The organism is Mycolicibacterium arseniciresistens, from assembly GCF_030519285.1.
GTDB lineage: Bacteria > Actinomycetota > Actinomycetes > Mycobacteriales > Mycobacteriaceae > Mycobacterium > Mycobacterium arseniciresistens.
Map to the genome: position 1 here is coordinate 1 of NZ_JAUMSQ010000028.1, position 55,021 is coordinate 55,021.

At 68.9% G+C, this 55,021-nt stretch carries 59 protein-coding genes and 1 tRNA gene (1 of these 60 cut by a window edge); 26 read left to right on the forward strand and 34 right to left on the reverse strand.

What is annotated here, in order from left to right:
- Positions 1–627: NAD(P)H-dependent flavin oxidoreductase (locus Q2100_RS06700; protein ID WP_302913359.1), on the reverse strand; the 627-nt coding region annotated here is incomplete at its 3' end.
- 61 nt (positions 628–688) lie between these two features.
- Positions 689–1,414 carry an SDR family NAD(P)-dependent oxidoreductase gene (locus Q2100_RS06705; protein WP_302913360.1) on the reverse strand — a complete coding sequence of 242 codons (726 nt, stop codon included), beginning with the start codon at positions 1,412–1,414 and terminating at the stop codon, positions 689–691.
- A gap of 123 nt (positions 1,415–1,537) precedes the next feature.
- Between Q2100_RS06705 and Q2100_RS06710 the strand changes: the two genes are divergently transcribed.
- The gene (locus Q2100_RS06710; RefSeq protein ID WP_302913361.1) at positions 1,538–2,449 is read left to right on the forward strand and encodes a LysR family transcriptional regulator; all 912 of its coding nucleotides are present in this window, start codon (positions 1,538–1,540) and stop codon (positions 2,447–2,449) included.
- On the opposite strand, the gene Q2100_RS06715 is transcribed toward Q2100_RS06710, so the two are convergent.
- The 3 genes from Q2100_RS06715 to Q2100_RS06720 are packed head-to-tail and all read right to left on the reverse strand — an operon-like array spanning position 2,446 to position 4,125.
- A complete protein-coding gene (locus tag Q2100_RS06715; protein WP_328518112.1) occupies positions 2,446–3,006 on the reverse strand; it encodes an MBL fold metallo-hydrolase in 561 nt (186 codons plus the stop codon). The genes Q2100_RS06710 and Q2100_RS06715 overlap by 4 nt on opposite strands.
- A 12-nt stretch (positions 3,007–3,018) precedes the next feature.
- The gene (locus Q2100_RS31760) at positions 3,019–3,270 is read right to left on the reverse strand and encodes an MBL fold metallo-hydrolase (RefSeq protein ID WP_328518113.1); all 252 of its coding nucleotides are present in this window, start codon (positions 3,268–3,270) and stop codon (positions 3,019–3,021) included.
- Between the two features lie 9 nt (positions 3,271–3,279).
- Positions 3,280–4,125, reverse strand: coding sequence for an enoyl-CoA hydratase/isomerase family protein (locus tag Q2100_RS06720; protein WP_264010772.1), 846 nt, complete (start codon positions 4,123–4,125; stop codon positions 3,280–3,282).
- A 175-nt stretch (positions 4,126–4,300) separates the two neighbouring features.
- Here Q2100_RS06720 and Q2100_RS06725 point away from each other — a divergent pair, with 175 nt between their 5' ends.
- Positions 4,301–4,744, forward strand: coding sequence for a VOC family protein (locus tag Q2100_RS06725; RefSeq protein WP_302913362.1), 444 nt, complete (start codon positions 4,301–4,303; stop codon positions 4,742–4,744).
- 127 nt (positions 4,745–4,871) lie between these two features.
- A complete protein-coding gene (locus Q2100_RS06730; RefSeq protein WP_302913363.1) occupies positions 4,872–5,552 on the forward strand; it encodes an SDR family oxidoreductase in 681 nt (226 codons plus the stop codon).
- A 63-nt stretch (positions 5,553–5,615) separates the two neighbouring features.
- Here Q2100_RS06730 and Q2100_RS06735 read toward each other — a convergent pair whose 3' ends face one another.
- From Q2100_RS06735 to Q2100_RS06745, 3 genes are all read right to left on the reverse strand, one after another.
- Positions 5,616–6,302, reverse strand: a complete 687-nt coding sequence (locus Q2100_RS06735; RefSeq protein WP_302913364.1) for an esterase — start codon at positions 6,300–6,302, stop codon at positions 5,616–5,618.
- A 1-nt stretch (position 6,303) separates the two neighbouring features.
- Positions 6,304–6,780 carry a hypothetical protein gene (locus Q2100_RS06740; protein ID WP_302913365.1) on the reverse strand — a complete coding sequence of 159 codons (477 nt, stop codon included), beginning with the start codon at positions 6,778–6,780 and terminating at the stop codon, positions 6,304–6,306.
- 110 nt (positions 6,781–6,890) lie between these two features.
- Positions 6,891–6,963 (reverse strand) — tRNA-Arg (locus tag Q2100_RS06745).
- 102 nt (positions 6,964–7,065) lie between these two features.
- On the opposite strand from Q2100_RS06745, the gene Q2100_RS06750 reads away from it, so the two are divergent.
- From Q2100_RS06750 to Q2100_RS06760, 3 genes are read left to right on the forward strand one after another with little or no spacing between them, the layout of a single operon-like run.
- Positions 7,066–7,779: a hypothetical protein gene (locus Q2100_RS06750; protein ID WP_302913366.1), complete on the forward strand. Its 714-nt coding sequence runs from the start codon at positions 7,066–7,068 to the stop codon at positions 7,777–7,779.
- The gene (locus Q2100_RS06755) at positions 7,776–8,366 is read left to right on the forward strand and encodes a cytochrome c oxidase subunit 3 (RefSeq protein ID WP_302913367.1); all 591 of its coding nucleotides are present in this window, start codon (positions 7,776–7,778) and stop codon (positions 8,364–8,366) included. Before Q2100_RS06750 ends, Q2100_RS06755 begins: the two co-directional genes overlap by 4 nt.
- The gene (locus Q2100_RS06760) at positions 8,363–8,641 is read left to right on the forward strand and encodes a cytochrome C oxidase subunit IV family protein (RefSeq protein ID WP_269892672.1); all 279 of its coding nucleotides are present in this window, start codon (positions 8,363–8,365) and stop codon (positions 8,639–8,641) included. The genes Q2100_RS06755 and Q2100_RS06760 overlap by 4 nt, the downstream gene beginning before the upstream one ends.
- Here Q2100_RS06760 and Q2100_RS06765 read toward each other — a convergent pair.
- Positions 8,638–9,462: an LLM class F420-dependent oxidoreductase gene (locus Q2100_RS06765; RefSeq protein WP_264010766.1), complete on the reverse strand. Its 825-nt coding sequence runs from the start codon at positions 9,460–9,462 to the stop codon at positions 8,638–8,640. The two genes, Q2100_RS06760 and Q2100_RS06765, sit on opposite strands and share 4 nt — an antisense overlap.
- A gap of 176 nt (positions 9,463–9,638) precedes the next feature.
- Between Q2100_RS06765 and Q2100_RS06770 the strand changes: the two genes are divergently transcribed.
- Positions 9,639–10,739 (forward strand): glutamate--cysteine ligase 2, encoded by a 1,101-nt coding sequence (locus Q2100_RS06770; protein WP_302913368.1) that lies wholly within the window; start codon positions 9,639–9,641, stop codon positions 10,737–10,739.
- Here the strand turns inward: Q2100_RS06770 and Q2100_RS06775 are convergent.
- From Q2100_RS06775 to Q2100_RS06815, 9 genes are all read right to left on the reverse strand, one after another.
- Entirely contained in the window at positions 10,736–11,443 is a 708-nt protein-coding gene (locus Q2100_RS06775; protein WP_302913369.1) for an anti-sigma factor, read from the reverse strand. The two genes, Q2100_RS06770 and Q2100_RS06775, sit on opposite strands and share 4 nt — an antisense overlap.
- Positions 11,440–12,021, reverse strand: coding sequence for a sigma-70 family RNA polymerase sigma factor (locus Q2100_RS06780; RefSeq protein WP_302913370.1), 582 nt, complete (start codon positions 12,019–12,021; stop codon positions 11,440–11,442). The genes Q2100_RS06775 and Q2100_RS06780 overlap by 4 nt, the downstream gene beginning before the upstream one ends.
- A complete protein-coding gene (locus tag Q2100_RS06785) occupies positions 12,018–12,821 on the reverse strand; it encodes a DUF1365 domain-containing protein (protein ID WP_302913371.1) in 804 nt (267 codons plus the stop codon). The genes Q2100_RS06780 and Q2100_RS06785 overlap by 4 nt, the downstream gene beginning before the upstream one ends.
- A gap of 64 nt (positions 12,822–12,885) precedes the next feature.
- Positions 12,886–13,956: a poly-gamma-glutamate hydrolase family protein gene (locus Q2100_RS06790; protein ID WP_302913372.1), complete on the reverse strand. Its 1,071-nt coding sequence runs from the start codon at positions 13,954–13,956 to the stop codon at positions 12,886–12,888.
- Between the two features lie 131 nt (positions 13,957–14,087).
- Positions 14,088–15,314, reverse strand: coding sequence for an Nramp family divalent metal transporter (locus Q2100_RS06795; RefSeq protein WP_302913373.1), 1,227 nt, complete (start codon positions 15,312–15,314; stop codon positions 14,088–14,090).
- 146 nt (positions 15,315–15,460) lie between these two features.
- Complete coding sequence (locus Q2100_RS06800; RefSeq protein ID WP_264010760.1) at positions 15,461–15,718, reverse strand: hypothetical protein; 258 nt, start codon at positions 15,716–15,718, stop codon at positions 15,461–15,463.
- 42 nt (positions 15,719–15,760) lie between these two features.
- On the reverse strand, positions 15,761–16,831 hold the full coding sequence (locus tag Q2100_RS06805; RefSeq protein ID WP_302913374.1) for an NAD(P)H-dependent amine dehydrogenase family protein: 1,071 nt from the start codon (positions 16,829–16,831) through the stop codon (positions 15,761–15,763).
- Between the two features lie 10 nt (positions 16,832–16,841).
- Positions 16,842–17,633, reverse strand: a complete 792-nt coding sequence (locus Q2100_RS06810) for an SDR family oxidoreductase (RefSeq protein ID WP_269892662.1) — start codon at positions 17,631–17,633, stop codon at positions 16,842–16,844.
- 93 nt (positions 17,634–17,726) lie between these two features.
- Positions 17,727–18,062 carry a DoxX family protein gene (locus Q2100_RS06815; protein ID WP_302913375.1) on the reverse strand — a complete coding sequence of 112 codons (336 nt, stop codon included), beginning with the start codon at positions 18,060–18,062 and terminating at the stop codon, positions 17,727–17,729.
- A 50-nt stretch (positions 18,063–18,112) separates the two neighbouring features.
- On the opposite strand from Q2100_RS06815, the gene Q2100_RS06820 reads away from it, so the two are divergent.
- Positions 18,113–18,670, forward strand: coding sequence for a TetR/AcrR family transcriptional regulator (locus Q2100_RS06820; protein ID WP_302913376.1), 558 nt, complete (start codon positions 18,113–18,115; stop codon positions 18,668–18,670).
- Between the two features lie 182 nt (positions 18,671–18,852).
- Here Q2100_RS06820 and ku read toward each other — a convergent pair whose 3' ends face one another.
- Positions 18,853–19,800: a non-homologous end joining protein Ku gene (gene ku, locus Q2100_RS06825; RefSeq protein ID WP_302913377.1), complete on the reverse strand. Its 948-nt coding sequence runs from the start codon at positions 19,798–19,800 to the stop codon at positions 18,853–18,855.
- Between the two features lie 59 nt (positions 19,801–19,859).
- Between ku and Q2100_RS06830 the strand changes: the two genes are divergently transcribed.
- Positions 19,860–20,351, forward strand: a complete 492-nt coding sequence (locus Q2100_RS06830) for a hypothetical protein (RefSeq protein ID WP_302913378.1) — start codon at positions 19,860–19,862, stop codon at positions 20,349–20,351.
- Here Q2100_RS06830 and Q2100_RS06835 read toward each other — a convergent pair.
- From Q2100_RS06835 to Q2100_RS06845, 3 genes are read right to left on the reverse strand one after another with little or no spacing between them, the layout of a single operon-like run.
- On the reverse strand, positions 20,332–21,267 hold the full coding sequence (locus tag Q2100_RS06835) for a carbohydrate kinase family protein (RefSeq protein ID WP_302913379.1): 936 nt from the start codon (positions 21,265–21,267) through the stop codon (positions 20,332–20,334). The two genes, Q2100_RS06830 and Q2100_RS06835, sit on opposite strands and share 20 nt — an antisense overlap.
- Positions 21,264–22,676 (reverse strand): mannitol dehydrogenase family protein, encoded by a 1,413-nt coding sequence (locus Q2100_RS06840; protein ID WP_302913380.1) that lies wholly within the window; start codon positions 22,674–22,676, stop codon positions 21,264–21,266. Before Q2100_RS06840 ends, Q2100_RS06835 begins: the two co-directional genes overlap by 4 nt.
- The gene (locus tag Q2100_RS06845; protein ID WP_302913410.1) at positions 22,673–23,674 is read right to left on the reverse strand and encodes an NAD(P)-dependent alcohol dehydrogenase; all 1,002 of its coding nucleotides are present in this window, start codon (positions 23,672–23,674) and stop codon (positions 22,673–22,675) included. The genes Q2100_RS06840 and Q2100_RS06845 overlap by 4 nt, the downstream gene beginning before the upstream one ends.
- A 115-nt stretch (positions 23,675–23,789) precedes the next feature.
- On the opposite strand from Q2100_RS06845, the gene Q2100_RS06850 reads away from it, so the two are divergent.
- From Q2100_RS06850 to Q2100_RS06875, 6 genes are read left to right on the forward strand one after another with little or no spacing between them, the layout of a single operon-like run.
- Positions 23,790–24,794 carry a sugar-binding transcriptional regulator gene (locus Q2100_RS06850; RefSeq protein ID WP_302913381.1) on the forward strand — a complete coding sequence of 335 codons (1,005 nt, stop codon included), beginning with the start codon at positions 23,790–23,792 and terminating at the stop codon, positions 24,792–24,794.
- Positions 24,795–24,818: 24 nt separating this feature from the next.
- Positions 24,819–26,189 carry an ABC transporter substrate-binding protein gene (locus tag Q2100_RS06855; protein WP_269892657.1) on the forward strand — a complete coding sequence of 457 codons (1,371 nt, stop codon included), beginning with the start codon at positions 24,819–24,821 and terminating at the stop codon, positions 26,187–26,189.
- Positions 26,189–27,172, forward strand: coding sequence for a carbohydrate ABC transporter permease (locus Q2100_RS06860; RefSeq protein ID WP_302913382.1), 984 nt, complete (start codon positions 26,189–26,191; stop codon positions 27,170–27,172). The genes Q2100_RS06855 and Q2100_RS06860 overlap by 1 nt, the downstream gene beginning before the upstream one ends.
- 2 nt (positions 27,173–27,174) lie before the next feature.
- The gene (locus Q2100_RS06865; RefSeq protein ID WP_269892655.1) at positions 27,175–28,047 is read left to right on the forward strand and encodes a carbohydrate ABC transporter permease; all 873 of its coding nucleotides are present in this window, start codon (positions 27,175–27,177) and stop codon (positions 28,045–28,047) included.
- Positions 28,048–28,076: 29 nt separating this feature from the next.
- Complete coding sequence (locus tag Q2100_RS06870; RefSeq protein WP_302913383.1) at positions 28,077–29,159, forward strand: ABC transporter ATP-binding protein; 1,083 nt, start codon at positions 28,077–28,079, stop codon at positions 29,157–29,159.
- A gap of 4 nt (positions 29,160–29,163) precedes the next feature.
- Complete coding sequence (locus Q2100_RS06875; protein ID WP_302913384.1) at positions 29,164–30,432, forward strand: DUF4032 domain-containing protein; 1,269 nt, start codon at positions 29,164–29,166, stop codon at positions 30,430–30,432.
- Positions 30,433–30,480: 48 nt separating this feature from the next.
- Here the strand turns inward: Q2100_RS06875 and Q2100_RS06880 are convergent, their stop codons facing one another.
- A complete protein-coding gene (locus Q2100_RS06880; protein WP_302913385.1) occupies positions 30,481–31,347 on the reverse strand; it encodes a type IV toxin-antitoxin system AbiEi family antitoxin in 867 nt (288 codons plus the stop codon).
- 159 nt (positions 31,348–31,506) lie between these two features.
- A complete protein-coding gene (locus Q2100_RS06885; RefSeq protein WP_264010745.1) occupies positions 31,507–31,731 on the reverse strand; it encodes a hypothetical protein in 225 nt (74 codons plus the stop codon).
- Positions 31,732–31,763: 32 nt separating this feature from the next.
- Here Q2100_RS06885 and Q2100_RS06890 point away from each other — a divergent pair, with 32 nt between their 5' ends.
- A complete protein-coding gene (locus Q2100_RS06890) occupies positions 31,764–34,031 on the forward strand; it encodes an ATP-dependent DNA ligase (RefSeq protein WP_302913386.1) in 2,268 nt (755 codons plus the stop codon).
- Between the two features lie 5 nt (positions 34,032–34,036).
- Here Q2100_RS06890 and Q2100_RS06895 read toward each other — a convergent pair whose 3' ends face one another.
- Complete coding sequence (locus Q2100_RS06895) at positions 34,037–34,816, reverse strand: bestrophin-like domain (protein WP_302913387.1); 780 nt, start codon at positions 34,814–34,816, stop codon at positions 34,037–34,039.
- A gap of 273 nt (positions 34,817–35,089) precedes the next feature.
- Complete coding sequence (locus Q2100_RS06900) at positions 35,090–36,091, reverse strand: LacI family DNA-binding transcriptional regulator (RefSeq protein WP_407667591.1); 1,002 nt, start codon at positions 36,089–36,091, stop codon at positions 35,090–35,092.
- Between the two features lie 151 nt (positions 36,092–36,242).
- Between Q2100_RS06900 and Q2100_RS06905 the strand changes: the two genes are divergently transcribed.
- Genes Q2100_RS06905 through Q2100_RS06925 form a run of 5 tightly spaced genes read left to right on the forward strand, consistent with a single transcriptional unit; the run spans position 36,243 to position 42,773 of the window.
- Positions 36,243–37,451 carry a Gfo/Idh/MocA family protein gene (locus Q2100_RS06905; RefSeq protein WP_302913388.1) on the forward strand — a complete coding sequence of 403 codons (1,209 nt, stop codon included), beginning with the start codon at positions 36,243–36,245 and terminating at the stop codon, positions 37,449–37,451.
- A gap of 23 nt (positions 37,452–37,474) precedes the next feature.
- Entirely contained in the window at positions 37,475–38,473 is a 999-nt protein-coding gene (locus Q2100_RS06910; RefSeq protein WP_302913389.1) for a sugar phosphate isomerase/epimerase family protein, read from the forward strand.
- 19 nt (positions 38,474–38,492) lie between these two features.
- Positions 38,493–39,965, forward strand: coding sequence for a sugar porter family MFS transporter (locus Q2100_RS06915; protein ID WP_302913390.1), 1,473 nt, complete (start codon positions 38,493–38,495; stop codon positions 39,963–39,965).
- A gap of 18 nt (positions 39,966–39,983) precedes the next feature.
- On the forward strand, positions 39,984–41,903 hold the full coding sequence (locus Q2100_RS06920; RefSeq protein WP_302913391.1) for a putative nucleotidyltransferase substrate binding domain-containing protein: 1,920 nt from the start codon (positions 39,984–39,986) through the stop codon (positions 41,901–41,903).
- Between the two features lie 6 nt (positions 41,904–41,909).
- Complete coding sequence (locus tag Q2100_RS06925; protein ID WP_302913392.1) at positions 41,910–42,773, forward strand: metallophosphoesterase; 864 nt, start codon at positions 41,910–41,912, stop codon at positions 42,771–42,773.
- Here the strand turns inward: Q2100_RS06925 and Q2100_RS06930 are convergent.
- The gene (locus Q2100_RS06930) at positions 42,733–43,578 is read right to left on the reverse strand and encodes a helix-turn-helix transcriptional regulator (protein WP_302913393.1); all 846 of its coding nucleotides are present in this window, start codon (positions 43,576–43,578) and stop codon (positions 42,733–42,735) included. The two genes, Q2100_RS06925 and Q2100_RS06930, sit on opposite strands and share 41 nt — an antisense overlap.
- Positions 43,579–43,679: 101 nt before the next feature.
- Between Q2100_RS06930 and Q2100_RS06935 the strand changes: the two genes are divergently transcribed.
- Positions 43,680–44,678, forward strand: a complete 999-nt coding sequence (locus tag Q2100_RS06935; RefSeq protein ID WP_302913394.1) for an aldo/keto reductase — start codon at positions 43,680–43,682, stop codon at positions 44,676–44,678.
- Here Q2100_RS06935 and rnhA read toward each other — a convergent pair.
- The 3 genes from rnhA to Q2100_RS06950 are packed head-to-tail and all read right to left on the reverse strand — an operon-like array spanning position 44,671 to position 45,999.
- Positions 44,671–45,135, reverse strand: coding sequence for a ribonuclease HI (gene rnhA, locus Q2100_RS06940; RefSeq protein ID WP_302913395.1), 465 nt, complete (start codon positions 45,133–45,135; stop codon positions 44,671–44,673). The genes Q2100_RS06935 and rnhA overlap by 8 nt on opposite strands.
- Before the next feature lie 4 nt (positions 45,136–45,139).
- A complete protein-coding gene (locus Q2100_RS06945) occupies positions 45,140–45,331 on the reverse strand; it encodes a helix-hairpin-helix domain-containing protein (protein WP_302913396.1) in 192 nt (63 codons plus the stop codon).
- Between the two features lie 35 nt (positions 45,332–45,366).
- Positions 45,367–45,999 (reverse strand): VOC family protein, encoded by a 633-nt coding sequence (locus tag Q2100_RS06950; protein WP_302913397.1) that lies wholly within the window; start codon positions 45,997–45,999, stop codon positions 45,367–45,369.
- Positions 46,000–46,053: 54 nt separating this feature from the next.
- Here Q2100_RS06950 and Q2100_RS06955 point away from each other — a divergent pair, with 54 nt between their 5' ends.
- Complete coding sequence (locus Q2100_RS06955; RefSeq protein WP_302913398.1) at positions 46,054–46,674, forward strand: hypothetical protein; 621 nt, start codon at positions 46,054–46,056, stop codon at positions 46,672–46,674.
- Here the strand turns inward: Q2100_RS06955 and Q2100_RS06960 are convergent, their stop codons facing one another.
- Positions 46,675–48,063: an NAD(P)-binding protein gene (locus Q2100_RS06960; protein WP_302913399.1), complete on the reverse strand. Its 1,389-nt coding sequence runs from the start codon at positions 48,061–48,063 to the stop codon at positions 46,675–46,677.
- Positions 48,064–48,124: 61 nt separating this feature from the next.
- Between Q2100_RS06960 and Q2100_RS06965 the strand changes: the two genes are divergently transcribed.
- Together Q2100_RS06965 and Q2100_RS06970 are read left to right on the forward strand one after the other, a co-directional pair.
- Positions 48,125–48,883, forward strand: a complete 759-nt coding sequence (locus Q2100_RS06965; protein WP_302913400.1) for an acyl-[acyl-carrier-protein] thioesterase — start codon at positions 48,125–48,127, stop codon at positions 48,881–48,883.
- A gap of 107 nt (positions 48,884–48,990) precedes the next feature.
- Positions 48,991–51,981, forward strand: coding sequence for a serine/threonine-protein kinase (locus Q2100_RS06970; protein WP_302913401.1), 2,991 nt, complete (start codon positions 48,991–48,993; stop codon positions 51,979–51,981).
- Here the strand turns inward: Q2100_RS06970 and Q2100_RS06975 are convergent.
- From Q2100_RS06975 to Q2100_RS06985, 3 genes are all read right to left on the reverse strand, one after another.
- Positions 51,974–52,582, reverse strand: coding sequence for an FHA domain-containing protein (locus Q2100_RS06975; protein WP_302913402.1), 609 nt, complete (start codon positions 52,580–52,582; stop codon positions 51,974–51,976). The genes Q2100_RS06970 and Q2100_RS06975 overlap by 8 nt on opposite strands.
- A gap of 126 nt (positions 52,583–52,708) precedes the next feature.
- On the reverse strand, positions 52,709–53,686 hold the full coding sequence (locus Q2100_RS06980) for a hypothetical protein (protein ID WP_302913403.1): 978 nt from the start codon (positions 53,684–53,686) through the stop codon (positions 52,709–52,711).
- Positions 53,687–53,835: 149 nt separating this feature from the next.
- On the reverse strand, positions 53,836–54,231 hold the full coding sequence (locus Q2100_RS06985; protein WP_302913404.1) for a hypothetical protein: 396 nt from the start codon (positions 54,229–54,231) through the stop codon (positions 53,836–53,838).
- Between the two features lie 92 nt (positions 54,232–54,323).
- On the opposite strand from Q2100_RS06985, the gene Q2100_RS06990 reads away from it, so the two are divergent.
- On the forward strand, positions 54,324–55,021 hold the 5' portion of the coding sequence (locus Q2100_RS06990) for a response regulator transcription factor (RefSeq protein ID WP_302913405.1). The gene runs 73 nt beyond the window's last position; 698 of the gene's 771 nt are visible here — the first part of the coding sequence; it begins with the start codon at positions 54,324–54,326; its stop codon lies off the right edge, out of view.

A 55,021-nucleotide genomic window follows, 5' to 3' on the forward strand; every position in this document is an offset into this window, starting at 1 on the left:
GATCACCGGGAGGCCCACGGCGCCGCTCACCTGTGCCACCAGCTCGCCGATGGGCAGCGGCGACGGCATCCGATCGGGGGTGAACGTCCCGGAGTGGCCGCCGGCGACGGCGGCCTGGACGGCGAGCATGTCGACCCCGGCCGCCGCGGCCGCCTCGGCTTCCTCGAGCGACGTCACGGTCTGCACCACGGCCGTGCCCGCCTTCTGGAGCGCACGGATCACGTCGCCGCCCGGCAGGCCGAAGGTGAAGCTGACGACGGGCACCGGATCGGAGAGCAGGATGTCTACCTTCGCGCCGAACGCGTCGTCGTCGTCGACCGGGTCGGCGGGCAGCGTCAGCCCGAACCGGTCCGCCTCGCGCTGCACCGCGGCCGCGTAGCGGCGGTAGGCCGCCTCGTCGATCGGCACCGGGTTCGGCGCGAAGACGTTGACGCCGAACGGGACCGACGCCTGCCGCACGGCGGCGATCTCGTTGCCCAGAGCTTCGGGCGTCTTGTAACCCGCGGCCAGCAGTCCGAGGCTGCCGGCCCGCGACGCGGCGATCACCATGGCGGTGGTGGTGGCGCCGCCCGCCATCGGCGCGGCGGTCACCGGCAGGCGCACGCCGAGGTTCGTCAGTGCGTTCATCGGTACTCCTCCGTGGCAGGGGTTGTCGGAACCGCGCGCGTCATCGACAGATAGTCCATCATCAATGCCCGGCGCTCTGGCCACCGTCGACGTGCAGCACCTCGCCGGTGACGAACGGCGCCTGCTCCAGATAGCGGATGGCGTCGACGACGTCGTCGATGTCGCCCAATCTGCCGACCGGATGCAGGCGGGCGAGGTCGGCGTGCGTCTCCGGCGGATGCATCGGCGTGCGGATGATCCCGAGAGCGACGGCGTTGACGCGGATGCCGCGCGCCGCGTACTCGACGGCGAGCGACTTCGTCACCGCGTTGAGCCCGCCCTTGGTCAGCGACGCCAATGCGGAGGGGACCGCCGAGTTGGCGTGGTCGACGAGGCTCGTCGACACGTTGACCAGGTGGCCGCCGTCGCCCTGGTCCCGCATGGCCGCGACGGCGCTGCGCGACACCTCGAAGAAGCCGCGCAGATTCACACCGGTGACGGCGTCGAAGTCCTCGTCGGTGTATTCGGTGAACGGTTTGGCGACGAAGATCCCGGCGTTGTTGACCACGGTGTCGACCCGGCCGAAGCGGTGCAGCGCCGCGTCGACCACGTGGGCGCCCGCGCCCGGGGCGGCGATGTCTGCGGCGACGGTGAGCACTTCGGGGTCGATGTCGACCTCGGTGAATGACCGCGCCGTCGCGACGACGGCGTAGCCGAGCTTGCGGTATGCGGGGACCAGGGCGGCGCCGATGCCGCGCGACGCGCCGGTGATGATGGCGACCTTCGTGTCGTCGTTCTGCTGGGTCATGGGAGTTCCTTCCGTTCGGATGTCGCTCCGTGGAACCGATTCTGGGCGCCCGGGCGTCCGGCTGCATACGACCGGTTTCCTCGTTGCTGGGAGGCGCAGACTCCCACCACTTAGAATCGGCCGGTGGAGCTGCGTCAACTGCGCTACTTCGTCGCCGTCGCCGAGGAGCTGAACTTCGGCCGCGCCGCGCAGCGCCTCCGCATCGCCGGGCCGTCGCTGTCCCAGCAGATCAAGGCCCTCGAACGGGACCTGCACGTCCAGCTGTTCGATCGGGACCGCCGCTCGGTCACGCTGACGGCGACGGGTGCCGAACTGCTGCCCAAGGTGCGCGATCTGCTGGCGCGCGCCGACGAACTCCGGCACGCCGCCGTGCAACTGGCCGACACCGAGCCGGTCCGGCTCGGCTACGTGAGCTGGCGGCCCGCCGATCTCGTCGAACGCACCGCCGCCGTCGCGCAGCTGCACGTCGACACCTGGGTGATGCCGTCGCACGCGCAGGCCGCGCGCGTCGCCGAGCGGGCCATCGACCTCGCGATCTGCTGGGTCGACGAGGACGATCTGGCCGCGCTCGGCCTGCGCGCCGACATCATCGGGGCCGACCGGCTGTACGCGGTGGCTCCCGGCACCGACTCGTCGGAGGTCGACGCCCGCGACATCGTGGTGCTGCTCGACGCGGACGCGGCGAGCTGGTCGTCCTGGAACCGTTACGCCGAGTGCTTCGCCCGCGACTCCGGCGCGAAGGCGGTCCGCATCGACGACGGCGGCATCACCGGGACGGCGTTCTTCGAGCACGTGCGGCGGCTCCGGCGGCCGGTGCTGAACTCGCCCAAGGATCGCACCGGCTCGCTGCCGCCGGATCTGGTGCGCAGGCCGGTGGTGCGCCCGCAGCCGTACTGGCCGTGGTGGCTGGTCTCGCGCAGCGACGAATCACGAGCCGCCGTCAACGCGGTGATCGCGGCGCTGGCCACCGGCGGCCCCGCGACAGGGGGCACAGGCGAATGGTGGGGGACGCGCGGCCGGCCGGCCCCCGTCTAACCCGCCGGACCGTCGAGCAGCGACCAGGACCCGGCGTCCCCGGGCACCAGTCGGTCGGCGATGCCCGCCTCGTCGAACGCCGTCCGCACGTCGGTGATGGTCTCGCTGTAGATCGACCACCCGGCGATGTGGGCGATCACGACACGCGGGACAGCAAGCGCCGCAGCGACATCCGCTGCCCGCGGACCGGTGAGGGTCAGCGGTCGGCCCTGGTTCTTGGTGGGCAGCCGCGACGCCCCGGCGAACAGCACGGCGACGTCGATGTCGCCGAATCGCCGTGCGATCTGGACGACGGGCGCCAGGGAGGCGTTGTCACCGCTGACGTACACCGTCGGCAGTCCGGTCGCCCGCAGGACGAAGCCGGTGACTTCGGCGTTGACGTGCCCGGAGGCGTCCCGCGTCCCGTCCAGCGGGCCGTGCACGGCAGGCACGGCGGTGACGGTGATGACCCCGTCGCCGTCGGCGCGCGCGAGTTCGGTGGTGTCCCATGTCACCAGACCGAGTGCACGCGCTCCGAGGCGGGCGGCGGCGCCGGGCCCGGTCACGATGGTGGGCACGGCGGTGGTGGCTCACTCCCGGCCGGCGATGTCGAGGTTGTCGTTGTGGTCGTCATGGCTGAGCAGCACGGCGTCAACGGGACCGAGGTCGGCGGCGGGCACCGAGGGCGGGGTCAGCTTGGCCATGGCGCCGTAGTCGCGCGGGTCGTCGAAGGTCGGGTCGGTGACGAATCGCGTTAGGCCGTAGTCGATGACGACGGTGGGGCCGCCGACGACACCGACGGCGAAGGTGTGGCGTGCGGCGCCGATGGGGGAGGTGTTCACCGGGTCGCCCTAGTCGTCGTCGCCGAGTCGGCCGACGTGGTGGCCGAGGCGGGTCTCGACGTCACCGGGTTGGTGGAAGCCGCGCTCGAACAGCTTTTGTATCCGGGCCTGCGCTGCGGGACGGCCGAGAGCGGCGACGAAGGCGTCCCACTCGGGGGCGATCTCGTCGTCGGGAGGCAGGCTGTTGATGTTCACCAGGTGCTTGGTCTCGGCGATCGCCTGCTTGTCGAACGACGCGATCCGGGTGGCCAACGCGTCGACGAACGCGTCGAGTTCGGCGTCGGGCATGCAGCGGTTGACGTAGCCGTACAACTGCGCGAGGTCGCCGTCGATGTCGTCGGCGCCCAGCAGCACCTCCAGCGCTCGTCCGCGGCCGATCAGCCGGGGCAACCGCGCCATCGGCCCGCCACCGGGGACCAGCCCGGCGCCCACCTCCCACTGCGACAGGATCGCCTTCTCGCGGCTGGCGAAGCGCATGTCGCTGGCCAGCGCGAGCTCACTGCCCACCCCGGTGGCGCGACCGCGGATGGCGGCGATGGACACCACCGGCGCGCGGCTCAGCCGGGCGAGCATGTCCGGAAGTGCCTGCAGCCCGGTACTTCCCGCGGGGTAGCTGGTCGACTCCTCGAGGTCGGCGAGGAAGTTGTAGTGGGTCAGGAAGAACCCGTCGACGGCACTGTCGAAGACCACCACCTTCACGTCGTCGTCGTCCTCCAGCGCGGTGACGACGGCGTCGAGCTGTGGCAGCGTCTCCGGGCCGAAGATGTTCAGGGGCGGGTTGTCGAACGTCACCCGCCAGTAGGCCGGCGATCGTCTGCTCACGGAGATCTGTTCGGCCTGTGCTGGACCGGTCATGTGTCGCTCCCGTTCGGATGAGTGGTGCAGGGTGAGATTACGACGGCGGACGCCGGCCGGGAATGCGTCGCCAATCATTCGACGTTCATGCCTGCATCCCGGTGACAGAATCACCGGACAGACGTCCGAACCGCGACATCTGCGCCACGGCTCGAACCAGGACAAGGGAGCCGTCATGGACATGAAACTCGAAGTCGTCGTATTACCGGTGTCCGACGTGGACCGGGCGAGAGACTTCTACCAGAAGCTCGGCTGGCGGTTGGACGCGGATTTCCCTGTGACGGAGGGATATCGGGTGGTGCAGGTGACCCCGCCCGGGTCGCCCACGTCGGTCATCTTCGGCACCGGCGTCAGCACGGCGGCGCCGGGTTCCACTCAGGGTCTGTACCTGGTCGTCACCGACGTCGAGGCCGCCCGCGCCGAGCTGGTGGCGCGCGGCGCCAAGGTGAGCGAGGTCTTCCACGACGCCACCGGTGTCTTCAATCAGGCCGGTGGGACCGGGCGGGTGCCGGGTGCGGATCCGGAGCGCCGCAGCTACAGCTCGTTCGCGTCGTTCCAGGACCCGGACGGCAACGGCTGGGTGCTGCAGGAGATCACCGAGCGCCTGCCCGGTCGCTGACCGGCGGCGCCGGTTCCCGCTAGCTGCAATCTTCGGCGGTTCCCGGATGGATCCGGCCGCCGCGCGGCTTGTCACTGACAGCCGTGAACATCCCACAGCCACATGCCAGACCAGATGGAGGCACATCATGAACACCGAGAACATCGTCGCACTGGTGACGGGCGCCAACCGTGGACTCGGCCGGCGGTTCGCCGCCGAGCTCGTCGCCCGCGGCGCGAAGGTCTACGCGGGAGCGCGCAACCCCGACACCGTTGACCTGCCGGGCGTCGTACCCGTGCAGCTCGACATCACCGATCCCGAATCGATCCGCCGTGCCGCGGAATTCGCCACCGACGTGAACCTGTTGGTGAACAACGCCGGTGTGTCCACGCGCGCGTCCGTGCTCGACGGGTCGATCGAGGACATCCGCCTGGAGATGGAGACTCACTACTTCGGCACCCTGCAGGTGATCCGCGCCTTCGCCCCGGTCGTCGAACGCAACGGCGGGGGAGCGATCCTCAACGTGCTGTCGGTGCTGTCCTGGCTGCACCCGCCGACCAGCGGCGCCTATTCCTCCGCGAAGGCCGCCGCGTGGGCGATGACCGACGCGGTGCGAACGGAGCTCGCTCCGAGGGGTATTCACGTCGCCGCACTGCACGTGGGCTACATGGACACCGACATGGTGAGCTACATCCCGGCCGACCAGAAGAGCGACCCGGGTGTGATCGCCAAGCTGGCCCTCGACGGTGTGCTCGCCGGCGACAACGAGATCCTGGGCGACGAGATGACTCGCGGCGCCAAGGCGTCGCTGTCCGCGCCGGCACGCTGACCCTCTCGTTGACTTTGCGCTCAGGGCGTCGATCTGCGAGAGGATCGCGCGCTGAGCGCAAAGTCAACGAAGCGCTCGGGCCAGCCAGGGCGCGAGTTCTGCCCGCGGCACCGAGACCTCGAGTGGCCCCTCCGGATGGCCGAGCAGTCGGCCCTGACCGAAGAAGAAGATCACCGCGTCGTCGGTGAGCGCGAACTCCGAGAAGGTGTCGTCGTCGACGTCGCCCAGCATGTCGGCCAGTACCTCTGGCTGCCAACGCTTCTCCAGTTCGCGCCGCACCGCGGGAAAGGCCACGTCCACCGGTCGTGTGCCCGGGGTGAACAGAGTGTCGAGCGTGATCGGCGCGTGTCTGACGAGGTCGTAGTTGAACGCCCTGTACCAGCTCACCGGGTGCGGGTCGGCATCCTGACTGAGCTGGATCACCACCGCTTCGGTCCCGCCGGCCCGGTAGGTCGTTGGCGTGGCGGTCAGCGTGTAGGACCGGTCGTTACGCGGCGACTGGGCGAACTCGACGAAGTCGTCGCGAAGGGGAACCAGGTAGTCGGTCAATGCCTGCTGATCCGGATAGCCGGCCGGGAAGCCGAGGTCGAGCTGATAGCCGGCGCCGGTGTCGTGGACGTGGCAGGTCTGATCGGGATCCAGTGTCCCGGCGAGCGCGTCGCACGCCGATTGCGCCCCGGCCGTTCCGGTGCCGAACAGTCCAGCCAGCACCGCGGCGATGGCGAGGGTCACGTGCAGCCGTGCCGGCATGTCAGCCGACCTCGTAGGCCAGCCGCGACACCCGGAAGAAGTGACCGCTGCTGGTGTCGGTGCATGTGAGCGCCGACGATTCGCTGTCGCAGGTGATCGCACCAAAAACCATCGTGTCGCCGTATTCCAGCGTGGGCCAGTCGGGAACGCCGGTGCTGATCGACGCGAACGAGCAACGGACGTAACCGGGTTCGCCCTGCACGAGCATGACGTCATTGCCGGAGCCGGTGTTCGACGGGCACGGCTTCCCGGCGGCGTCGTGCGCGACTCCCGGCGGCACTACGTAGTCGACGTCCTCCAGCTGACAGACGACGTACGGGCTCGCGCCGCTGTCTCGGTCGAACACGCAGCGGATGTTTCCCGACGGCGTGGTGAAGTTCGCCCGGCGCTCCTCGGCGTGCGCCGTCGCCGGGATCGCGCTGATCGCCGCCAGTGCGACGGTCGCCGCCGCGATGGCCAAACGGGTCGGGGTCGTCATGTCGATGCGGATCCTCGCACTCTGGCGTCGCCCCAGCGGCTTCGTCGTTGCCGCCATCCGACACCGTTCGCATGGCTACCGATCCCAACAACGATCGATCACCGGATGAGTGCCCCCGGCATGATTCGAACATGCGACACCGGCTTTAGGAGAGCCGTGCTCTATCCCCTGAGCTACGGGGGCGGGGACCGCGTGAGAGTTTACCGCCCCCGCGCCGTCCGTCCGCCACGCGGCAGTTTCGGCAAAATTGTCAAAACATCTCGCATCGGCCGGTAGCCTGCCGACGTGGAGCTGAGGATGCAACGCGTCGGCGCCTGGTCGGGAACAGTGATGATCCTGCTGTACGGCACCTGCTTCTCCGGACTGGCGCGGCTCTTCCCGCCGCTGTCCCCGACGGCGTCGGCCGAGGACGTCGCGCAGTTCTTCGTCGACCACAAGCTGTGGATCCGGTTCGGCGTCGCGGGCGCCCTGCTCACCGCCGTCCTCGCGCTGCCGTTCCTCGCCGCACTGGTGCTGCGCATCCGCCGCGCCGAAGGCGGCTGGGGCATGCTCTCGGTCACCCAGGTGTTCGCCGCGACCATCTTCGTGCCCGCACTGATCTTCCCGCTGATGATGTTGGCGGCGGCCGCATTTCGGCCCGAGGACCGCCCACCCGAGATCACCCGGGCACTCAACGACCTGTTCTGGCTGTGGTTCATCGGCATCGTCGGCACCATCGTCGTGCAGAACATCACGCTGGCGGTGGCGTCCTTCATCGACAGGGCCGACCCGCCGACCTTCCCGCGCTGGTACGGCTACCTCAACCTGTGGGTGGCCACCCTGTCGCTGCCGGGGTGTGTCGTCGTGGTGTTCAACGACGGCCCGCTGGCCTGGAACGGCGTGTTCGCCTTCTACCTGCCCGGCCTGGTGCTGGTGATCTGGATCGTGGCGACCACCGTGGTCATGCTGCGCTCGATCTCGGCCCAGCAGGCCGCCGAATCCCCGGTGCCCGTGCCGTGACCGCCACGGCCGACGCGCCCGCGGACACCGACGCCCGCCGCATTCCCGGCGAGGCAGGCACCTGGGTCTTCCTGTTCGGCGACATGCTGGTGTTCGGCGTCTTCTTCGTCACCTTCATGGTGGCCCGCGGCCGGACGCCCGAGGCCTTCGACGCCGCGCGCGCGACGCTGCACATCGGCGTCGGGCTGCTCAACACGCTGGTGCTGCTCACCAGTTCGCTCTGCGTGGTGGTCGCCCTCGGCGCCGTCCGCACCGGCGCCCGCTCGATCGCCACCTCCGCCGTCACCGCAGCGATCGGCTGCGGCCTCCTGTTCGCCGGCCTGAAGGTCTACGAGTACACCGCGCTGGTCTCCGCGGGCCACGGCGCCGGGGCGGGCGATTTCTACCTCTACTACTTCATCCTCACCGGCCTGCACCTGTTCCACGTCGGCCTCGGCCTGCTCGCGCTGACCTTCGTGTGGACGCAGACGCGCAGGCCCGAGTTGAGCGGCAACCCGATGGCGCTCGTCGAGGGCGGCGCGTGCTTCTGGCATCTGGTCGACCTGCTGTGGATCTTCCTGTTCGCCCTGCTGTACCTGGTGTCATGACGGGTCCATCCGTGCTGCAGCTGGTCCGCAACCGCGCGGGCGTGACGTGGCTGCTGCTGATCGCGGCCACCGTCGTCTCGTGGGCGGTCGGCGCCGAGCACGGCACCGGCTCGGCCGTCGCCGTCGTCGTGCTCGCCATCGCGGCGGTCAAGGTGCGGCTCGTCGGCCTGGACTTCATGGAACTGCGCCGTGCACCGGTGGCGCTGCGAACGGTGTTCGAGGTCTACTGCGTCGCCGTGTGGGCGGTGCTCAGCGGGCTGTACCTCTGGTACTAGCGCAGTTCGGCGATCACCTTCGCGAACGCGTCGGCGTGCGGCGCCTGCACGATGATGTAGGAGACGCCGTAGTCGTCGCGGTAGCCGCGGATCCGGTCGGCCATGTCGCGCGTCGACCCGGCCAGCGTGCCGGGATGGCGTAGCAGCTGCTCATCGGTCAACCCGGGCAGGAAGTGCCGCGGAATCGACAGGTCGGGCATGCCGGAGCCGTCGACCGGCATCGCCGTCACGGCGAGATTGAGTTCCAGCTCGGCGAACCGGTCACCGGCGGCGGCCCGGACGAACGCGATCCGCTCGGCGAGCGGGTCCTCGTCGCCGGACGCCGGGCGGTCACCACCGGTCAGCCCGATGATGTCGGCCCTGCGGGCAGCCAGGGTGAGCACCCGGTCGCCGTTGCCGGCGATGAGGATCGGCACGCTCGGCAGGTGTTCGCGCAGATATCCGGTGACGTGCGCCAGGTGGTCGACGCGTTCGCCCGCGCTCGGGTACGGCAGCTCGGCGGCCTCGAACTCCTCCCGCACATACCCGGTGCCCAGGCCGGCCTCGAACCGCCCGCCGCTGAGGTCGTGCAGCGCCGCCACGTCGCGGGCCAGCAGCGCGGGCCGGTAGAAGCCGGCGTTGAGCACGAACGTCCCCAGCCGCAGCGTTCGGGTGGCCGCCGCGGCCGCCATCAGCGCAGGGAACGGAGCAGGGGCGCCCAGATGGTCGGGCACGTGCAGTACGTCGAAGCCGAGCTCCTCGGCTCGCCGCGCGGTGTCCTGCACTTTCGTCAGTGAACGGGCGGCGTGCAGACCGAGTCCGAACCGAAGATCCCGCGGCATCAGTCGATCGTAGGAGGTCGCCCGATTTCGATGTTTGACCCTCGCGGGAAGTGGGCACAAATGATCCGCACGGTTCGCCTCACCGCGTGCGGACCCCTACGAACCACCACCAGATCCGGCCCGTTGTGAGTACCCCGGCGGGCCGGATCAATATTTCGAGAGAGTCTGCAGGCCCGATGTCCAGCCATCCCACCGTGGGCGTCGAGGAGGAGTTCCTCCTCATCGACCCGGACTCGGGCGAACCGGTGCCGCACAACCGCCGCGTCGCCGAACTCGCCGCCGCCGACGGCGTCGACCTCCAGCTCGAGCTGACCTCCTGCCAGGTCGAGACAGCGACCGACGTGGCGGGCAGCACCGCTGAACTGCACGAGCAGCTGACCCGGCTACGGCGGATCACCGGACGCGCCGCCGACGCCGCGGGCGCCCGGCTGCTCGCCGTCGGACTGCCGCCCACCGTGCCGCACCACTTCCCGATCACCGACTCGCCGCGCTACCGCAGGATCGCCGACACCTTCGGGATGATCGCCCACGAACAGGGCATCTGCGGCTGCCACGTGCACGTCGCGGTGCCCACGCGCGAGGCGGCGGTCCGGGTGAGCAACCGGCTGCGGCCGTGGCTGCCGCTGCTGCTCGCCCTGACCGCCAACTCGGCGATCTACCGCAACGCCGACAGCGGGCACGCGAGCTGGCGACAGGTGCTGTGGTCGCGGTGGCCCAGCGCCGGCCCGCCCCCACACTTCGAGTCGGTCGACGAGTACGACGCGGTGGTGCAGATGATGCAGAACGCCGGCGCGATGCTCGACGACGGCATGGTCTATTGGGACGTCCGGCCGTCGGCGAACTTCCCGACCGTCGAGGTGCGGGTGTCCGACGTGCCCGCCACCGTCGCCGAGACGGTCCTGCTGGCCGCGCTGACCCGCGGTGCGGTGATGACGGCACTCGACGACGAGCGCAGCGGCTCCGGCCTGCCCCGCATCTCCCCGCACGCCCTGGCCGCGGCGTACTGGAAGTCGGCGCGCGACGGCCTCGACGGGCAGGCCGTCGACCTGTTCGACGCCCACTCACCGGCGCCCGCCGTCGACCTGCTGCGGGCCTTCGTCGACCGGATCACGCCCGCACTGCGTGCCGTCGGCGACGAGGAGCTGGTGCGGGCCGAACTCGACCGCATCGCCGAGCAGGGCAACGGCGCCATGCGCCAGCGGGCCGCGTGGCAGCGGCGCCACGAGGTGGCCGACGTCATCGACGAGGCGGCGACGGCGACGCTGTCGGGCTGTTAGACCAGCGGCAGTTCGGCGAACACGGGTGTGGTCGGCGCCTGTGAGCCCGAGCCCGGTTCGACCGTGAAGGCCAGCGCGTTCGAGTCCCCGAGATCGGGCAGCACCGCGGTGGTGGACGGGGCCACGGCCTTGGCGTCCATGGTGCCCGCCGACTCCGCGCCCTCCGACCCGACCAGCCACATCTGGTACACCGTGCCCTGTTCGGGCGGCGCGACGTTGTTCATCACCAGCACGCCGGCATTGCGGTCCCGCGAGAACACCAGCGTCGCCGTGCCGCCGGTCGGGATCGGACCCGACACCGTGCGCACGTCCGGGGCGGCGAACACCTGCTCGGCGGTGGACGGCGTGGGCGCGGGCCGCAGTGCGTAGCCCACCCCGAGCGCGCCGAGTCCGACCACGAGCACCGCGGCCGCGGCGAGCACCGCCTTCTGCCACCGCCTCGGCCGCAGTTGGCGTACCGGGTCGTCGGCGACGACGCCGAGCACGCGGTCGCGCAGCTGATCCGGCGGGTCGACCGCCGTGCCTGCCGAGAGGATCGCCATGGTCTCCCGCACGGCGCGCACCTCGTCGTCGAAGGCGCGCACCACCTCTGCCGGGGCGTCGGCAAGGCGCCGCTCGATTTCGTCGAGGTCGGACTCGGGAATCGCGTGCAGCGCATACGGAGTCGCGAGCTCGATCAGGTCGTCTTCCACCGGCCCGGTCATGCGACCCCCAGGCAGCGACGCAGTCCGCGGATCGCATCACGCATCCGTGACTTGATGGTGGCCAGATTCGCCGACAGCCGCTCGGAGACCTGGACGTAGGTCATCCCGTCGTAGTAGGCCAGCTGGATCGCCTCACGCTGCACCTCGGTGAGCGAGTCCAGGCAGGCGGTCACCCGGCGGCGCTCGTCATGGTTGATCGCGGCCTCGGCGACGTGGTCGACGGGCGGCTCGACGGTTGCCGCGCCGTAGCGCGATTCGCGCACGGAGCCCGCCTGCTCGGAGCGCACCCGGTCGACGGCGCGGCGGTGCGCGAGGGTGAGCAGCCACGCCAGGGGAGAGCCGGCGGTCGGGTCGTAGTTACCGGCCGACCGCCAGACCTGCAGGTAGACGTCCTGCGTGGTCTCTTCGCTGTAACCGGGGTCGCGCAGCACTCGGGTGACCATGCCGAACACGCGGGAGCGGGTCTGGTCGTAGAACGTGGCGAACGCGTCGGCGTCCCGCTGTGCGACCCGACGCAGCAAATCGTCGAGGTCGGTGGTCACGAGCGGTAGCCTAACCGGACACAGCAGCAACGTCATAATAATTGCGATCTGGACTCGCGTGCGATCAGAGGCGTTGCGGGCGAATCGGTTTCATGCGTCACCGGGCATCCTTCGGCATGTCGCGGCACCACCGGCACCCGCCGCAGCCACAGCAGGGCGCCCTGCACCTTCATGCTCCAGCGGCCCATCAGTGGCGCCGCGGGCGCCGTCAGCTGCATCCACAGCACCTGGGCCGAGCCCGCGGATCGCCGCGTGCCGCGCAGGGTGGCCACGAATGCCGGGTGCTGGTCACGGTGCAGGGAGATCGACACGTCGAGGGCCTCGGCCGGCCGCGGTGCGCGCACCAGGTAGTAGCCGTCGACCCCGTTGAAGGCCGAGGCGTAGATCCGCTTGCGCACCATGACGGGCTGCTCGCCCGACGGCGGCAGTAGGTATGCGTGCCGCTCACCGTGGGTGTTGTGCACCTCGGCGATGACGTGACGCAGGGTGCCGTCGGCGTCGTGGCACCAGTACAGCGACAGCGGGTTGTACACGTAGCCGAGCACACGGGCCTGCAGCAGCGCGGTGATGCGGCCGCCGCGCAGATCGATGTCGCGCTCGGCCAGGAACCGGTCGATGCGGTGCCGCAGCGACTCGTTGGGGCCGCCGGTGAAATGGTCCTCGGCCTCGAACCGGGCGAACGGCCGCAGCCAGCGCGGCAGCCGCGGCAGGTCGTCGACGTCGACGTACCAGGAGTAACCACTGTTCTCGAAGTAGTGGTGCACCGGTGAACGGCGCAGATGCGTCACCCGGGTCCGGTACAGCGCAGGGGCCTGCGCGATGCATGAACTTTCCACACCCGGTATTCGGAGTCGCTGCGCGCACGGATGGCCGCGGGCGGTGATGTGATCCCCGTCGCCGCTACGGCGCGGGTGGCTGCCAGCTCCGTGCGGCCGCGACCAGCCCCTGCACCAGGGCCGACGTCGCCGGAGACAGGCCGTCGTCGCCGGGCAGCGGGCTGCGCGGGCTCAGCCCCCGCACCCGCGGTGTCAGTTCGAGCTGGGCACCGCCCGCGCGCACCCTGTTGACCGGATTGTCCGGGTGCAGCCCCCGCAGCTCCCGCGGGATCGCGTCGAGATCGGTGACGACCTGATAGCCGGGCACCTCGACGTGCTCGGCCAGATGGTCGGCCAGCGCGCGGTTGCGCCCGCCGGCCAGCAACTGCGTGCTGCGGCCGATGCGGCCGTATCCGTGCAGCGACACCGCGACCTCGACGTGGTCGAGGAACTCGGCGAGGCGCGGGGACTGTGCGGCAAGGTAGCGCGCGGACGGCAGGTGGTGCGGGTAGTGGTCGGGGTGGCGCACCACGTACACCGACGCGCCCGCGGCGTCGGCGGCGCGCTCGGCGATGACGTCGGTCATCTGCTCGAGACCGCCGCCGTGGATGGCGAGAAACCCGAAGCGCGACCGCAACGTGCTGTCCTCGACGACGGCGCTATCGGCCAGCAGCTCGGAAAGCGACTGCGGGCCTTCGCCGCTCGCGGTACTCGAGCGGTTCGGCCAGTGCGCCGGATCCCACCGCCGGAGGAATTCGACCCAGCGCTGCGGCAGACCGTGATGCTCGGCGCCGTCGATGATGCGCTCGAGATAGCCGGGCCGCGGCGGGCCCGGTTCGACCCGGTGGTCGATGTACACCCACGCGTCGGCCGGCCCGTCGTCGGTGTGCACCGTCATCCGGTCGCGGCGGTAGCGCACCGGGACGCCCTCGGCACTGTCGAGCGTGGCCAGGTCGTGGTCGGTGAGCCGCCACAGCACACCGTGCACCTGTGAGCCGTCGAACGGTTCGACCGTGGCCACGCCGCGTTCGTTGATCAGCCAGTCGTGGTCGGCCAGTGTCGCCGGCCGCGGGTCGACGGCGCCCGGGCATCGCTGCGCCATCTGCCGCACGCACAGGTTGGACCCGTACGCGAAGTAGGTGTGAGCGGGACGCATCAGCCTCTGACGGTGGTGTGGATGAGCACTGATTCACGATTTTACCGCGAGGAACGCCGACCGCCGTCCGAGGTGGGACGCCCGTCGATGCCCGCAAATGTGCACTACCAGCTCGCCAGGAAGCCCTGAGGTCAGCCTCGGACGGTCAGGTAGATCAGCACCACGTTGAGCACGCTGATCAGCACGGCGACCAGCCACCCGAGCGCGGTGGTCACCCGGTGGTTGGCGTCGTCGCCCATCAGCGTCCGGTCCGCGGTGAGGCGAATCAACGGGATCAGCGCGAACGGGATGCCGAACGACAGCACGACCTGCGACACCACCAGGGCGCGGCTGGGGTCGATGCCGATCGCCAGGATGGCGAGCGCCGGGACCAGGGTGACCAGGCGGCGCAGCAGCAGGGGATAGGAGCGGCGCAGCAGGCCCTGCATGATCATGGCGCCCGCGTAGGCGCCGACCGACGACGATGCCAGCCCGGAGGCGAGCAGGCCGACCGCGAAGAACAGCGCGACCGTCTGGCCGAGCGAGTTCTGCACGGCGGCATAGGCGCCCTCGATCGAGTCGGTGTTCTCCATGCCCTGCAGGTTGGTGGCCGCGACCAGCAGCATGGCGAGGTTGACCGCGCCCGCGACGAGCATCGCCAGCGCGACGTCCACACGGGTGATGCGCAGCATCCGGCGGCGCGGCGCGCCGGCGTCCGGGCGGCCGTGCCGGTCGCGGGCCAGACCGGAGTGCAGGTAGACCGCGTGCGGCATCACCGTGGCGCCCAGCATCGCGGTGGCCAGCAGCACGCTCTCCGCGCCGTCGAACCGTGGAATCAGGCCGCCCACAACGTCACTCGCCGCGGGTGCCTCGACGAAAAGGCTGGTGAGGAATCCGATCGCGATGACGAGCAACAGACCGCTGATGACCCGTTCGAAAACCTGCTGACTGCGGCGGTTCTGCACCGCCAGCAGCAGCAGTGACACCACACCGGTGATCACGCCGCCCACCAGCAGCGGCAGGTCGAACAACAGGTACAGGGCGATCGCACCGCCGACCACCTCGGCGAGATCGGTGGCCATCGCGACGAGTTCGGCCTGCAGCCAGTACGCGATTCGGGTCGGGGTGCGGGTGTTGTCCGCGACCGCCTCGGGCAGCGTCCGGCCGGTGACGAGTCCGAGCTTCGCGGACAGGTACTGCACAAGGCCCGCCATCACGTTGGCGAGCAGGATCACCCAGACCAGCAGGAAGCCGTACTGCGCGCCCGCGCTGACGTTGGCGGCGACGTTGCCGGGGTCGACGTAGGCGATCGCGGCCACGAAGGCCGGGCCGAGCAGCAGGAATCCCGGCTTCAGCGGCGTGGCGGTGTCTCGCAGCACCCACGAACCCCTTCTCTATCCGGCAATGCGAATAGAAAAGTTAGGTTAACCGAAACCTGGCCGTCAAGCCAGGGCACCCGCATCGCTTCGACGCCGATACCCCGACCGCCGGCGTTCAAGCCGCCGGTCGGCCATGGTTCGTGCTGCTACCAACCGCCGATCATCATCGCCGGGCCGTAGTACTCGTCGGACCACGGGTAGGCGTAGACGGGCGGCGTCGCGTTGAGCTGTGCGTTGCCCGGTGACTCGCACAGGGTCGACGAGCCGCCCAGAGCCGCTGAGCCACCGGTGTTGACGCACTGCGGAAGGCCGGGCGCGGCACCCGCGGCCGGTGCAGCCAGGATGGCCACGGCGGCACCGCCTGCGGCGAGCAGCGGTGTGAGATAGCGGAGGGTGGTCCTCATGTGCGCGCTCTTTCTTTTTCGGTGATCCCCGAGTGGGTTCCGTCAGCGTACAGCGGTTTTCCAGGTACTGAGGGGCAAGTCGAGCGTCGTCCTGATGCCGGGCGCGGCGGCGACGACGTCGGGTATCGCGTTCACGATCCGGGCGGCGGTGGCGACCAGACCGGCGTGATTGTGGTCGCCGTTCGGGCTGCTCAAACAGAGGTCGAGCGCGTACGTCGGCTCGCCGGTGATCTCGATGCGGTACGACCCACCCTCCTGTGCCGGCTGTGGCCATTCGGGGCAGAGGTCGTCGCGCAGCCGGGTGACGTGCTCGAGCACGACGGCCACCTCACCGTTCTTGATGCCCCGCACCTCGAACCGCAACGCCGCGGCGGTGCCCTTCGCGATGTGGCCGGAGGCGATGTCGAAATCATCCGGCGCGGGCACGCGCTCATAGGTCTCGTTGACCTCGTCGAGTTCGATGCCGAGACCCGCAGCGAGCTGCCGGACGACCGACCCCCACGCCAGGCTGAGCACCCCGGGCTGCAGCAGCATCGGCAGGTCGTCGAGCGCCTTCCCGAAGCCCATCACATCGAACATCACCGTGGCGCTGTCGTAGGTGTCGTAGTTGATGATCTCCATGCAGCGCACCTGCTCGATGCTCTGGCAGGTGCCGGCCAGCGCAAGGGGGAGCAGATCGTTGGCGAATCCGGGATCGATGCCGTTGACGAACAGGCTCGAGCCGCCCTCGCGGGTGGCCGTCTCGATCGGGTCGACGAGTTCGGGCGGCAGCACCTGCCACGGGTATTGGAGGAACACCGGGCCGCTGCCGACGACGTTCACGCCGGCGGACAGGATGCGCCGGTAGTCCTCGAGCGCCTCGGGAAGCCGGTTGTCGGCCATCGCCGTGTAGACCGCGCAATCCGGCTTGGCGGCGAGGATCTCGTCGAGGTCGTTCGTGGTGAGCACCCCGGTGGCGTCGGCCAGCCCGACCAGTTCGGCGGCGTCCTTGCCCGCCTTGGCCTCCGACGACACCCACACGCCGACCAGCTCGAACCGCGGGTCGGTGATCAGTTGGGTGAGCGCATGGCCGCCGACGTTGCCGGTGCCGATCTGCGCGACTCTGATGGTCATGGATGTGTCCTCACAGATCGGGGATGGGCAGGTCGAGATTCGGGAAGGTGAGGCCGCCGTCGACCTCGAGCGTCGTGCCGGTCAGGTAGCTGCCCGCCGGCGACGCGAGATACACCGCGGCCGCGGCGATGTCCTGCGGATCGCCGAGTCTGCGCATCGGGGTGGCCTTCTCCATCGGCTGACGCAGGTCGTCGTTCGAGGCGACGATGTCGAGTGCGGAGGTGAGTATCGAACCGGGCGCGATCGCGTTCACGCGGATGCGCGGACACAGGTCCAGAGCGCTCAGGCGGGTGTAGTGCGCGAGTGCAGCTTTGGCGGTGCCGTACGCGGCGAAGCCACGGCCGGCCAGCCGGCTCATCGTCGAGGTGATGTTGATGATGCTGCCGCCGCCGGAGTGCTCGAGCATCAGCGGGGCGGCGGCCGTGGTGAGGGCGTGGGCGGTGGCGACGTTGAAGGTGAACGCGTCACGCAGGTCCTTGGTGGAGGTGCTCAGCAGCGCGTTGGGCATGGTGCCGCCGACGTTGTTGACGACGATGTCTAGTTTGCCGAAGGCCTCGACCGCCGCCTGTGCGAGTTCGGCCGTGGACTCGGGGCGGGCGAGGTCGGCGACGACGACGTGGGCGCGTCGGCCGGTCGCGGCGATCTGCTCCGCCACCTCCTCGAGTTGAGACTGCGTGCGGGCCGCGATCACCACGTCCGCACCGGCTTCCGCGAATGCCACCGCCATCGCGGCCCCCAGCCCGCGACCGGCTCCGGTCACCACCGCCACCTGGTCGTCGAGCCGGAATCTGTCAAGGATCACGTCGTCTCCACTTCTGTCGCCGGGCGACACCGTAACAAGGCCGCGGACGCTTGGTGGGCGATTTCTGGAACACGTTCTAGTAAGACGGCGCGGTCAGAGGTGCTCGCTCACGACGGCGAGCGAGAGCGCGGCGAGAACCAGGGGCACGCCGATCCGCCCGGTATCGCGGGCGCGGAGGTGGAACGCCGTCGCGACGACGAAGTACGCCGTGAGGAACCCGCCCGCGGCGAGGCTGGCGGGTTGCCACCACAGTCCGGCGATCAGCGCGCAGGCAGCGATCAACAGCAGGACGGCGAGTCCGTTCAGCCAACGCTCGGGAACGCCCGCGCGCCGGTAGCTCTCGACCACCGCAGGACGGTGCGTCAGCTTCATCCCCGCCGAGGCCGCGAGTATCGCCGCCAGGATCGCCGACACGATGATGAGCGCCATGCACCAATGTAAACATTTGTATAGATTGGTGACAAGACCGGAGGAGATCGATGAGCCCCCAGCGCAGCAACCGCGAGCAACTACTCGCCGGCGCGATGCGGTGTCTCGAACGGTTGCCACTCAATCGCGTCACCGCCCGCGAGGTCGCCGACGAGGCGGGCGCCAATCTGGCGTCGATCGGCTATCACTTCGGTTCAAAGGACGCGCTTGTGACGGCGGCGGTGATCGAGGGCCTCGATCGCTGGCTGGAGGAGGTGCAGCAAGGCCTGTCTGGGTTAGGCACCGCCAAAGGATCCCAGCGGCTGAATGATGTCAATGCGATCGTCGAGCGGACCCGACGGCGCCACGCCGGGCTGGTGCAGAACTTCTTCGCGGCCGTCGCGATGGCGCGCCATGACACGGTAGTTCGCGACCAACTCGCCGACGGGTTCACCCGCACCCGGCCGGCGATCGCGCGGCTCCTCGGGTTCGGTGACGAGGGTGACGACGCCGCGACGCTGGCACTGGCGATGTTCTACGGACTCTTGATCCAAACGGAACTCGACCCGGCGTCGGCTGTTTCCGGCGACCGGTTCGACGCCGCGCTCGCGCAGCTGCTCCAGCGTTGACGCGTCGAGAGCGCTCGTCGCCGAACGTGCGTCCAGTGCGAAAAAACCCGCCGAGAATCGCAACCACCGCACGCTCGGCGCGGCGGGGGCGAGCGGGGGCGCGGGTGACCCGCGCGAGTGTGAAACGTGGGCGGAGAATCGGCCCGAATTCCGCCCACGTTAGACACTCGCGGGCGCGGGGACTACTTCTTGGCCGCGGCCTTCTTGGCCGGAGCCTTCTTCGCGGCCTTCTTGGCGGGTGCCTTCTTCGCCGCGGCTTTCTTCGCGGGGGCCTTCTTGGCCGGCTTGTCGCCGTCGCCGTCGCCGTCGCCGTCGTCGTCGGCTTTCCCGTCGGAACCGCCGCGACGCGCCTTCACGCTCGCCTCCAGCCTGGCCAACAGGTCGGACACGTCCTCGGTCTCGTCGAGCTCGGTCGGCTGCTCCTCGACCGCGAACGCCTCGCCGCCCTCGAGCTTGGCCTGCACCAGTTCGCGCAGCTGCTCCTGGTAGTCGTCGTGGTAGCGGTCCGGGTTGAAGTCGTCGGTCATCGACTCGACCACCTGGCCGGCCATCTTCAACTCGGCCGGCTTGATGTCGACCTCCTTGTCGAGCACCGGGAAGTCGGGGTCACGGATCTCGTCGGGCCACAGCAGCGTGTGGATCACCATCACGTCGCGCTTGCTGAAGTCCTTGACACGCAGGGCCGCAAGCCGCGTCTTGTTGCGCAACGCGAAGTGCACGATGGCGACGCGGTCGGTCTCGGCGAGTGTCTTCGCCAGCAGCACATAGGATTTCGATGACTTGCCCTCGGGCTCCAGGAAGTAACTGCGGTCGTACATCAGCGGGTCGAGGTCGGCGGCAGGCACGAATTCGAGCACCTCGATCTCGCGGCTGCGCTCCTCGGGCATGGTCGCGATGTCCTCGTCGGTGATGATGACCATCTGGCCGTCGTCGGACTCGAAGGCCTTGGCGATGTCGCGGAACTCCACCACCTCACCGCAGACCTCGCAGACCCGCTTGTAGCGGATGCGGCCGTTGTCTTTCTCGTGGACCTGGTGGAACTTGATGTCGTGGTCTTCGGTCGCGCTGTAGACCTTGACCGGCACGTTCACCAGGCCGAAGGCGATCGATCCCTTCCAGATGGAACGCATGTTGCCAGTATGGCGGCAAACAGCACGGAAAGGCGATGAGCCTGGCTTAAGGTGCGTTCGTGGCGGGACGCTCCCACGTCGTCGACCCCGACGGCGTCACCTGGACGGTGCGACGACGATGGTTACCGTGGCGGCGAGCGATGGCACTGCGCGAACTGTGGCACACCGAGTCGAAAGAGGGCGAGACGCCCGAAACCCCGGCAGAGGCCGAGGAGTCGAAGGAACCGGCGAATCCCGTGGGCAAGGTGCTGTTCTGGGTGCTGGGGATCATCATCTGGGCGGTCATCGGTATCGGCAAGCTGCTGTTCATCGTGCTCGCGGTGGTGCTGACGGTGACGGTCTCGGTGCTCGACATGCTGGTGCAGCTGATCGTGCTGCCGATCGCCATCGCCGCGAGATCGATCGGGATCTCGCGCTGGCCGGTGCAGGTCGATCGGGAGAAGCTGCACCACCGCACCGAGAGCGCCGCCGGGTTCGACGCGGCCGGCGAACTCGTCGACCGGCTGGCGGCTCAGATCCGCGCCGGGGAGTTCACTGCCCAGGCGAGTTGAGGGCCGCGTCGCGGGTCGCGCGGTCGGGTAGGTCGGCGCCGGCCTTGGCGACGGTCAACGCCGAGGACAGCGCCGCCGTCTGCAACATGGTGTGCAGCGCGTCGAGGCTGATGCGGCGCAAGTCCTGACGCCGGCCCGCGCCGAGCAGGTCCTGCGTCCAGAGCGCGTCGATCATGCCGGCCATGAATGCATCGCCGGCGCCCACGGTGTCGATCACCTGCACCGGCCGCGCGGCCACGCGCGCCGTACCCGCCTCGCACATCGCGAAGGCGCCGCGGCCACCCATCGTCACCGCCACCACCGACGGGCCGAGGCCCAGCCAGGTACGGGCGATCTGTTTGGGCGTGCGATCCGGCTCGAGCCACTGCAGGTCCTCGTCGCTGACCTTGACGACGTCGCAGCGCTCCACCAGTCGCTCGATGCGAGTCCGGGCGGTGGCGTCGTCGTCGATCAACGAGGGCCGCACGTTCGGGTCGAAGGTGAGCGTCGCCGAGAGGTGGTAGGCGTCCAGCAGCGCCACGGCTGCGCGACACCCCGGTTCGAGCACCGTGGCGATCGACCCGGTGTGCGCGACGAGCGGCGGCGCCACCTCCGGTGTGCCCGAGAGCTGCCAGTCGATGTCGAACTCGTACTTCGCCTGGCCGTCGGCGTCGAGGGTGGCCAGCGCGGTCGGGGTGTGCGACGCGGTCATGCTCCCCGCGACCATGGAGACTCCCGAGCGTTCGACGTGCTCGACGATGCGGCGGCCGCGGTCGTCATCGGCGATGTGGGTGAGGAAGTCGACGTCGCGGCCCAGAAGGGCCAGGCCGACGGCCACGTTGAGCGGGCTGCCGCCGACGTGTTCGCCCTCGATGGCGCCGTCGCGTTCGACGATGTCGATCAGCGCCTCACCGATCACCAGCGCGCGTTCGGTCATGACGGGCTCACCAGCCTCTCCAACGTGGCCCGCGCCCCGTCGCGGTGCAGCGACTCGAGCGCCCACGTGTAGGCCTCGGCGAAGCGTGACTGCTCGGCGAGGTCACCGAACAGGTCGGTGTATTCGAGGAACGCCAGCGGGTTGTCGTACTGCGCCTTGGCCAGCGGTATCAACGTCTCGGCGCGCTGATCCTGGACGTCGATCGGTTCGCCCTGTTCGTCGACGCCCTCGGCGTAGCGGGCCCAGCTCGCCACCACCGCCGCGGAGAGTCGGACCGGCGCACCGCTTTTCAGGTTCTCCCGGATCACCGGCAACAACCACTGCGGGATGCGGTCCGACGACCCGAAGCACAGCCGGGCGACGGTGTCGCGCACGCCGGGGTTGGCGAAGCGTTCGATCAGGGTCCGTTTGTAGTCGGGCAGGTCGATGCCCGGCACCGGCTTCAGCGTCGGGGTGCCCTCGGAATCCATGTACTGACGCAGGAACTCGGCGATCAGCGGGTCGCCCGCGGCGTCGTGCACCAGCCGGTAGCCGGACAGGTAGGCGAAGTAGCACAGCGCCTGGTGGCCGGCGTTGAGCAGCCGCAGCTTCATCAGTTCGTAGGGCGTCACGTCGTCGACCAGCAGCACGCCGGCGTCCTCGAACGGCGGCCTGCCGTCGGAGAACGAATCCTCCAGCACCCAGGACGTGAACGGCTCGGCGACCACCGGCCATTCGTCGTCGACGCCGAATTCGTCTGCAACGGTGGCGATCACCTCCGGTGTGGTGACGGGGGTGATGCGGTCGACCATCGAGTTGGGGAATCGGGTGTGTTCGGTGATCCACTCGGACAGCCCGGGATGCACGCGGTCGGCGTACGCGGTGAACGCCGCGCGGGCGACGTCGCCGTTGCCCTCGATGTTGTCGCACGACACGATGGTCGGCGACGCCACGCCCCGGTCGCGTCGCCGCGCCAGCGCTTCGGCGACGAGGCCGAACACGTTGACCTCCGGCAGCGAGTCGAGGTGGTAGCCACCCTCGGTGATGGTCAGCGAGATGATGCGGGTGGTGGGTGCGGCGAGCAGTTCGACGACGCCCTCCGGGTCGTCGGGCGCGAAGCGGTAGTCGACGATCGAGCCCATCACCCGGGCTTCGCGGGTGCCGTCGGGCTTCTCGAGCAGCAGCGTGTAGAGGCCGTCCTGGGCGGCCATCACGTCGGCCATCTTGCGATCCCCGGGCAGGATGCCGACTCCGCAGATCGCCCACTCGGAGGCGGCGCCCTCGCCGAGCAGGCGGTCGACGTACATCGCCTGGTGGGCCCGGTGGAATCCGCCGACGCCGAAGTGCACGATGCCGACAGTCGTTGCCGCGCGGTCGTACTCGGGCTTGGGGATCTCGAGCTGCGCCAGCGTCGACGCGTTGAGCTTCATGACACGGTCACCACTGCCTTGACGCTACCCGGCGTGCGGTCGGCGTCCAGTGCCTCAGCGGCCCGTTCCAGCGGGAAGCGGGCGGTCACCATCGCATCGAGGTCGACGCGCTTGGACTCGATCAGCGCGATCGCGGTCGGCCAGGTGTTGGCGTAGCGGAACACCCCGGTCAGCATCAGCTCGCGGTTCTGGATCACCTGGGTCGGCAGCTCCATCGTCTCCGCGCCGGATCCGACGAGCACGACGGTGCCTGCCGGCCGCACCGCACGGATACCGGCGGTCACCGCCGACGGCGCGCCGGAGGCGTCGATGAACGCGTCGACACCGAGGTCGCCGAGCGGTCCGGCCGTCGGGTCGAGCGCCGCGGTCGCGCCGAAGCCCAGCACCTGCCGCCGCCGTGCCTCGTCGGGATCGCTCACCACGATCTCGGTGGCGCCGTAGGCGCTGCAGATCTGGGAGATGACGACGCCGATCGGGCCTGCGCCGGCGATGAGCACCCGGGAACCACCGGTCACCTCGGCCTTGCGCACCGCGGCGATGCCGACCGACAGCGGCTCGCACAACGCCGCGGCGTCGTCGGACACGGTGTCGGGCACCGCGTGCGCGAAGGCGGCGCCGATGGTGACGTAGTCGCAGAACGCGCCGTCGATGGGCGGCGTCGCATAGAACTGCATGTGCGGACACAGGTTGTAGTGGCCGCTGCGGGTCTCCACGGTGTCGGGGTCGGGCCGCTGCGGCTCGATCGACACGCGCTGACCGATCCGCGCCGGGTCCACCCCGTCGCCGACGCCGACGATCGTGCCCGACGCCTCGTGGCCCAGCACCAGCGGCGATTCGACGACGAACGAACCGACGCGCCCATGCCGGTAGTAGTGCGTGTCCGAACCGCAGACCCCGACCGATGCGACCCGGACCAGCACGTCACCGGCCTGCGGTGTGGGCACCGGCCGCTCCTGCATCGCGATGGTCCCGAGCTCGACCAGCACGGCGGCCCGCATCCGCTGGTCCGGGGAAAGTGTTGTCTGCGTCACACCCATCATGTTAACGTGATGAGCATCTAGACGCACCCCTGAGCAAATGCTCATGGTTGAGACGCGAGAGCGGGGTGGAGGAATGACGGTGTCGACGCCGGATCGTGCCACGACGGCGCATCGCGTCCAGCCCGAGGATCTTCGGCTGGCTCTTCGCGCCGCGACGCTCTACTACCTCGACGGCCTCACCCAGGCCGAGATCGCAGCACGCCTCGGCGTCTCGCGCCCGACGGCCGGCCGGCTGGTGGCCCGCGCGAAGTCCCGCGGCCTGGTCCGCATCGAGGTGGTGGTGCCCGCCGACCTCAGTGACGACCTGCACGCCGAGGAGGAGCGCGAACTCGAGCAGCGGTTCGGCCTCACCGAGGTGGTGGTCGCCGGGCACGGTGTGGACATCGGTGCGCCCGGCCGCCCCCCCGCCTACGCCAGTGTCGGCCGCGCCGCCGCGGCGCTGCTGATGCGCCGCCTCACCCCCAACGACGTGCTCGGCTTCACCTGGGGGCCCGAGCAGGTGGCGGTGGCGACGGCGTTGACCGCCGGTATGGCGACCTGCCGTGCCGTGGTGCAGCTCGACGGCTCGATGTCGAGCGCCGCCTACCAGACCGGTGTCGAGCTCATCCTCAGCCGCTGCGCGGACACGTTGCGCGCCAACACTATCCGGCTACCCGCTCCGCTGTACGCCGACCCGTCGACGGTGGCGTCCATGCGCAGTGACTCGATGATCTCGCGCACGCTGGAAGCCGGCAGGCGCGCCGACGCGATGCTGTTCGGAGTGGGTGCCGTCTCCACCTCGACCACGCTGTTCGAGGGCAGCTTCCTGGACACCCGGATGCTCGACGAGCTGATATCGATGGGCGCCGTCGGTGAGATCGGCGGACGGTTCTTCGACGCCGACGGTCGGCCCGTCGACAGCGAACTGCAGGCCCGGGCAGTGTCCGTTCCGCTGGAGGACGTGCGGGCGTGCAAGAAGACCCTGCTGATCTCCAGTGGCGCAGGCAAGCACCAGGCCACGCTGGCCGCCCTGCGGGGCGGTCTCGCCAAATTACTCGTGTGTGACATCGATTGTGCCCGTTGGCTACTCGCCCGGTGACCGGGCAGTGAAAGGTAGGTCAGTGTGAAGACTCGACGGAGAGTTCTACACCGGTTCTCGGCGTGCGCCGCCGCGGTGGGGCTGACGTTCACCGCCGGTTGCGCGGGCGCGGGCAGCCTGGGCGCATCGGACAACGAGGTGACGATCGCCCTGGTGTCCAACTCGCAGATGGCCGACGCCCAGGAGCTGTCGACCGAGTTCGAGAAGGAGAATCCCGGCGTCAAGCTGAAATTCATCTCGCTCTCGGAGAACCAGGCCCGGGCGAAGATCACCATGTCGACGGCCATGGGTGGGAGTCAGTTCGACGTCGCGATGATCAGCAACTTCGAAACCCCGCAGTGGGCCAGGGACGGCTGGTTGCTCAACCTCTCGGACTACGCGAAGAACACGCCAGGGTACGACGAGGAGGACTTCATCCCGTCGCTGCGGGAGTCGCTGTCCTACGAGGGCAACATGTACTCGGTTCCCTTCTACGGCGAATCGTCGTTCCTGATGTACCGCAAGGATCTCTTCGAGCAGGCCGGCATCAAGGTCGACCAGAATCCGAACTACCAGCCCACCTGGCAGGAAGTCGCAGGCTGGGCGAAGACCCTCAAGACCGGCGACCGGGCCGGGATCTGTCTGCGCGGCAAGCCGGGTTGGGGTGAGGTGCTCGCACCGCTGGACACGGTGATCAACACCTTCGGCGGCCGCTGGTTCGACGAGCAGTGGAACGCCCAGCTCAACAGCCCCGAGGTGAAAGAGGCGGTCAACTTCTACGTCAACACGATCAAGGAATCCGGCGAATTGGGTGCCTCCTCAACCGGATTCCAGGAATGCGCCAACCTCTTCGGCCAGGGTCAGACGGCGATGTGGTACGACGCGACGTCGGCGGTGTCGGTGCTCGAGGATCCGCAGACCTATCCGGACCTGGTCGGCAAGATCGGCTACCTGCCTGCGCCGATCGTCGAGAAGCCCAACTCCGGTTGGCTGTACACCTGGGCGCTCGGCATCCCGAAGGCTGCCAAGAATCCCGACGGAGCGTGGAAGTTCATCTCGTGGATGACCAGCAAGGACTACATGAAGCTGGTCGGCGAGAAGCTGGGCTGGGCGCGGGTGCCACCGGGTAGCCGCACCTCCACCTACACCGAACTGCCGGAGTACGAGGCGATCTCGAAGTCCTACGGTCCGTTGACACTGAAGTCGATCGAGAGCGCCACCCCGAACCAGCCGACCGTGCAGCCGGTGCCGTACACCGGCATCCAGTTCGTCGGCATCCCGGAGTTCCAGGACCTGGGGACGCGGGTGAGCCAGCAGATCAGTGCGGCGATCGCCGGGCAGAAGTCCGTCGACGACGCGCTCGAGCAAGCACAGTTGTATGCCGAGGTCGTCGGCAAGAGCTACCAGGAGAAGTGATGACTACAACTTCGGTAACCTCCGAGTCCACGGCCGCGGCCGACGAGAAAGCCGTCGCCGAACGCGTTCGAAAGATCAAGGAGGCCCAGGACGTCGGCGTGAGTCGGGCCGAGGGATGGCGACGGCGAGGTCCGCTGCTTCCCGCTCTGATCTTCATGATCGCGGTGACGCAGGTGCCGTTCCTGTTCACGCTCTACTACTCCACGCTGTCGTGGAACCTGGTGCGGCCCGGCTCGCGGCAGTTCGTGGGGTTCAGCAACTACCTCGCGGTCATCCAGGACAGCCAGTTCTGGTCGGTGGCGGGCAATACCGTCATCCTGATTGTGGGGGTGGTGCTGATCTCGGCGGCGCTCGGGCTGGGAATCGCGCTGCTGCTGGATCGCGCGTTCCTCGGCCGCGGTGTGGTCCGCACGCTGTTGATCACCCCGTTCCTCATCACACCCGTCGCGGGTGCGCTGGTCTGGAAGACGACGATCCTGGACCCCAACAACGGCATCCTCAACTGGGCGCTGTCGCTGGTGGGAATCGGTCCGGTCGACTGGATTGGTCAGTTCCCATTGGCCATGGTGATGGTCGAATTGATCTGGCAGTGGACGCCGTTCATGATGCTGCTGATCCTGGCCGGCCTGACGTCCATGCCTCGCGACCAGCTCGAGGCGGGCCGGGTCGACGGGGCGACCGCGATCCAGCTCTTCCGGGAGTTGACGCTGCCGCACCTTCGGCGCTTCATCGAACTCGGTGTCGTGCTCGGCGCGGTCTACCTGGTCAACACGTTCGACGCGATCTTCATGATGACGCAGGGCGGGCCGGGTGTCGCCAGTGCGAACCTGCCGTTCTACATCTATCAGCGCGCGTTCCTGGGCTTCGACATGGGGCAGGCGGCGGCCATGGGCGTGGTGGTCGTCATCTTCACGATGATCATCGCCAGCTTCGCCCTGCGGTTGATCTTCAAATCATTCTCCGGCAAGGAAGAGGCGGCCTAGCTATGACTACTACCACTGCCGAAAAGGCCACGGCGACCAGAGATGGCGCTCCGGTCCGCAAGAAGAAGTCCAAGAAGTTCAGCCCGTGGGGCATCGTGGCGTGGCTGGTCGGACTCGGCTTCTTCTTCCCGGTGTTCTGGATGGTGCTCACCTCGTTCAAGGCCGAGAGTGACGCGGCGACCAATCCGCCGAAGCTGTTCTTCGTCCCGACGCTGGATCAGTACTCGGCCGTCTTCAATCAGGGCATCGGGCCCGCCATGCTGAACTCGGTGTTCGCCACCGCCATGTCGACGATCCTGGTGCTGCTGCTCGGCGTGCCCGCGGCGTTCGCCCTGTCGCTGCGGCCGGTCCGCAAGACCTCCGATGCGCTGTTCTTCTTCATGAGCACGAAGATGCTGCCCGTCGTCGCGGCGATCCTGCCGCTGTACGTGATCGTGTCCAACATCGGCCTGCTGGACAACATCTGGGCCCTGGTGATCCTGTACACGTCGATGAATCTTCCGATCGCAGTGTGGATGATGCGGTCGTTCTTCCTCGAGGTGCCGGGCGAACTCCTCGAGGCCGCCAGCCTGGACGGCGCGAGCCTGTGGCGATCCGTGCGAGAGGTGATCCTTCCGTTGGTCTCGCCCGGCATCGCGGCGACGGCGCTCATCTGCGTGATCTTCGCCTGGAACGAATTCTTCCTCGCGGTGAACCTGACCGCGGTGAACGCACAGACGATGCCGGTGTACCTCGTCGGCTTCATCGCCGGTGAGGGACAGTACTGGGCCGTGTTGTCGGCGGCCGCGACCATGGCGGCGCTCCCCGTGATCCTCTGCGGGTGGTTCGCCCAGAACAAGCTGGTGCGCGGACTCTCGTTCGGCGCGATCAAGTAAACGTCAGAAAACGAACCGGGAGAAGAACAATGGCATCAATCACCTACAGGAACGCCTCCTGCATCTATGAAGGCTCCGACAAGCTCGCGGTCGACAACCTCAACCTCGACATCCAGGACGGCGAATTCGTCGTCCTGGTCGGACCGTCCGGTTCGGGCAAGAGCACCGCACTGCGCATGCTCGCCGGACTCGAGGACATCGACGAAGGCGCCATCGAGATCGGCGGCAAGGACATGACGGGCGTGCCGTCGAAGGATCGCGACATCGCGATGGTGTTCCAGAACTACGCGCTGTACCCCAACAAGACCGTGGCCGAGAACATGGGCTTCGCACTCAAGCTGCGGGGTGTCTCCGCCGACGAGCGGCGCAAGAAGGTCGAGGACGCCGCCAAGATCCTTGACCTCACCGAACACCTGGATCGCAAGCCCGCCAAGCTGTCCGGCGGTCAGCGGCAACGCGTCGCGATGGGCCGCGCCATCGTGCGCGAGCCGCAGGTTTTCTGCATGGACGAGCCGCTGTCCAACCTGGACGCGAAGCTGCGCGTGCAGACCCGCACCCAGATCGCCGCGCTGCAGCGGCGTCTGGGCACCACCACCGTCTACGTGACCCACGACCAGGTGGAGGCGATGACGATGGGCGACCGGGTGGCCGTGCTGCGCTTCGGCAAGCTGCAGCAGTTCGCCTCGCCCAATGAGCTCTACGACCGGCCGGCAAACGCGTTCGTCGCCGGCTTCATCGGTTCGCCCGCGATGAACCTTGTGACGGCACCCGTCGTCGCCGACGGTGTACGGATCAGCGAGGACTCCACGCTGCCGCTCGAGCGCGAGCACCTGACCAAGCTGCACGAGGCGGGGGTCGAGAAGGTCACGCTCGGCATCCGCCCCGAGGATCTCGAGGTGTCACCGGGCGGCGGTATCGACGTCGTCATCGACCTCGTCGAGGACCTCGGCAGCGAGACCTACCTGTACACCCACGCACATCCCGACGTGGAGTTGGTGGCGCGGTCGCTGTCCCGCAAGCCGGTCAAGCTGGCCGACACCATAGAGTTGCGGATGAAGCCGGAAGGCAATGTGCACCTGTTCCATCCGGAGACCGGCGAACGTCTGAACTGACATCATGCGCCCGCCGGAACTGCGGCTGCGGGCCCCCACGGCGGGTCTGCTCGCCTTGCCGTGGGACCTGCCGTTGGTGCACTGGAAGGCTCCCGACGTCGCGCTGCGCGACCTCCCCGTCGGCCCGAGCCGGCACCTGGTGAAGTTCGTCGAGGCCGACGGCGCGCTGTGGGCGGTCAAGGACATGCCCGCGCGGATCGCGGTCAAGGAGTTCGACGTGCTGCGCCGGCTCGAGGAGATGGCGCTGCCTGCGGTGCGTCCGGCCGGCGTGGTGGTGCAGCCGGAGTTCGACACGGCGATCCTGGTGACCCGCTACCTCGAGGGGTCGTGGCAGTACCGGCGGCTGTTCATGCGGTTGCCGCCGGACGAGCCCAAGCACCGGGCGCGGTTGCTGGACGCGATGGCGGGCCTGCTGGTGGAACTGCACCGCCACGGTGTCTTCTGGGGTGACTGCTCGCTGGCGAACACGCTGTTCTCGAGGGACGGTCAACTCCTGGCCGCGCACCTCGTCGACGCCGAGACCTCCGAGGTGCACCCGTCGCTGAGCCGCGGGCAACGCCGACAGGATCTGGACATCATGGTGCAGAACGTGGCGGGCGGCATGATCGACGTGGCCGAGCGCATCGGCGCCTCGGAAGGGTTGCAGGACAAGCTGATCGAAGAGGCCAAACAGGTCGAGAGGCGTTACCGGGATCTGTGGGACGTGCTGCACGCCGAGCCGGTGTTCGGCTTCACCGACCGCTACCGCGTCGAGGGCACCATCCGCCGGCTCAACGACCTCGGCTTCGCCGTCGACGAACTGTCACTGCAACCCGACAGCGCCGACCCGAGCCGGTTACGTGTGCACGTCGTGGTCGGCGACCGGCGCTACCACGCGCAGCGTCTGCGAGATCTCACCGGCATCGACGCCGGAGAGGGGCAGGCCGCGATCCTGCTCGGCGACCTGTACGCCTACCAGGCGCAGCTGTGCCGCGAGGCCGGCCACGACGTCGACGAGTCGACGGCCGCGCGGCTGTGGGTGATGGAGGTGCTGACGCCCTACGGCCACCTCGCTCATCAGGCCGTCCACGGCGCCGGCACGCAGATCCAGGCGTACTGCGACATGCTCGAGGTGCGGTGGCTGCTCAGCGAGCAGGCCGGCCGCGACGTCGGCACCAACAAGGCGCTCGCGGCGCTGGCGGGCGACGTCATCCCGGTCGACTCGGCGGCGAAGCTGGCCGTCGCCGAGGTCCCGACGGCGCCGTTCGCGGTGTTGAGCGCCGACGACGAGTAGCGGGGATCGGTCGCCGAGTTCTACAGCAGGGCTGTCCGCGAGGCCACATCACGACCGTGGCGTAGAACTGGGCGGAGGGGTCCAGCCGCGACGGCCGAACGCCTCGTGCACCCGATGGAGGATGAACTGCCGACTGTGTTCGGCCACCACTCGCAGGTCGATCCAGCCCTGACGCTCGATGAACTCAGCTCGGCCGATGTCGTAGACGTACTGACCGCGAATGGTTGCGTGGTGGGCGCCCTCGTAGTCGAGGCCGACCATCGGTTCGTCGTAGCCCATGTCGATGAAGGCTTCTCGGTGGCCGTCGGCGACGCGGATCTGCGTGCGCGGCGCAGGCAACCCGGCATCGATGAGGAGCAGCCGCAACGAGGTCTCCCGTGGTGACTGGGCGCCGCCGTCCATGAGATGCAAAGCGACGCGGGCGCGCCGTGTGCCGCGTGCGCCGCGGTACCGCTCGGCGAGCACCAGGGCATCCGCGGCCGTGACGCCGGTGGCCGCGGCAAGCGCGTCGAGGTGCTGCACGGCGCGGTCTCGGGGAAGGTGCCGCGCGAGGTCGAACGCCGTGCGTGCCGGCGTCGTGACGGGAAGTTCGCCGACTCGAGCGACTTCGTCGGCGCCGAGCCGTTCTTCGCGGACGATCACACCGGGACGGGGCCGCCCGTGCGCAGCGATCACCTCGATGGGCGTTGATGCGTCGACCCATCGTGCGCCGTGCAGTGCGGCCGCAGCTCGCCCGGCGATGACGCTCCGCCTTTCGGTCCAGAGCCAGGCGGCCACGGTGTTGCTCCACAACGTCGGTTCGGCGCCCTTGGCCACATACACCCGCGGGTGCTGAGCCCGGTAGTTCCATCGCAGGCGGCCGCGGGTGAGGGCGCCGCTGCTGAGTGCTTCGCGACCGATCAGGGGTTGGTCCATGGATCGATGGTCAGCAGTGACGCCGACGCGAGAGACGGCTCAGCGTCGACTCACGACGCGGGCTGTGGATGAATGGCCGACTGTGGACGACGATTTCTACACCAGGGTCGCTGAAGCGCGACGATCACAGCCCTGGTGTAGAACTCGCGCACAGAAGCGTCAGACGGCGGGTTCGTTGCCGGGGTCGAGACCGACGGGCACCTGCGGGTTGGCGCCGGGCGCGTCGTGGGTGAAGTGCTGGTGGGCCATCGCCCTGCAGTTGTCGTCCATCGGCGTCTGATCGCCTGAGCAGTAGGGCACCCAGTCGCGGGGATCGGCGGCGGCCTGCGGCGCGGCGATCATGGCGCCGACGGCGAGGATGCACGCCGCGCACAGGATCTTCACTGGTACGACGCTACAACGGGTAATACCGTCGTGTGGTGGATCAACTCGGGCGGGTGCGGCTGACCAACCCGGACAAGGTGCTGTACCCGGCAACCGGGACGACCAAGGGTGAGGTCTTCGACTACTACGTGGCGATCGCCGACGCCATGGTCCCGCACATCGCCGGCCGCGCGGTCACCCGCAAGCGGTGGCCGAACGGCGTCGGCGAGCTCGAGTTCTTCGAGAAGCAACTCGCGTCGTCGGCCCCGGAGTGGCTGCATCGCGAGAGCGTCACGCACAAATCCGGCACGACGACCTACCCGGTGATCGACACCCGGGAAGGGCTGGCGTGGCTCGCCCAGCAGGCGTCGCTGGAGGTGCACGTGCCGCAGTGGCGGTTCGTCGACGGCAAGGTCGGCCCGGCCACCCGCATCGTGTTCGACCTCGACCCCGGCGAGGGGGTGACGTTCCGGCAGCTGTGCCAGGTCGCCCACGAGGTGCGCGACCTCATCACCGACATCGGGCTGACCACCTATCCGCTCACCAGCGGCAGCAAGGGCCTGCACCTCTACGTGCCGCTCGAGGAGCCGATCAGCTCGCGGGGCGCGTCGGTGCTCGCCCGCCGCGTCGCCCAACAGCTCGAGAAGACGATGCCCAAGCACGTCACCGCGACGATGACGAAGAGCCTGCGCACCGGCAAGGTGTTCGTCGACTGGAGCCAGAACAGCGCCGCGAAGACGACGATCGCGCCGTACTCGCTGCGCGGCCGCGAGGAGCCCACGGTGGCGGCGCCGCGCACCTGGGACGAGATCGCCGATCCCGACCTGCGGCACCTGCGGTTCGACGAGGTGCTCGAACGGGTGGAACGCGACGGTGACCTGCTCGCCGAACTCGACGAGAAGGTGCCGCTGGCCGACCGGCTGACCACCTACCGCAGCATGCGTGACCCCGGCAGGACGCCGGAACCCGTGCCCGCCAAGGCGCCCGCGGTCGGCAACAACGACAAGTTCGTCATCCAGGAGCACCACGCCCGCCGGCTGCACTACGACTTCCGCCTGGAACGCGACGGCGTCCTCGTCAGCTGGGCGGTGCCGAAGAACCTGCCGGAGACCCCGAGCGTCAACCACCTGGCCGTGCACACCGAGGACCATCCGATGGAGTACCTCACCTTCGCCGGCGATATCCCGAAGGGGGAGTACGGCGGCGGCGAGGTCTACGTCTGGGACACCGGCACCTACGAGACCGAGAAGTTCAACGACCACGCCCCGGACGGGCCCGCCAAGGGCGGCGAGGTGATCGTCACCCTCCAGGGCGAGAAGGTCAGCGGCCGTTATGCGCTCATCCAGACCGACGGCAAGAACTGGCTCGCCCACCGGATGAAGGAGCAGAAGCAGCCCACCCCGGGCGACCTCGCGCCGATGCTCGCCACCGAAGGGTCGGTGGAAAGGCTCAAGGCGAATCAGTGGGCGTTCGAGGGGAAGTGGGACGGCTACCGCCTGCTGGTCGACGCCGATCGCGGCACGCTCACCCTTCGGTCACGCCGGGGCCGCGACGTCACCCGCGAGTATCCGCAGCTGGCCGCGCTCGGCGCCGACCTCGCCGACCACCACGTCATCCTCGACGGGGAGGCGGTCGCCCTCGACGAGTCCGGGGTGCCCAGCTTCGGCGAGATGCAGAACCGGGCGCGTTCCACCCGCGTCGAGTTCTGGGCGTTCGACATCCTGGCACTCGACGGCCGATCGCTGTTGCGCGCCAAGTACTCCGACCGGCGCAAGATCCTCGAGGCGGTGGCCGAGGGCGCCGGCCTGATCGTGCCCGACCGGTTGCCCGGTGACGGCCCGGAGGCGCTGGAGTACGCGCGCAAGCAGCGGTGGGAGGGCGTGGTCGCCAAGAAGCTGGACTCGACGTACCAGGCGGGCAGGCGGTCATCGTCCTGGATCAAGGACAAGATCTGGTGCACCCAGGAAGTGGTGCTCGGCGGGTGGCGCGAAGGCACCGGCGGACGCACCAGCGGGATCGGCGCCCTGATGCTGGGCATCCCCGACGCCGACGGCGCCCTGCAGTTCGTCGGGCGGGTGGGCACCGGCTTCACCGAGAAGGAACTGGCGAAGCTCAAGAAGACGCTGGCGCCGCTGGAAACCGACGAATCACCCTTTGCGGCACGGCTTCCGACGCAGGACGCCAAGGGCGTGACGTTCATCGAGCCGACGCTGGTGGGGGAGGTGCGCTACAGCGAGCGGACATCCGATGGCAGGCTGCGGCAACCGTCGTGGCGCGGATTGCGGCCGGACAAGACACCCGACGAGGTCAGGTGGGAGTAGCGGCGCTACGTGGCATCGCCGTTCGGATTGCAGGGCACGACATGACCGTCGTCGATGAGACTCAGCGTCACTCGCATCTCATCGGGTTGCTGGCTGCCCGCCCAATCGGCGTAGGGGTGATCGAGGAACGCCACGACGAGCAGGGCAGATGTCACGAGCGCCGACACGAACGCGATGGGCACCGCCTGAACGACGGCGCTCTCCCGGCGGTCGGCCTGGACGCACATGTAGATGAAGATGGCCGTCGCGCCGATCCCCAGCACGATCCACAGCGGCGGCGGCACCGACGGATCAATCTCAGCGGCGCGGGCACGGCGACCGTCCCTGCGCTGTGCCTGCTGGTCGAACCACTGCGAGTAGGCCGCTTCCTGCTTGGGGTTCGTCGGATCTGTGGCCGCGAAATCGAAGACCATCGCGTCGACCCAGTGCTGCACGGTGTCCGATCGTTCGCCCCGCGCCATCGCAGGCCATTCGTCGTTGACGACTGCACGCGAGTAGCAGATGAGGTCGCCGTGCAGGCGTTCCCCCTGGTGCCCTTCGAGCACATCGGCGACGTTGTGCAACTCGGTGACCGCAATCGCCTCCATGCTGCCGCCGTCGCGCGCGCGTTGGTAGTTCTGCAGCGCGTAGAAGATGGTGAAGGCCATCAGCACCGCGAACATGGTGCCGATCACAGTGAGCGCCCCTGCGGCGCGGGTGCTGTCGATGAACCAGCCGGGGTCCGGCGCACGCCTACGCGCGAGGAGCTTTACGACGACGACGGATGTCACCACGACGACGAGCACCAGAGCACGCCAGCCACGTCAGCATGAGCCGGCCCGCTGCCTGCCACTTCTCCGTACGAGAGCCAATGCCCCGACTCGTCTGACGTGCAGTGCACGGCCCATGCAAATCCCATCATCAAGGACGGTGCATCGCTGCGATCACCGCCCGCCGATTGTCGGGCATGAGAGGCCGTGACGGGTGCGGAAACCGATATCCCGATTCCTCGGGGGCGAATCTGGGTGCGACGCGATTGTCATTCGCGCGTGCGATCCTCGCGGTGTCGCCGACCACATTCACCGAGGTGGTGCGGTCGTTGCCCTGACGACCAGCTCTGGTGTCAACAGAAAGGACCGAGCTTCAGTGCGACCCATGTCGAGGCGTTCGATGACGGCTGCGACCGCGTGATCGGCTTGCTCCTGCGGCTTCTGGCCGACCGTCGTGAGATCGATGTGGCCCAGCCGCGCCAGCATGCTGTCGTCGTACCCTGTGACCGAGACCTCACCGGGAACGTCCACTCCGGCGCGCCGCAGCGCGTCCAACACACCGGCACCCAGGCGGTCGTTGGCGCACACCACTGCCGTCGGCAGCGGTCGCTCCATCAGTCGTTGTGCGGCAACGATCCCGGCTGACTCCGTGAAATCAGCTTCGATGACCTCGGCATTGCCGTCCAGACCGTGCCTGCGCATCGCGCGAAGGTAGCCGTTGCAGCGATCAGTCGCGATCACCCCGGTCCCGCCGGAAACGTGGACGACCTCACGGTGGCCGAGCCCGACGAGGTGGTCGACCACCGACGCGATACCGCGGCCGTCAGCGGTGCGTACGACGTCCAATTCGTCGGTCCGGACACGCCGTCCGATGACGACGGAGGGTATCTTGCCGCCGAGGTCGGCCAGTTCACTCGCCGACAATTCGGGGCCGAGCAACAGGATTCCCTCGCAACGAAAGTCGAGCAGGGTCTCGATCACCTTGGCCTCGCCATGGGTGGGGGTGACCGCCCCGAGCACGATCTCGTAGCCGGCCCGGTCGGCTGCAGCGACGATGTGTTCGGCGATCTCGGTGTGGAAGCTGTTGCGGATGTTGATCGTGACGCCGAGATGATGGGACCGGCGGGAGGTCATCAACGCCGCGGTTCGGTTGACCCGGTATCCCAGCTCGTCAGCGGCGGCGAACACCCGCTGACGGGTCTCCGCGCTCGGCCCGGCGGCATTGCGGAAGACCAAGGACACGAGCGCCTTCGACACTCCGACCTTGTCGGCGATGTCCTGCATGGTCGGCCGATCGCGATCCCTCGCCACGTGCACCTCGTTTCGGAAGCCGCCAGGGGTTGACAGCCGGGTGTGACAGCGCTCATAGTAGCCGAGTTAGACCGGTCTAGTAGACCGGACGAACGATCCGGAACCAGAGGACGCGCACGACGGGGCGTCAATCAGACGGGAGCAGCAGGGAGTGACCAAGCCATCGATCGGAGTTGCCGTCATCGGCGGGGGAATGGCAGGCCGGGCACATGCCGCCGGATACCGCTCCGCCAGCACCGTCTTCGGAACCGATTGTCCGGACGTGCGACTTGTCGCTGTTGCCGACACCAACCAGGCCGTGGCCGACGACACGGCAGGCCGGTACGGGTACGAGCGGGCGGAATTCGACTGGCGGGCGATCGCCGAGGCACGTGACATCGACGCCGTCAGCGTCGTGGTGGCCAACCATCTGCATCGCGAGATCGTCGAAGGCCTGCTGGCCGCGGGCAAGCACGTGCTGTGCGAGAAGCCGCTCGCGGGATCGTTGGCCGACGCCGAGGCGATGGTCGCCGCCGCGGACGCTTCAGACCGTGTGACAGCCGTCGGCTACACCTACCGCCGTTCGCCCGCGGTCGAGCAGATTCGGCGTGAGCTCGCCGGCGGCACGATCGGCGAGCTGGTGCACTTCAACGGGCACTACTGGTGCGACTACGCGCTGGACCCGACGTCGCCGATCACGTGGCGCTACCGGGGCGGCCCGGGCACCGGTGCCCTCGCGGACGTCGGCAGCCACCTGATCGATCTGAGCGAATTCATCTGCGGTGCGATCACCGAAGTGGGCGGCGCGGCCTTCGCCACCGTGATCAGGGAGCGGCCCGTGCCGCTCGGCGTCACCTACGGTCACACCAAGGGAGCCGTCAGCGACGAGTCGGCGCCCGTCGAGAACGAGGATGTCGCGACATTCACGGCGACGTTCGCCAACGGTGCGGTGGGAACGTTCTCGGCGTCCCGGGTCGCCCACAATCTGCCCGACGGCTTGGGCTTCGAACTCTTCGCCTCCGCAGGATCCGCGGCGTGGAATCTGCACCGTCCCGGCGAATTCGAGATCTCGACCGACGGGGGCCGCGCCGAGCTGAGCGGCCCACGACGCGTCATCGTCGGCCCCGACCACCCGTACATCCGCGGCGGCCTGCCGATGGACGCCGGCGGCGTCGGACACGGGGTCGCCGACCTGTTCGTCTACCAGACCCGTGCCTTCCTCGACCAGATCGCCGACCGTTCCGCTCCCCGGCGCTCCGCTCGCCCCGCTGGCGACCTGGGACCGCTGCCGGACTTTCATGCCGGTCTTCACGGACTGCGCGTTGTCGCCGCCGTCGCCGAGTCCGCCCAGTCGGGCGGCACCACCGTCAAAGTCGTCTGACCACGAAAAGGAGTCGCACCATCATGAAGCTGGGTGTCTACACCGCGATCCTGCACGACAAGCCGCTGCGGGAAGCGCTGGAGGTCATCGCCTCACTCGGGCTCACCGGAGCCGAGATCAACGCGGGCGGATTCCTCCCCACCCCCCACCTGCCCGTCAAACAGCTACTGGCCGGCGACGTCACGCCGCAGCAGTACCTGTCGACCTTCGACGGCACCGGGGTGTCGATCGCCGGGCTCAACTGCAACGGCAACCCGCTGCACCCCGATCCAGAGGTCGGTCCCGAGGACGCCGACGATCTCCGCGACGCGATCCGGGTCGCCGGCCTGCTGGGCGTGGACCGAGTCGTCACGATGTCCGGTCTGCCGCAGGCCCATCGTGGCGGGCAGTGGCCGGCGTGGCACGTCAATACGTGGGACTCCGGATACCTCGACTCGCTGGACTACCAGTGGGACGACGTGGCGGTGCCGTTCTGGTCCGAGATCGACGCGCTCGCGCGCGAGAACGGCGTCAAGGTCGCCATCGAGATGCACCCGCAGAACCTGGTGTTCAATCCGCCGACCATGAAGCGCCTCGTCGACAAGACGGGAGCCACGCACGTCGGTGCGGAGATGGATCCGTCGCATCTGTTCTGGCAGGGCATCGACCCGGTCGCGGCCATCGAATGGCTGGGCCCGCTGGTGTTCCACGCCGCGGCCAAGGACACCCGCATCAATGACAACTGCAGGATCTACGGCGTGCTCGACGACCGCTTCACCCGAATCCCCCTGGATCAGAATCCCACCGGGCTCGGCGGCAGGCATGTCGTGAACAAGTGGCCCGAGGACTCGGCGTGGGACTTCGTCGCCGTGGGCCGCGGGCACGACACGGAATTCTGGACACGGTTCCTTGGCGCACTGGAAGCCGTCGATCCCGACATGTGGGTGAACATCGAACACGAAGACGTCGCATTCGGGCCCCTGGAAGGCCTTCGGGTCGCCGCCGAAACGTTGAAGACCGCCAACTCAGCCAGCGTCGGCTGACCGGAGAGAGCTGGACAACATGACGACACATGCGGATTCACCGGCTGAGGCCGACCTTCCACCCCTGACCAGCGGTCCTCACCGACAGCGGATCGGCCTCATCTCGGTCGTCGCCTGCCTGGGCGGCCTGCTCTTCGGCTACGACACCGGCGTGGCCAACGGCGCCGAGGGTCCGATGGCGAAAGAACTCGGGCTCTCCCTGCTCCAACTGGGCGTGGTCATCAGTTCCCTGCTGTTCGCCGCCGCGTTCGGTGCCCTGCTCGGCGGGATCATCTCCGACAAGATCGGGCGTCGCAAGACCATCCTGATCTTGGCGCTGTTGTTCTTCTTCGGCGTCCTGCTGGTCGTGTTCTCCCCGGCCGGGCCCGAATCCGGGACCTTCTCTGCGGTAGGCTTCGCGACTCTGGTGGCAGGCCGCATCGTGCTCGGACTCGCCGTTGGCGGCGCGTCGACGGTGGTCCCGGTCTTCCTCGCCGAACTGGCGCCCTACGAGATTCGCGGGTCGATCACCGGGCGCAACGAGTTGGCCATCGTCGTCGGCCAACTGTCCGCATTCGTGGTGAACGCGATTCTCGGCGTGACACTCGGCCACGTGGACGGCGTCTGGCGCATCATGTTCGCGGTCTGCGCGCTTCCGGCGGTAGCTCTGTTCTTCGGCATGCTGCGGATGCCGGAGTCGCCGCGCTGGCTGGTGGAGAAGGGCAAGAACGACGAAGCACTCGCGGTGCTGAAGACCGTGCGTTCCGAGGACCGGGCGGAGGCGGAGATCGCTCAGGTCGAGATGGTCGCCCGGCACGAGAGGCAGGCCAACCAGATCGGCATCCGTGCCGTCATGGGCAGCAAGTGGCTGCGGCGCATCATCTTCGTCGGCATCGGAGTATGTATGACCCAGCAGCTCACCGGCATCAACTCGATCATGTACTACGGCACGCGGGTGCTGGAGGAATCGGGCATGACCGAGGAGCGGGCCGTGCTCGCCAACATCGCATTCGGAGTGGTCGCCGTGCTCGGCGGCATCATCGCGCTGCGCAACATGGATCGCATCGACCGCCGCAAGACCTTCCTGATCGGCCTGTCGCTGACCACGACGTTCCACTGCCTCGTCGGTGTCGCGTCGATGCTGCTTCCGGCGGGGAACCCGGCGCGGCCCTACGTGATCCTCGTCCTCGTCGTCGGGTTCGTGCTGTCGATGCAGACGTTCCTCAATGTCGCCGTGTGGGTGTGGCTGGCCGAGGTCTTCCCGCTGCACATGCGCGGCCTCGGCATCGGTGTCGCGGTCTTCTTCTGCTGGGTCACCAACGGATTCCTCGGGCTCTACTTCCCAACCCTGGTCGCGGCTGTCGGTATCACCGGCTCCTTCTTCCTGTTCGCCGCGATCGGAGTGGCAGCATTGGTCTTCGTGTACACCCAGGTGCCCGAGACCCGCGGCCGCTCGCTGGAGGCGCTCGAGGAAGATGTGTCCAGCGGGCAGATCTATGTCGGCATGCGCTGAGCCGACTCGGCCTTGACGATGGGCGACGCCGGCTCTGCTGATGCGCAGGCGGCTGAACTGTGCCGCTTTCTTTCAGGCATCGAACCGTTCACCGCTCTCGGTTCCTCGCGATTGGCGGAGATCGCCGCCACAGCGGCGGTCCGCGAGTTCTCTGCAGGCGACCTGGTGGTCGACGCGTTCACGGCGCCGCCCACAGAGATCTACGTGGTGCTGACCGGCGAAGTCGACCTCTGGCACGACCAGGACCAGGTGACGAAGGCCGGTGACGACCGGTTCGTCGCCGGCGATGTGTTCGGGTTCTCCGCCATGCTCACCGAGCGCCCCATCGGCCCCCGGGTGGTCGCCACCACGGCGGCAAGCATTGCAGTCCTGCCGGGCAACCTGGTCGAGCCGGCGTTCTACTCGCGCAGCGGCGCCCGGTTCCTTGCCGACTACATCTCCCGAACCCGACGCCGCTCGACCTCGGCGCCGATGTTCAGCACGGTCGGAGACCTGGTTGCGAGCACGCCGTTGGTCATCGGTCCGGACACACCCGTCGCCGTCGTCGCACGGCAGCTGGCGGAGCGTGACATGCATTGCGCCGTCGTCGAATCGGGTGACGGGACCTACGGCATCGTGACCGACGCGGTGCTGGGCCGCCGAGTCGTCGGTGACGGAATCTCCGGGGACACCCCCGCGCGCGAGGTGATGGTGCACCCGGCCACGACGGTGGAGCTCTCCGGCTCGTCTGTCGAGGCACTGATCACGTTGCTCGACACCCGATCCGAGTACCTGCCGGTCGTCGATCGAGCCGACAACCTGCGCGGCGTGCTCGGAGCGCGTGATTTCGTTCTGGCGCCGACGACGGCGGGGTTCGGGATGCTCGAACAGATTCGGCGTGCCCGCAACCGCGCCGAGTTGATCGAACGGGCCCGGCGCGCACCGTCGATTCTGGGTGACATCCTCGATCGGGGGCTGGCCGTCGATCGCGTCATCCGGGTGTACTCCGCGATCGTCGACGCGATCGTCCGGCGATCCATCCAGCTGGTCTTCGACGACCATCCTGACCTCGCCCCCGACCAGTTCACCTGGCTCTTCCTCGGGAGTCACGGCCGACGCGAGGCCGTGCCGTGTTCGGATCTCGACGTGGCCATCGCCTTCGACGACGCCATGTCCTCGGAGACGATGGTGCTCTTCCGCGACGCGTTCGGTGAGGTCAACGAACTGCTGACCGCCGCAGGGCTCGGCGTCGACGTCAACGGCGCGAACGCGTCGAACAAGGCGTTCTCCCGGACGAACAGTGAGTGGCGGGCGGCGGCAACCCGTTGGCTGACGGCGCCCGAGGAACACTCCCGCGCGACGATGGCGCCGCACCGCAAGGGCCTCGCTGTCATCGCTTCCCTGCTGGTCGACGCCCGGCCGATCCACGGCACGCCGGGACTGCCGCAGGTGGCGCAGGTGTTCACCGAGTTCCGGCGGCATCCGGCGGCAATGGACCTGCTGCTGTCGGAATCGCTGTCGCACCGGGCGAAGGTGCGGGATCGCTCGCTCCGCGATGTGTTCACCGGCAAGGGCGACACTTTCGACGTCAAGACCCACGGACTGCTTCCGGTGGTGAGCATCGCCCGGTGGGCGGCACTGGGAGTCGGTTCCACCGAACTGCAGACCGTCAAGCGACTCCGTGACGCCTCCGGCTCGGCCATCCTGCACGGCGCCCAGGCCGACCGCCTGATCGAGGTCTTCGAGATCCTGCAGCGAATGCGACTGCGCCATCACCTCCATCGGCTTCGGCACGGGCAGCAGCCCACCGACCTCATCGACCGCGATGAATTGTCTCCGATCGAACGCAGCATGATCGGCCAGGCTGTCCGGGAGATCAACACCATTGCTCGTCGGATGGACCGCGTCGCTCTTCGCTCGACATCCCTGCCCCGGCCGGTGCGACGAAAGGCAACTTGACCGCACATGAGGATCGCCGTCATCGGTGACGTCGGTGGACACGCCAAATCACTGCGCGACGAACTCAACCGGCTCGGCGCGCGCCCCGACGGGTCGCTGCCCGACGAGCTGATCGTCGTGCAGGTCGGCGACCTGATCCATCGCGGACCCGACTCCGCCGAGGTGGTCGACATCGTCGACAACTACCTGCGCACCCAGCCCGCTCAGTGGATCCAGCTCATCGGCAATCACGAGGCGCACTACCTGCGGCCTCCGGTCTTCGTCTGGCCGGAAACACTGGACCGCCAGCACGTCACCGTGATCAACAACTGGTGGCAGAGCGGTGCCGCAACCGTCGCCGCCGCCGCCGTTGACACTGCACACGAGTCCTTCCTCATCACCCACGCCGGCATCACGGCGGAATTCTGGGCCGCCGTCCTCGGCGGTCCACCCACCGCCGCCGAGGCTGCTTTCCGGATCAACGACCTCGCAAGGGCGGGCGCCGAATCGGTCCTACGCGCCGGCATTCTGTTGCACGGAAGGACCGCCCCGGACGCCGGACCGCTGTGGGCGGCCGCTGCGACCGAACTGCTGCCCGGATGGATGGACGGCCGGCTCCCGTTCAGTCAGATCCACGGCCACAGCAGCGTCACCGCATGGCGCGACGACGACACCACCGCGCCCCGAACAGGTGTCGAAGCGCTCGTCACCATTGATGCCGACGCCAAACACGAGACCGTCCACCTTGCGGGCGGCCGCCTCATCGGTATCGATCCCGACCACCGCGACACGCCGACAATCCCTTGGCGCGCATTCGAATTCACTGGCAACGTCACGGCCCGCCAGCAGCTCACGTCACCTCGCCGACCACCTGGTTGCCGACCACGTTGAGCAGCCGCAGATTCGCCAGCGCGTCGGAGCCGGCGGGCGGGGTGAGCAGCACAAGCCGCTGACCGTCCGTCGTCGCCAGTACCTCGCAGTCCAGCGTGATGGGACCGACCCTCGTCAGGAACGTCTTGCGATCCATCCGCCGGGTGGCGACTTCGTGACGCGCCCACAGATCGGCGAACTCAGGGCTGTGTTCGAGCAGCGCCTCGACGAGCTCGCGCATGTCGGCGTCGTCGGGCCTGCGGGCCCACGCCGCGCGCAGGTCCGCCACCGTGGTCCGGCTCAGCCGGTCGTGGTCCTTCTCGGGTGCACCCGCACGCGACCGCGGATCGGTGAACCAGTGCCACGTCATGCTGGCCTCGACACCGGATCCGTCGGCTGCGGGTAGCTCGCTCATCAGCAGTGCGGCGAGCCCGTTCTGAGCGAGTATCACGTCGGTGTCGGAGCAGACGAAAGCGGCTGCGTCGCTGAGCTGGTCGAGGACGAACAGCAGCGCGGGCCGCACGTTGACCGAATGCGTGCTGCGGTCGGGGACCGCGTGGCCCGCGAGCCGGTACAGGTGATCGGTCTCGTCGTCGGTCAGGCGCAGGGCGCGGGCGAGCGCCCGCAACATCTGCGGTGAGGGCTGCGGCCCGCGCGACTGCTCCAACCTGCCGTAGTAGTCCACCGACATACCGGTCAGCTGCGCCACTTCCTCCCGGCGCAGCCCCGCGGTGCGGCGACGCACGCCGACCGGCAGTCCCACGTCCACCGGGCTCAGCGCCTCCCGGCGGCGCCGCAGGAACTGGGCCAGCGCTTCGCGATCCATCGGTTCATTGTCCGCCAGAGCTGCACGCTCAGGCAGGGACTCCCGATCCCTGCCTCGACGCGTCCTGGCAGCCCTGTTGATCCGGGCCCACGCTGATATTCATGCGAACCAAGACACTCGGAACCTTGAACACATCGGCGGTCGGCCTCGGATGCATGGGCATGTCGGGGGCGTACGGCGAATGCGACCGCGACGAGAGCATCGCCACCGTGCGCGCCGCGCTCGACGCGGGGATCACGTTGCTGGACACCGGCGACTTCTACGGCATGGGTCACAACGAACTGCTGATCGCCGAGGCGTTGCGCTCCACCCCGCGCGACGCATACCAACTCAGCGTGAAGTTCGGCGGTCGACTCGACCCCGCGGGCGCCTGGGTCGGCTACGACGCGAGCCCGGCTGCGGTGAAATCCGCCGCCGCGTACTCGTTGCAGCGCCTCGGCACCGACCACATCGACGTCTACCGGCCGGCCCGCCTGGATCCCGCCGTGCCCATCGAGGACACCGTCGGCGCGATCGGCGAGCTCGTCGATGCCGGATACGTGCGGCACGTCGGGCTCTCGGAGGTCGGATCGGAGACCATCCGTCGCGCGGCCGCCGTCCGGCCGATCAGCGACCTGCAGATCGAATACTCGCTGATGTCGCGCAGCGTCGAGGGCGACATCCTCGACACCTGCCGCGAGCTCGGGATCGGCGTGACCGCGTACGGGGTGCTCTCGCGAGGGCTGATCGGCGGGCACTGGACGAGAACCAGCGGCGGGCCAGGGGATTTCCGCACCATGAGCCCGCGATTCGCCGAGGCCAACCTCGACCGCAACCTGGCGCTGGTCGAGGCGTTGCGCGGTGTCGCCGACGAACTCGGGGTGTCGGTCGCCCAGGCGGCCATCGCGTGGGTGGCCGCCCGGGGAGACGACGTCGTGCCGCTGATCGGCGCCCGAACACGCAACCGGTTGACCGAGGCGCTCGGGGCCGTCGACGTGACGCTGACGGAAGGCCAACTGGCACAACTGGAGTCGGCGGTGCCCGCGGCGGAGGTGGCGGGCGATCGCTACCCGGCCGAGCACATGGCGGCGCTCGACTCGGAGCGCTCACCGGTCAGCTGAGGAGGGCCGCCCCCGCGATCGCTTGCTGCATGCCCCGGGTGGCCAGCACGTCGGCCAGTTCGTTGTCGACGACGCCGGAATGCCCCTTGACCCAGAACCATTCGACCTGGTGCCGCGCACAGGCCGCCTGCAGCCGCTGCCAGAGGTCGACGTTCTTCACCGGCTGCTTGGCGGCGGTCAGCCAGCCGTTGCGTTCCCAGCCGAGGACCCACTTGGTGATGCCGTTGCGGACGTAGGTGCTGTCGGTGTGAAGATGCACCACCACCGGTCGGGTGAGCGCCTCCAGCGCCATGATCGGCGCCATCAGCTCCATCCGGTTGTTGCTCGTCTCGCCGGGCTCACCGCCGCACATCTCGCGGACGTGGTGGCGCTGGCGCAGCACCGCTCCCCAACCACCGGGCCCGGGATTCGGCCTGCACCCGCCGTCGGTGTGGATGATCACGACATCGTCACTCATCAGTTCAGCCCGCCCGTTCGGCCTGTGCCTGCCGGAGCAGCCGCACCGCCTTCGGCCCGACGCCGTGCAAGGTGAGCAGCCCGTCGAGGTCAGCGGGCAGATCGGCCAGCGCGTGGTAACCGGCGTCGATGAGCGCGCCGGTCGCGGGCCGGCCGATCCGGACGCCGTCGAAGACGTCGCCGCGGTCCTCGGTCATGCGCCGAGGATAGGCAATGGGCCGGGCGGTCGCGCTCATCGACGCGCCGACATCATCGCCGTGCGGACCGACATCCCGAGGTCGCGATGCCGCAGCGTGGTGATCCGCCGTCCGGGCTGCACCGCATCCTTGACCGGTGCGGTGCGGTCACCGAAGAACGCGGCGGTCGCGTCGATGTCCGCGACGACGTACGTGATGCCCCACAGGGTGGACGGACCCTCGTCCGCCATGTCCGGTGAACCGACGACCTCGACGATCACCTCGCCGAACCTGAGGAAGATCTGGCGGATCGGCCGTCCGCCGAGTTCGGCAACCCGTTCGCGGCGTGGCTCCACGCCGACGGCGGCAAGCGCCGCGACCGTCCGGCGCAGGTCCGGGGACAGCAGCACGACGTGGTCGATCGCGAAGGCGCCGTTCGGGTGCTCGGCCGGCGCCGCGGCGGCCACGTCCGTCCAGGTGGTCGGGACGCCGTCGAGGTCATGGTCCGAGGCGCGGGGAGGCAGGCCCCGCAACGACCACCCGATGATGCCGGTGCCCGGACCTTCGCGGCCGACCAGCCGGATGCCGACGCCGCCGACCCGGCAGACACCGGAATCGACAGCGAACCCGGCCCGCGTCCAGGCTTCCGCCGGATCGGCGACCTCGAACGACTCGACGGTGACGGTCATGGGTCAACGGTCGCATGCCTCGGTCTTGTCGGTGCCCTCGCCTACGGTCATGCCATGCGAACCGCGGACCTCGTCCCCACGCCCGAACTCGTCGACCAGATGGTGCGGGACAAGCCGCCGGGCTGGGCCTGGGCGGCCTTCGCGTCCGTGGTCTTCCAGCGCTGGGCCGCGCTCGAGGAGCGCAAGATCGCACAGGTGGTCGGGCGGGCCGTGCATCCGGCCGGCAGGCTGCGCACGGGCCACGACGTCGCGCAGTTCCTCACCCGGCACCTGCGCGCCGCCGACGACGTCGTCGCGGAGGCAGCGGCGTACCTGCGCGCGCCGGAGTTCGCGGCGGTGTTCGGCGACGGCAAGGACATCGCGGACCCCGACGGCGTCGTTCGTGCCGCACACCACCTGGCGGACCTCTACGAGAGGATGCTCGAGATCGCGGAGAACTGCCGAAGGCGCTCCGTCGCACGGCAACACGTGGAGCTCCTCGACGGCTGTACGCGGTTCGTGAACCAGCACCTGCAAGACTTCGGGGGCTTGATCAACGACGTGCTCGAGCGTCATGACGAGATGCAGCGGCAACTGCCTTCGGGCGCAAGCCATCTCGAACCCATTCGGCTGCACACCAGCACCGACGAACAGTTGCTCGGGTCGATCCTCGACCAGCTGCACGAACTCGGGTAGTCAGCCCTCGCGCAGCAGCAGCTCGAGCTTGTCGTTGGCCGCTAGTAACGCTTTGGCGACCATGCCGAGCAACCGCTCGCGGCTCCGCGGTCGCGCCAGCATCGGGGAGAACATCTCGCGCAGCAGGTTCAGCCGTGACGTCGCCAGCCAGTCCATCAGTTCGGGCTCTGCGAGCCAGCGCAATTCGTTGCGGTGCTCGGCCAGCGTCATCGCCAGCCAGTCGACGTCGGTGTTCGGGTGCGGCACCGGCCGGCACAACGCGTTGTTGGCGGCGTCGTCGGCGCCGCTGAGTTCCAGATGGGCGATGAGGCCGGCGCTGAACACCTGCTGGCAGCCGCGCACACTCTGCAGCACCAACCGGTCTCCGTCGAAAATATCCACCGCCGGGCGTTTCTCGAGACCGTCGGCGGTGCAGTCCACGTAGAGCGTCGAGGCGGCCGACGCCACTGTGCCGCCGGTGAGCACGATTTCGGATGGCTCGATCCGCTCGACGCGGCCGAGCCGGATCACGTCCTCGATGCGGCGCAGCTGGTCGAGTTCGGCGCGCGACACCGTGGCGCAGCGGTACATCGTGGGCCGCACCGCCGGGTCGAGCCGGAGCAGGTTGCCGTTGGCCTCCAGCTGCGCGAAGAGGTCGTCGACCGAGCCGGCGTCGGTGATGGACGTCAGCCGCGCCGCGAAGCTGGTCTTGAACCGGTCGAGGAACTCGGGCCCCGGCTGGATGTTCTCGCGGTCGAGCAGCCACGCGTCGCGCGGCATGATCCACCGCAGCCGCTCGGGTGCGACGCCGGCGGCGAGCAGCCACAGGCACGCGTCGATACCCGTCTTGCCCGCACCGACCACGACGAAACGATCGAAATTCGGTGCCAGCGCCGGCAATCCGTTGGGGGGCACGCACACGACGCCGTCGGCGACGCCGTATGCCGGCGGGCGCATCGACGGCACCACCGTCTGCAGATAGGTCGCGTCGACCGTCCGGCGCCGCACGTCGACGGCCACCTCGTCACCGCCGGGCCCGACGATCCGGCCGTCGCCGAGGTACTCGCTCTCCGGCAGGTACGACACCCGTCCCGTCGGCAGCAGGACCTTCTGCATCACCTCGTCGAAGTATCCGCGCACCTCGTCACCGGCGGCCAGCTCGTGCAGGCCGGCGTTCCACCCGGCGTCGTCGACTTCGCCGGACCCCAGCGGCTGGGAGTTGACGCCGTAGTAGGCCGAGGGCTGGTGCAGGCGCACGAACGGGTAGGCGCGCGTCCAGTGCCCGCCGGGTGAACTGCCCCGGTCGACGACGACGACCTGCAAATCGCTCTCGGCGACGAGGGTGTCGGCGAAGGCCATCCCCATGGCGCCGGCGCCGACGACCAGGTAATCAGTCTCGATCGTCCGCATGTCGCCCCCTTTGCTTCGCGCGACCCTATCCGAGATCGGGGCATGCGATACCGTCGGTACCGTGTCGACAGCCCAGCCGGACGCGGCGAGACCGCTGCACCCGTTGCCGGACACCGGCTACGTGTTCCGGACGGGCTGGCGGCTCACCACCAGCGACATCGACGAGCACCGGCGAATCCGGTTGGACGGCGTCGCCCGGTACATCCAGGAGGCCGGGGCCGAGCACCTGGTCGACTCGGGGTTCGCCGAGGTGAACCCGCACTGGATCGTGCAGCGCACCGTCGTCGACGTCGTCGAACCGATCGAATGGCCGAGCGACATCACCCTGCGGCGGTGGTGCTCGGGCATCTCCAACCGCTGGTGTTCGATGCGGGTTCGGCTCGACGGCTCGGAGGGCGGCCTGGTCGAGACCGAGGGCTTCTGGATCAACATGAACAAGGACACCCAGACGCCGTCACTGATCGACGGCGACCTGTTCGCCCGGTTCGCGAGCACCACCGACGAGACCCGGCTGAAATGGCGGCCGTGGCTCCCCGGCCCCGCCGAGCCGGAGGCGTCGATCCCCTTCGCCCTGCGCCACACCGACATCGACCACTTCCGGCATGTCAACAACACCGTCTACTGGCATGGTGTGCACGAGGTGATGGCGCGGTACCCGGACATCGCGACGGCCCCGTACCGCGCAGTCGTCGAGTACCGCAAGCCGATTCAGCGCACGGATGACGTCGTCATCCACTTCGCGTCGCGCGACGGCGGGCTCCGGGTGTGGTTCGTCGTGGGCGACACCGTGCACGCCGCCGCACTGATCCGCAGGCTCTAGCGCGACCGGCGGCGCCGGTGAGTGATGCGTCAATTTCATCTTTTCCGAATGTTTGCTCGGTACGGTCAGGCGAAGGAAATCGGCATGTCACCGGAGGGCGGGACACCATGGCGGGCGGGATAGCGGCCGAGCTGGCGGCCGCCGGCTTCGGCGACGCGATCGAAGTGGGCCGGGGCGGCGGCGGGGTGGTCTACCGCTGCCACCAGAAGTCCCTCGGCCGCATCGTTGCCATCAAGGTGCTCGCCTCCGATCTCGACGACGACGACCGGGAGCGGTTCCTGCGCGAGGGCTATGCGATGGGAGCGCTGTCCGGGCACCCGAACATCGTCAACATCCTGCAGGTCGGCGTGACCGAGAGCAGCCGGCCGTTCATCGTGATGCCTTACCACTCACGGGGTTCGCTCGCGGAGCGGATACGCCGGGAGGGTCGCATCGCGTGGCCGGAGGCGCTGCGCATCGGGGTGAAACTGTCGGGGGCGCTGGAGACCGCGCACCGGACCGGGACACTGCACCGGGACATCAAACCCGCCAACGTGCTCGCCAACGACTACGGCGAACCGCAGCTCAGTGACTTCGGCACCGCCCGCATCACCGGCGGCTACAAGACCGTGACCGGCTATTTCACCGGCACTCTGTCCTACACCGCTCCCGAGGTGCTCGCCGGCAATCCGCCCACGGTCGCGGCCGACGTGTACTCCCTCGGCGCGACGCTCTACGCGCTGATCGCCGGGACGCCGCCGCACGAGCGCAAGGCCGACGAGGATCTGATCGCGCACTACCTGCGCATCACCTCGACGCCGGTGCCGGACCTGCGTCCGCAGGGCATCCCGGCCGACGTCTGCGCGGCCATCGAGAAGGCGATGTCGCGTGAACCGGGGGACCGCCAGGCATCGGCGGCGGAGTTCGGCCGCGAACTGCAACTGGCACAGGGGCACAACGGGTTGACCGCCGACCCGATGGCGCTCAGCGATGCCGGTGTCGCAGCGGAGCAGGAGGACGGCACGCAGGCGCTGCCGCTGCCGGAGCGCACCGGTGATCCGTCCGGCGCCGGTGCGCAGCCACCGGACGGCGGGCTGCCGCCCCCGGTCCCCGGCATGTTCGCCCACACCACGTCGATCAGCGGGTCGAGCCTGCCGTGGCAGGCCGCGCAGATCCCACCGAAGGTCCCCGAACCCCCGCGGGTGATGGAGTCCGATCCCGGCCCGCCCAGGCGCGACCGCAAGAGGCTGCTGATCGCCGGGGCGGCCGTCGTGGCGGTGCTGCTCCTGGTGGTCAGCGGCATCGTGATGGTCACCTCGTCGCGGGACACCGCCGAACCGACGGCGGCCGCGCCGAGTCGGCCGACCGCCGAGCCACCCCCCGTTTGGGAACCGGTCGCCGATGCGCGGGTCGCGCGCGACGCGGTCGCGGCCACCCAGGCCGACGGCACCATCTGGATCTTCGGCGGCGTCGGCGCGGACAACCGCGTCAGCGGCGGCCACGAGGGCTACGACCCCGCCATCGACAGCTGGAAGGGCGGCGAGGACCTGCCCGTCCCGGTCCAGCACGCGGCGGCGGTGACCTGGCAGCACACGCCGGTGGTGCTCGGCGGCTGGCGCAGCGAGGGCGCCGACGAGAAGATCGCCACCGACCGGGTGTGGCGGGTGGTCAACAGCCGCTGGGTGGAGCTTCCGCCGCTGCTGCAACCGCGTGCCGCAGCGGCGGCCGCGGTGGTCGGTGACCGCATCGTCGTCACCGGCGGGGTGGACGCCGGCGGCAGGCTGCTGAACACCACCGAGGTCTACGACGGCGGCTCATGGCGACCGGCCGCTCCCATGCCGACGCCCCGGCAGCTGCTCGGAGCGGCGTCGGACGGAAAGCTGATGTACGCGGCGGGCGGCACCACCGGCACCGCCGACCTGGCGGCGGTCGAGGCCTACGACCCGGTCGCGGACAGGTGGTCGGCCATGCCCGACCTGCCCCGGCCGCGCAGCGACTTCGGGGCTGCCGTCACCGACGCCCGGTTGGTGGCGGTCGGCGGCATGTCGCGCGGACAGGTCCTCAGAAGCGTTGCCGCCCTTGACCTCACCACCTCGACCTGGAGTGACCTGCCGGATCTCGGCACCGCGAGGCACGGTTCGGGGGTCGCGGCGGTGGGCCGGACCGTGTACGCGATCAGCGGGTCCACCGGTGCCGGCGACGATCAGGTCGTCTCGTCGGCCGAAGCGTTGCAGCTGGCGCCGCGCAGGCCCCAGCCCGCTGCGCAGTGGCGTGCGCTGCCCGACGCGCAGACCCCGCGGTTGATGATGGCGTCGACCGTGCTCGACGACGAGATATGGATCGCCGGCGGCATGCTGGGGCATTCGCAATCCCTCGACACCGTCGAGAGCTACGACCCGAAGACCGGTGCCTGGCAGAAGCATCCGCCGTTGCCGATACCCCTGCACCATGCGACGGCGGCGAACTTCCGCGGCGAGATGATCGTGATCGGCGGCGCCACCGACACCGTCGCCGAGGCGTCGAACAAGGTCTTCGCGCTGCGCGACGGCGCGTGGGTGGAACTGCCGAGCCTCGCATTCGCCCGCGCGGCGCCGTCGGCTGCCGTCGTCGACGACAAGCTCGTCGTCGTCGGTGGGCAGAACGACAAGAAGCTCGTCGCGGCGACCGAGGTCTTCGACGGGGAGTCCTGGACCACGGCCGCCGACCTGCCCACCCCGCGTGAACATCTCGCGGCGGTGTCGGACGGCACCTACGTCTACACGGTGGGCGGACGGGCGCTGACCGCCGACGAGAACTCCTCGGCCGTCGAACGATTCGACCCGGAGTCCGGGACGTGGGAGCGGTTGGCGGACATGCCGACTGCGCGCGGCAGCTACGGCGCGGCGCTGGTCGACGGCCGGATCGTCGCCGTCGGTGGCGAGGAACCGACGCGCGTGCTGGCCACCGTCGAGATCTACGACATCGACACCGGCAAGTGGTCCACCGTCGCGCCGATCAACACCCCGGTGCACGGCCAGGTGGTGGCCGCCGTCGGTTCCACCCTGTACTGCATCGGCGGCGCCGACCGGCCGACGCACGAAGGCCCGGTGGCGACGATCGAGGCGCTCGACTTCACGTAGCGCGCAATTGCGCGAGCGTGACGGCGCCGCGCCGCAGCGCCTCGTTGGCCAGCCGCACCCGCCGGTCACCCTCGGCGGGGACGGCGAACTTGTCGTAGAGATTCTGCAGGTGCTGTTTGACGGCCGCCTCGGAGACGAACAGTTCGCCGGCCATCTTCCGCACGGACGCCGGTTCCGGGAACGGGTCGTCGGAGACCAGCGGGCGGCACAACACCACGAGCACGTCGACCTCACGAGGGGTCAGCCGCGGCGGGACCTCGGCGGGCTGGGCCGTGACGGTCTCCTCGTCGAGGGCGCCGCCGGAATCCCTGACCTCCCAGAAGATCAACTTCGACTTCCCGATCCGCACCTCGTCCCCGGACCGCAGGACGCGTTCGGCGGTGATCTTCTCCCCGTTGAGGTGGGTCCCGTTGCGGCTGCCCAGGTCGCGGATCGACCACGCGAATCCGAGGTTCTCGAGGACGGCGTGCAGGCGCGACACGGTCTCGTCGTGTTCGAGCGCCACCACGTTGGTCGAGGACTTGCCGAGGGTCACCCGCTGGCCGGTCAGCGGGACGAGCTCCCGCCCCGACGGCCGGAGGACTTCCAGGTGCGACGACATGACGGTGGGAACCTCCTCTGCAGCAATCTTCGCCCACGGAGCCGCTCCTTGCGCGCAAACACGGCGGACGCGCGACCGCGGGCCGTCGGAGTTGCCCCCGACGACCCGCGGCTCGCCCACCTCAGATCATGCGCGCGGCGCGCGGTGGGTGGCTCTCCATGCCTGCGGGATCATCCGCTTGATCCTCGCCGACTCCAGGATCGGCGGCCACGGCCATTCGCTGTGGACGGCTCCGCGGGGCGCCTTCAGGAAGGCCAGTCCCAGCACCAGGCCGAAGATCAGGTGCCCGACCAGGGTGATGGTGAACGTGGCGGGATTCAGGTCGAACATCATCTCCTCGCCGCGCGGCGCCAGCACGACGGTGCCGATCAGTCCGCTCCACAGCGGGAACACCGACATCGCCACGAAGGCCAGCACCGCGTAGACGCTCTTCCAGCGGTCGATCCCCAGCGCGAACGCCGCGATGAAGAACGCGACACCCATGCCGCCACCGTCGCCGATGTAGCGCCACACGTAGCCGACCGCGGCACTGCCGTTGGTCTCCGGCTCTCCGGTGACGAACGAACCCATCACGGGAATGAAGTCACCCATCAGGTTCAGGACGTGCACCGCGAACAACCGCGCGGCGTCGTAGACGATGCAGGCGACCATGCCGGCGATCAGGCCGCGCCCGACCACCATGTCGATCCGGTGCGGTGCGAACGCGATGATCGCGCCGAGCACTGCCAGCAGCGCGATGATGACGATCGACGTCGTGCTCTGGTGGACCAGCCCGAACACCTCCACCGGGATCGCCAGGATCGGCATGGATGCCAGCAACAGCACGAACAACACCCGGGCGATGGCCCACTTGGTGGGCGGGCTCGGCTTGGTGGCCAGGTCGATGTAGCGCTGGCGGACGGTGTCCGAGACGGTGCCGATGATCTCGACCGGCCGCAGGCGCACGGTCTTGCCGTCGAAGCCGCTTACGGCCTTCGGCAGCGCCTTCAACGGCACGTCGGGGGACGGAACGTGGGTCGCGAGCGGCTTCACCGGAAGGTCGGCCGTGCGCATCCGCACGGTTTCGTCGTGGAAGGGACCGGGGGGTGTTGTCGCGAACATCATGCTTCCTTGTGCTCGTGCGGTGTACAGCAGGACGACATCCATCGTCGTGATGTCGTCGTGCCTGCGTAATCACCGCGGAGCCAGGATCCGGCGCCACCGGGGAAGGGTTTACTGTCCGCCGGGTAAGGGTCGCCGGGCGACGCCGACTGTCAGGCCAGGTGTTCGCGCATAGCGGCGGCGAGCCCGTCGCAGTCCGCCACGGTGACGGTGAGGCTGGGATGCCTGAGGCGTCCGGTGGGTTCGATGCCCGGGACCGGCGTCCGGAACTGCAGGCACACACCACGGTCGCCGTTGGTGGCGAAGGTGAGGCCCCGGTCGGCGATCGAGAGGTGTGCGGCGCCCGCCGTCTTGATGAACTGGTAGGGCCCGGTGACGGTGACGTCGGCGACGTTCTCGAGAGCCGTCTCCAGCCGCCAGGGCCCGAACCGGGCGGTGAGGCGGTCGGACCCGACGTCGACGCCGCATCGCGAAGGCCAGATGCCGAACGGCAGTGCCGCGATCCGGTAGCGCGGGTCGAAACGGAAGGCGAAGGACTGGTCTGCCACGGCGACCGCATACCCGCACCGGCCGATGCGCGCACATGTGAAATCTCTATGAGACGCGTGACCGGCCACGCGGCGCTCGCGAGAATGGTCGGATGACGTCTGTGCCGACCGACAGTGGTACCGGTCCACGCCGGCCCGTCCTCGGCCAGCTGCCGAAGATGTGCAGGCCCGACGGGTCACCCATCCGCGTCCTGCTGGTCGACGACGAGCGTGCGCTGACGAACCTGGTGCGGATGGCGCTGCAGTACGAGGGCTGGGCCATCGAGGTCGCCCACGACGCCGGCGAGGCGGTGGCCAAGTACCGCGAGCACAGTCCGGACATCCTGGTTCTGGACATCATGCTGCCGGACACCGACGGCTTCGGGGTGCTGCAGCAGATCCGGTCGTCGGGCACCTACACACCGATCCTCTTCCTCACCGCGCGGGACTCGGTGCGTGACAGGGTGACCGGGCTGACGGCCGGCGGCGACGACTACATGGTCAAGCCGTTCAGCCTCGAGGAGCTGGTCGCCCGGCTGCGGGGGCTGCTGCGGCGCAACGCCTACCTCACCCCGGATTCCGAGGAGCACCTCACTGTGGGCGATCTCGAGCTCGTCGGCACCAGCCGGGAGGTGTACCGGGCCGGCGTTCCGATTCCGCTGACGTCGACCGAATTCGAGCTGCTGCGCTACCTGATGCAGCATCCCCGGAAGGCACTGACCCGCAACGAGATCCTCCGCCGGGTGTGGGACTACGACTTCGGCGGCAAGTCGAGCGTCGTCGACCTGTACGTGTCGTACCTGCGCAAGAA

What these genes read in the sequence shown, in the direction of transcription:
- Q2100_RS06840 (WP_302913380.1), bottom strand. Translation starts at nt 22,676, where the DNA reads ATGAAGCTCAACGCGTCGACGCTGGCGCAGCTCGAGATCCCCAAGCCC.
- Q2100_RS06945 (WP_302913396.1), bottom strand. Translation starts at nt 45,331, where the DNA reads ATGACCGAGGACCGCGGCGACGTCTTCGACGGCGTCCGGATCGGCCGG.
- Q2100_RS06775 (WP_302913369.1), bottom strand. Translation starts at nt 11,443, where the DNA reads ATGACCGGGCCGGTGGAAGACGACCTGATCGAGCTCGCGACTCCGTAT.
- Q2100_RS06920 (WP_302913391.1), top strand. Translation starts at nt 39,984, where the DNA reads ATGGGCGACGCCGGCTCTGCTGATGCGCAGGCGGCTGAACTGTGCCGC.
- Q2100_RS06780 (WP_302913370.1), bottom strand. Translation starts at nt 12,021, where the DNA reads ATGACGTTGCTGCTGTGTCCGGTTAGGCTACCGCTCGTGACCACCGAC.
- Q2100_RS06975 (WP_302913402.1), bottom strand. Translation starts at nt 52,582, where the DNA reads ATGTCGTCGCACCTGGAAGTCCTCCGGCCGTCGGGGCGGGAGCTCGTC.
- Q2100_RS06960 (WP_302913399.1), bottom strand. Translation starts at nt 48,063, where the DNA reads ATGCGGACGATCGAGACTGATTACCTGGTCGTCGGCGCCGGCGCCATG.
- Q2100_RS06760 (WP_269892672.1), top strand. Translation starts at nt 8,363, where the DNA reads ATGACGGGTCCATCCGTGCTGCAGCTGGTCCGCAACCGCGCGGGCGTG.
- Q2100_RS06790 (WP_302913372.1), bottom strand. Translation starts at nt 13,956, where the DNA reads ATGCGTCCCGCTCACACCTACTTCGCGTACGGGTCCAACCTGTGCGTG.
- Q2100_RS06805 (WP_302913374.1), bottom strand. Translation starts at nt 16,831, where the DNA reads ATGACCATCAGAGTCGCGCAGATCGGCACCGGCAACGTCGGCGGCCAT.
- Q2100_RS06865 (WP_269892655.1), top strand. Translation starts at nt 27,175, where the DNA reads ATGACTACTACCACTGCCGAAAAGGCCACGGCGACCAGAGATGGCGCT.
- Q2100_RS06870 (WP_302913383.1), top strand. Translation starts at nt 28,077, where the DNA reads ATGGCATCAATCACCTACAGGAACGCCTCCTGCATCTATGAAGGCTCC.
- rnhA (WP_302913395.1), bottom strand. Translation starts at nt 45,135, where the DNA reads ATGAGTGACGATGTCGTGATCATCCACACCGACGGCGGGTGCAGGCCG.
- Q2100_RS06800 (WP_264010760.1), bottom strand. Translation starts at nt 15,718, where the DNA reads ATGAGGACCACCCTCCGCTATCTCACACCGCTGCTCGCCGCAGGCGGT.
- ku (WP_302913377.1), bottom strand. Translation starts at nt 19,800, where the DNA reads ATGCGTTCCATCTGGAAGGGATCGATCGCCTTCGGCCTGGTGAACGTG.
- Q2100_RS06860 (WP_302913382.1), top strand. Translation starts at nt 26,189, where the DNA reads ATGACTACAACTTCGGTAACCTCCGAGTCCACGGCCGCGGCCGACGAG.
- Q2100_RS06980 (WP_302913403.1), bottom strand. Translation starts at nt 53,686, where the DNA reads ATGATGTTCGCGACAACACCCCCCGGTCCCTTCCACGACGAAACCGTG.
- Q2100_RS06765 (WP_264010766.1), bottom strand. Translation starts at nt 9,462, where the DNA reads ATGCCGCGGGATCTTCGGTTCGGACTCGGTCTGCACGCCGCCCGTTCA.
- Q2100_RS06815 (WP_302913375.1), bottom strand. Translation starts at nt 18,062, where the DNA reads ATGGCGCTCATCATCGTGTCGGCGATCCTGGCGGCGATACTCGCGGCC.
- Q2100_RS06730 (WP_302913363.1), top strand. Translation starts at nt 4,872, where the DNA reads ATGAACACCGAGAACATCGTCGCACTGGTGACGGGCGCCAACCGTGGA.
- Q2100_RS06705 (WP_302913360.1), bottom strand. Translation starts at nt 1,414, where the DNA reads ATGACCCAGCAGAACGACGACACGAAGGTCGCCATCATCACCGGCGCG.
- Q2100_RS06915 (WP_302913390.1), top strand. Translation starts at nt 38,493, where the DNA reads ATGACGACACATGCGGATTCACCGGCTGAGGCCGACCTTCCACCCCTG.
- Q2100_RS06875 (WP_302913384.1), top strand. Translation starts at nt 29,164, where the DNA reads ATGCGCCCGCCGGAACTGCGGCTGCGGGCCCCCACGGCGGGTCTGCTC.
- Q2100_RS06735 (WP_302913364.1), bottom strand. Translation starts at nt 6,302, where the DNA reads ATGCCGGCACGGCTGCACGTGACCCTCGCCATCGCCGCGGTGCTGGCT.
- Q2100_RS06925 (WP_302913392.1), top strand. Translation starts at nt 41,910, where the DNA reads ATGAGGATCGCCGTCATCGGTGACGTCGGTGGACACGCCAAATCACTG.
- Q2100_RS06955 (WP_302913398.1), top strand. Translation starts at nt 46,054, where the DNA reads ATGCGAACCGCGGACCTCGTCCCCACGCCCGAACTCGTCGACCAGATG.
- Q2100_RS06850 (WP_302913381.1), top strand. Translation starts at nt 23,790, where the DNA reads ATGACGGTGTCGACGCCGGATCGTGCCACGACGGCGCATCGCGTCCAG.
- Q2100_RS06835 (WP_302913379.1), bottom strand. Translation starts at nt 21,267, where the DNA reads ATGACCGAACGCGCGCTGGTGATCGGTGAGGCGCTGATCGACATCGTC.
- Q2100_RS06725 (WP_302913362.1), top strand. Translation starts at nt 4,301, where the DNA reads ATGGACATGAAACTCGAAGTCGTCGTATTACCGGTGTCCGACGTGGAC.
- Q2100_RS06740 (WP_302913365.1), bottom strand. Translation starts at nt 6,780, where the DNA reads ATGACGACCCCGACCCGTTTGGCCATCGCGGCGGCGACCGTCGCACTG.
- Q2100_RS06770 (WP_302913368.1), top strand. Translation starts at nt 9,639, where the DNA reads ATGTCCAGCCATCCCACCGTGGGCGTCGAGGAGGAGTTCCTCCTCATC.
- Q2100_RS06930 (WP_302913393.1), bottom strand. Translation starts at nt 43,578, where the DNA reads ATGGATCGCGAAGCGCTGGCCCAGTTCCTGCGGCGCCGCCGGGAGGCG.
- Q2100_RS06910 (WP_302913389.1), top strand. Translation starts at nt 37,475, where the DNA reads ATGAAGCTGGGTGTCTACACCGCGATCCTGCACGACAAGCCGCTGCGG.
- Q2100_RS06950 (WP_302913397.1), bottom strand. Translation starts at nt 45,999, where the DNA reads ATGACCGTCACCGTCGAGTCGTTCGAGGTCGCCGATCCGGCGGAAGCC.
- Q2100_RS06720 (WP_264010772.1), bottom strand. Translation starts at nt 4,125, where the DNA reads ATGACCGGTCCAGCACAGGCCGAACAGATCTCCGTGAGCAGACGATCG.
- Q2100_RS06820 (WP_302913376.1), top strand. Translation starts at nt 18,113, where the DNA reads ATGAGCCCCCAGCGCAGCAACCGCGAGCAACTACTCGCCGGCGCGATG.
- Q2100_RS06970 (WP_302913401.1), top strand. Translation starts at nt 48,991, where the DNA reads ATGGCGGGCGGGATAGCGGCCGAGCTGGCGGCCGCCGGCTTCGGCGAC.
- Q2100_RS06880 (WP_302913385.1), bottom strand. Translation starts at nt 31,347, where the DNA reads ATGGACCAACCCCTGATCGGTCGCGAAGCACTCAGCAGCGGCGCCCTC.
- Q2100_RS06845 (WP_302913410.1), bottom strand. Translation starts at nt 23,674, where the DNA reads ATGCGGGCCGCCGTGCTGGTCGAGCTCGGGACCATCGCGATGCAGGAG.
- Q2100_RS06935 (WP_302913394.1), top strand. Translation starts at nt 43,680, where the DNA reads ATGCGAACCAAGACACTCGGAACCTTGAACACATCGGCGGTCGGCCTC.